Annotated in this window: 47 protein-coding genes and 1 tRNA gene (1 of these 48 cut by a window edge); 24 read left to right on the plus strand and 24 right to left on the minus strand. The window is 66.3% G+C overall.

Annotated features, from left to right (window positions below):
• The first annotated feature begins 381 nt into the window (after positions 1-381).
• From PK98_RS14160 to tnpC, 5 genes are all read left to right on the plus strand, one after another.
• Positions 382-651, plus strand: coding sequence for a hypothetical protein (locus PK98_RS14160; RefSeq protein WP_039097450.1), 270 nt, complete (start codon positions 382-384; stop codon positions 649-651).
• Positions 651-836 carry a hypothetical protein gene (locus PK98_RS14165; RefSeq protein ID WP_039097451.1) on the plus strand — a complete coding sequence of 62 codons (186 nt, stop codon included), beginning with the start codon at positions 651-653 and terminating at the stop codon, positions 834-836. The genes PK98_RS14160 and PK98_RS14165 overlap by 1 nt, the downstream gene beginning before the upstream one ends.
• 81 nt (positions 837-917) lie before the next feature.
• Positions 918-1,367, plus strand: coding sequence for an IS66-like element accessory protein TnpA (gene tnpA, locus PK98_RS14170; RefSeq protein WP_039097452.1), 450 nt, complete (start codon positions 918-920; stop codon positions 1,365-1,367).
• Complete coding sequence (gene tnpB / locus PK98_RS14175; RefSeq protein WP_039097453.1) at positions 1,364-1,717, plus strand: IS66 family insertion sequence element accessory protein TnpB; 354 nt, start codon at positions 1,364-1,366, stop codon at positions 1,715-1,717. Before tnpA ends, tnpB begins: the two co-directional genes overlap by 4 nt.
• Positions 1,718-1,774: 57 nt before the next feature.
• Positions 1,775-3,409 (plus strand): IS66 family transposase, encoded by a 1,635-nt coding sequence (tnpC, locus tag PK98_RS14180; RefSeq protein ID WP_039097454.1) that lies wholly within the window; start codon positions 1,775-1,777, stop codon positions 3,407-3,409.
• A gap of 154 nt (positions 3,410-3,563) precedes the next feature.
• Here the strand turns inward: tnpC and PK98_RS14185 are convergent, their stop codons facing one another.
• On the minus strand, positions 3,564-3,962 hold the full coding sequence (locus PK98_RS14185; protein ID WP_039097455.1) for a VOC family protein: 399 nt from the start codon (positions 3,960-3,962) through the stop codon (positions 3,564-3,566).
• A gap of 172 nt (positions 3,963-4,134) precedes the next feature.
• On the opposite strand from PK98_RS14185, the gene PK98_RS14190 reads away from it, so the two are divergent.
• On the plus strand, positions 4,135-5,163 hold the full coding sequence (locus tag PK98_RS14190) for an IS110 family RNA-guided transposase (protein WP_152608709.1): 1,029 nt from the start codon (positions 4,135-4,137) through the stop codon (positions 5,161-5,163).
• 418 nt (positions 5,164-5,581) lie between these two features.
• Positions 5,582-6,007, plus strand: coding sequence for a hypothetical protein (locus PK98_RS16785; protein ID WP_152608676.1), 426 nt, complete (start codon positions 5,582-5,584; stop codon positions 6,005-6,007).
• A gap of 274 nt (positions 6,008-6,281) precedes the next feature.
• On the opposite strand, the gene PK98_RS16430 is transcribed toward PK98_RS16785, so the two are convergent.
• Complete coding sequence (locus PK98_RS16430; protein ID WP_081996255.1) at positions 6,282-7,082, minus strand: DUF4760 domain-containing protein; 801 nt, start codon at positions 7,080-7,082, stop codon at positions 6,282-6,284.
• A gap of 176 nt (positions 7,083-7,258) precedes the next feature.
• Complete coding sequence (locus PK98_RS14195; RefSeq protein WP_039097457.1) at positions 7,259-7,861, minus strand: SOS response-associated peptidase; 603 nt, start codon at positions 7,859-7,861, stop codon at positions 7,259-7,261.
• 97 nt (positions 7,862-7,958) lie between these two features.
• On the opposite strand from PK98_RS14195, the gene PK98_RS16790 reads away from it, so the two are divergent.
• Both PK98_RS16790 and PK98_RS17425 read left to right on the plus strand, forming a co-directional pair.
• Complete coding sequence (locus PK98_RS16790) at positions 7,959-8,267, plus strand: hypothetical protein (protein WP_152608677.1); 309 nt, start codon at positions 7,959-7,961, stop codon at positions 8,265-8,267.
• 41 nt (positions 8,268-8,308) lie between these two features.
• Positions 8,309-8,770, plus strand: coding sequence for a thermonuclease family protein (locus PK98_RS17425; RefSeq protein WP_407637635.1), 462 nt, complete (start codon positions 8,309-8,311; stop codon positions 8,768-8,770).
• 291 nt (positions 8,771-9,061) lie between these two features.
• Here PK98_RS17425 and PK98_RS16795 read toward each other — a convergent pair whose 3' ends face one another.
• From PK98_RS16795 to PK98_RS14205, 3 genes are all read right to left on the minus strand, one after another.
• Positions 9,062-9,394 carry a hypothetical protein gene (locus PK98_RS16795; protein ID WP_152608678.1) on the minus strand — a complete coding sequence of 111 codons (333 nt, stop codon included), beginning with the start codon at positions 9,392-9,394 and terminating at the stop codon, positions 9,062-9,064.
• A 629-nt stretch (positions 9,395-10,023) separates the two neighbouring features.
• Positions 10,024-10,497, minus strand: a complete 474-nt coding sequence (locus PK98_RS14200) for a hypothetical protein (RefSeq protein WP_039097458.1) — start codon at positions 10,495-10,497, stop codon at positions 10,024-10,026.
• Positions 10,498-10,509: 12 nt separating this feature from the next.
• Entirely contained in the window at positions 10,510-10,737 is a 228-nt protein-coding gene (locus tag PK98_RS14205) for a hypothetical protein (protein ID WP_039097459.1), read from the minus strand.
• A gap of 292 nt (positions 10,738-11,029) precedes the next feature.
• Between PK98_RS14205 and PK98_RS14210 the strand changes: the two genes are divergently transcribed.
• A complete protein-coding gene (locus tag PK98_RS14210; protein WP_052208745.1) occupies positions 11,030-11,932 on the plus strand; it encodes a hypothetical protein in 903 nt (300 codons plus the stop codon).
• A 121-nt stretch (positions 11,933-12,053) separates the two neighbouring features.
• Here the strand turns inward: PK98_RS14210 and PK98_RS14215 are convergent, their stop codons facing one another.
• The gene (locus PK98_RS14215; RefSeq protein WP_235425526.1) at positions 12,054-12,371 is read right to left on the minus strand and encodes a hypothetical protein; all 318 of its coding nucleotides are present in this window, start codon (positions 12,369-12,371) and stop codon (positions 12,054-12,056) included.
• A 283-nt stretch (positions 12,372-12,654) separates the two neighbouring features.
• On the opposite strand from PK98_RS14215, the gene PK98_RS16115 reads away from it, so the two are divergent.
• Entirely contained in the window at positions 12,655-13,191 is a 537-nt protein-coding gene (locus PK98_RS16115; protein ID WP_161792446.1) for a DUF2280 domain-containing protein, read from the plus strand.
• Positions 13,192-14,038: 847 nt separating this feature from the next.
• Here PK98_RS16115 and PK98_RS14225 read toward each other — a convergent pair.
• The 3 genes from PK98_RS14225 to PK98_RS14235 form a co-directional block, all read right to left on the minus strand.
• Positions 14,039-17,581 (minus strand): type ISP restriction/modification enzyme, encoded by a 3,543-nt coding sequence (locus PK98_RS14225; protein ID WP_039097461.1) that lies wholly within the window; start codon positions 17,579-17,581, stop codon positions 14,039-14,041.
• The gene (locus tag PK98_RS14230) at positions 17,578-17,889 is read right to left on the minus strand and encodes a DUF6471 domain-containing protein (RefSeq protein WP_200885041.1); all 312 of its coding nucleotides are present in this window, start codon (positions 17,887-17,889) and stop codon (positions 17,578-17,580) included. Before PK98_RS14230 ends, PK98_RS14225 begins: the two co-directional genes overlap by 4 nt.
• Positions 17,890-18,404: 515 nt before the next feature.
• Positions 18,405-18,495 (minus strand) — tRNA-Ser (locus PK98_RS14235).
• A 184-nt stretch (positions 18,496-18,679) separates the two neighbouring features.
• On the opposite strand from PK98_RS14235, the gene PK98_RS14240 reads away from it, so the two are divergent.
• Entirely contained in the window at positions 18,680-19,804 is a 1,125-nt protein-coding gene (locus PK98_RS14240; protein ID WP_039097763.1) for a metallophosphoesterase family protein, read from the plus strand.
• Positions 19,801-22,419, plus strand: coding sequence for an AAA family ATPase (locus PK98_RS14245; protein WP_039097462.1), 2,619 nt, complete (start codon positions 19,801-19,803; stop codon positions 22,417-22,419). Before PK98_RS14240 ends, PK98_RS14245 begins: the two co-directional genes overlap by 4 nt.
• A gap of 45 nt (positions 22,420-22,464) precedes the next feature.
• Here the strand turns inward: PK98_RS14245 and PK98_RS14250 are convergent, their stop codons facing one another.
• The 4 genes from PK98_RS14250 to PK98_RS14265 form a co-directional block, all read right to left on the minus strand.
• Complete coding sequence (locus PK98_RS14250) at positions 22,465-23,532, minus strand: ribonucleotide-diphosphate reductase subunit beta (protein ID WP_039097463.1); 1,068 nt, start codon at positions 23,530-23,532, stop codon at positions 22,465-22,467.
• A gap of 185 nt (positions 23,533-23,717) precedes the next feature.
• On the minus strand, positions 23,718-25,262 hold the full coding sequence (locus PK98_RS14255; protein ID WP_039097464.1) for an ABC transporter permease/substrate-binding protein: 1,545 nt from the start codon (positions 25,260-25,262) through the stop codon (positions 23,718-23,720).
• Positions 25,259-26,005 (minus strand): ATP-binding cassette domain-containing protein, encoded by a 747-nt coding sequence (locus PK98_RS14260; RefSeq protein ID WP_039097465.1) that lies wholly within the window; start codon positions 26,003-26,005, stop codon positions 25,259-25,261. The genes PK98_RS14255 and PK98_RS14260 overlap by 4 nt, the downstream gene beginning before the upstream one ends.
• An 82-nt stretch (positions 26,006-26,087) precedes the next feature.
• A complete protein-coding gene (locus PK98_RS14265) occupies positions 26,088-27,584 on the minus strand; it encodes a sensor histidine kinase (protein WP_235425527.1) in 1,497 nt (498 codons plus the stop codon).
• Between the two features lie 130 nt (positions 27,585-27,714).
• Between PK98_RS14265 and PK98_RS14270 the strand changes: the two genes are divergently transcribed.
• The 3 genes from PK98_RS14270 (at position 27,715) to ftsH (ending at position 32,547) form a co-directional block, all read left to right on the plus strand.
• Complete coding sequence (locus tag PK98_RS14270) at positions 27,715-28,875, plus strand: acyl-CoA dehydrogenase family protein (RefSeq protein ID WP_039097764.1); 1,161 nt, start codon at positions 27,715-27,717, stop codon at positions 28,873-28,875.
• Positions 28,872-30,473, plus strand: a complete 1,602-nt coding sequence (locus PK98_RS14275; RefSeq protein WP_039097467.1) for a carboxyl transferase domain-containing protein — start codon at positions 28,872-28,874, stop codon at positions 30,471-30,473. The genes PK98_RS14270 and PK98_RS14275 overlap by 4 nt, the downstream gene beginning before the upstream one ends.
• A 100-nt stretch (positions 30,474-30,573) precedes the next feature.
• The gene (gene ftsH, locus PK98_RS14280; protein WP_039097468.1) at positions 30,574-32,547 is read left to right on the plus strand and encodes an ATP-dependent zinc metalloprotease FtsH; all 1,974 of its coding nucleotides are present in this window, start codon (positions 30,574-30,576) and stop codon (positions 32,545-32,547) included.
• Positions 32,548-32,615: 68 nt separating this feature from the next.
• On the opposite strand, the gene PK98_RS14285 is transcribed toward ftsH, so the two are convergent.
• Both PK98_RS14285 and PK98_RS14290 read right to left on the minus strand, forming a co-directional pair.
• Positions 32,616-33,746, minus strand: a complete 1,131-nt coding sequence (locus PK98_RS14285) for a M14 family metallopeptidase (RefSeq protein WP_039097469.1) — start codon at positions 33,744-33,746, stop codon at positions 32,616-32,618.
• On the minus strand, positions 33,743-34,357 hold the full coding sequence (locus tag PK98_RS14290) for a hypothetical protein (RefSeq protein WP_039097470.1): 615 nt from the start codon (positions 34,355-34,357) through the stop codon (positions 33,743-33,745). The genes PK98_RS14285 and PK98_RS14290 overlap by 4 nt, the downstream gene beginning before the upstream one ends.
• A 96-nt stretch (positions 34,358-34,453) precedes the next feature.
• Here PK98_RS14290 and galE point away from each other — a divergent pair, with 96 nt between their 5' ends.
• From galE to PK98_RS14315, 5 genes are all read left to right on the plus strand, one after another.
• Positions 34,454-35,461: a UDP-glucose 4-epimerase GalE gene (gene galE, locus PK98_RS14295; protein ID WP_039097471.1), complete on the plus strand. Its 1,008-nt coding sequence runs from the start codon at positions 34,454-34,456 to the stop codon at positions 35,459-35,461.
• An 88-nt stretch (positions 35,462-35,549) separates the two neighbouring features.
• Positions 35,550-35,675 carry a type B 50S ribosomal protein L36 gene (gene ykgO, locus PK98_RS14300; protein ID WP_003046794.1) on the plus strand — a complete coding sequence of 42 codons (126 nt, stop codon included), beginning with the start codon at positions 35,550-35,552 and terminating at the stop codon, positions 35,673-35,675.
• An 8-nt stretch (positions 35,676-35,683) separates the two neighbouring features.
• On the plus strand, positions 35,684-36,301 hold the full coding sequence (locus tag PK98_RS14305; RefSeq protein ID WP_039097474.1) for an HAD family hydrolase: 618 nt from the start codon (positions 35,684-35,686) through the stop codon (positions 36,299-36,301).
• 84 nt (positions 36,302-36,385) lie between these two features.
• Positions 36,386-38,572, plus strand: coding sequence for a spermidine synthase (locus tag PK98_RS14310; protein ID WP_039097765.1), 2,187 nt, complete (start codon positions 36,386-36,388; stop codon positions 38,570-38,572).
• 14 nt (positions 38,573-38,586) lie between these two features.
• Positions 38,587-39,222 (plus strand): glutathione S-transferase family protein, encoded by a 636-nt coding sequence (locus PK98_RS14315; RefSeq protein WP_039097475.1) that lies wholly within the window; start codon positions 38,587-38,589, stop codon positions 39,220-39,222.
• Here the strand turns inward: PK98_RS14315 and PK98_RS14320 are convergent.
• From PK98_RS14320 to PK98_RS14330, 3 genes are read right to left on the minus strand one after another with little or no spacing between them, the layout of a single operon-like run.
• Positions 39,213-39,641, minus strand: coding sequence for a GNAT family N-acetyltransferase (locus tag PK98_RS14320; protein ID WP_039097766.1), 429 nt, complete (start codon positions 39,639-39,641; stop codon positions 39,213-39,215). The genes PK98_RS14315 and PK98_RS14320 overlap by 10 nt on opposite strands.
• Before the next feature lie 10 nt (positions 39,642-39,651).
• Positions 39,652-41,136, minus strand: a complete 1,485-nt coding sequence (locus PK98_RS14325) for a YifB family Mg chelatase-like AAA ATPase (RefSeq protein WP_039097476.1) — start codon at positions 41,134-41,136, stop codon at positions 39,652-39,654.
• Positions 41,137-41,191: 55 nt separating this feature from the next.
• Complete coding sequence (locus PK98_RS14330; protein ID WP_407637627.1) at positions 41,192-42,214, minus strand: S66 peptidase family protein; 1,023 nt, start codon at positions 42,212-42,214, stop codon at positions 41,192-41,194.
• Positions 42,215-42,490: 276 nt separating this feature from the next.
• Between PK98_RS14330 and PK98_RS14335 the strand changes: the two genes are divergently transcribed.
• Positions 42,491-44,914 (plus strand): TonB-dependent receptor, encoded by a 2,424-nt coding sequence (locus PK98_RS14335; protein ID WP_039097477.1) that lies wholly within the window; start codon positions 42,491-42,493, stop codon positions 44,912-44,914.
• 112 nt (positions 44,915-45,026) lie between these two features.
• Here PK98_RS14335 and PK98_RS14340 read toward each other — a convergent pair whose 3' ends face one another.
• The 3 genes from PK98_RS14340 to PK98_RS14350 are packed head-to-tail and all read right to left on the minus strand — an operon-like array spanning position 45,027 to position 50,974.
• Positions 45,027-46,520, minus strand: coding sequence for an efflux transporter outer membrane subunit (locus PK98_RS14340; RefSeq protein WP_039097478.1), 1,494 nt, complete (start codon positions 46,518-46,520; stop codon positions 45,027-45,029).
• On the minus strand, positions 46,517-49,789 hold the full coding sequence (locus tag PK98_RS14345) for an efflux RND transporter permease subunit (RefSeq protein WP_039097479.1): 3,273 nt from the start codon (positions 49,787-49,789) through the stop codon (positions 46,517-46,519). The genes PK98_RS14340 and PK98_RS14345 overlap by 4 nt, the downstream gene beginning before the upstream one ends.
• A 3-nt stretch (positions 49,790-49,792) precedes the next feature.
• Complete coding sequence (locus PK98_RS14350; RefSeq protein WP_039097480.1) at positions 49,793-50,974, minus strand: efflux RND transporter periplasmic adaptor subunit; 1,182 nt, start codon at positions 50,972-50,974, stop codon at positions 49,793-49,795.
• A gap of 120 nt (positions 50,975-51,094) precedes the next feature.
• On the opposite strand from PK98_RS14350, the gene PK98_RS16800 reads away from it, so the two are divergent.
• Positions 51,095-51,709: a TetR/AcrR family transcriptional regulator gene (locus PK98_RS16800; RefSeq protein WP_039097481.1), complete on the plus strand. Its 615-nt coding sequence runs from the start codon at positions 51,095-51,097 to the stop codon at positions 51,707-51,709.
• Positions 51,710-51,736: 27 nt separating this feature from the next.
• Here the strand turns inward: PK98_RS16800 and PK98_RS14360 are convergent, their stop codons facing one another.
• Entirely contained in the window at positions 51,737-53,368 is a 1,632-nt protein-coding gene (locus PK98_RS14360; RefSeq protein ID WP_039097482.1) for a glycoside hydrolase family 43 protein, read from the minus strand.
• 219 nt (positions 53,369-53,587) lie between these two features.
• A complete protein-coding gene (locus tag PK98_RS14365) occupies positions 53,588-55,723 on the minus strand; it encodes a M3 family metallopeptidase (RefSeq protein WP_039097483.1) in 2,136 nt (711 codons plus the stop codon).
• A gap of 298 nt (positions 55,724-56,021) precedes the next feature.
• Between PK98_RS14365 and PK98_RS14370 the strand changes: the two genes are divergently transcribed.
• A protein-coding gene (locus PK98_RS14370; RefSeq protein ID WP_052208751.1) for an ABC transporter ATP-binding protein crosses the window boundary here: on the plus strand, positions 56,022-57,671 show its 5' portion. Its footprint extends 159 nt past the window's final position; only the first 1,650 of its 1,809 coding nucleotides appear in the window; its start codon is at positions 56,022-56,024; its stop codon lies off the right edge, out of view.

Consider the following 57,671-nt stretch of genomic DNA (forward strand, 5'->3'; position numbering starts at 1 on the left):
GCCAGTAAAGTAGAGGGCGTTTAGAGGGGCGGGGGGATGCCCAGCTTGCCGCCATTATATCGCGCGTACGCGAGGGCCGGTTTATAGCGGGCAATGGCGGTGGCCCGGTGCCTGATTATACAGGCAGGAAACAGGCTCGGTGGCTGTTCCCCTCCTGTCTAAAGTAGACTCGAATAGACGAGCGTCTGAGGGCTGCGGGGGCCGCGGCTGGTGTCTCGCCCGGGCCGAGTAAAAAAGGCCCATTTAGGTGGATGGCGGGCGGTTAAACAAACGGCAGGAAACGGGTGGGCATGCATCACCTGCGTCAGCGGCAAAGCGGTAAGCTCCAGCGGGTCGCAGCCACAGGTAGCGAATCACGTTTTGTTCCGCTTACAGGGGTACATGGACCGTGCCTCCCACCAGCGCCTAATCACCTTGTCGCTGGCGGTGCTTGATCGGGCGGCATACGGCTCGGCCCAGAAGCAGGCTGATACCGAAGAAGTCCGTCTGGCCCTTTCGGTCCTCTGGTGCCTGCTTCAGGATCGCCCGGCATTGCTGGACTACTGGCACAAGGCGAAGAACGTATCGGGCCACCCTTGGGAGTCGTGTCGAGAACCATACTACAAGATCGCTGCTGCCTGTCGGAAGGAGGGTTGGCTTGCGCCGATCTGATGGGGCACAATGACCGCCTAGACACGCTCTCCGCACTGATCGCCCGCGGCTATATGGCCCGTGTTGCCTGCCGGTGCGGGCACAAGGTGATGCTGGATCCGCGCTGGCTGCTAGAGGAATGCAGGAAGCGTAAGCTCGGCACCGTCAGCTTTGCCCCGCTGGCCAACCGTAAGCGTCCGGCCTGACGCGTGTTGCTGGCGCGGCCCAGCTGCGCGAGGCGGTGAGCTCTCGGGAGTGTCCTTTCGCACTCCGTAAGGAGAGTGCGGATGAGCCACATGGAAGTCATCACACGGGTCGAACGTCGGCGGCGGTACTCGGACGAGGAGCGCGAGGCGGTGCTGGCCCAGTGCGATGCGCCGGGTGCCACGATTGTCGGCGTCTCGCGCCGGCTCGGCATCTCGGCCAGCCTCATTCATGGCTGGCGCAAGACGAGGCGCGAGGCGCAGCGCATTGCCAGCGAGCCGTTGCAGTTCATCCCATATGGCGTGGTGACGCACGCCGCATCGACCGAGCCGGACATGACATCAGCGCAGGCGACACCGGCCAAGCCGTCGTCACCTGCCGCGCTGCCGGAGGACTTGATCCGCCCGCACCCGGGTGCGCGACCCGGCGGCATCGATATCGACCTGGCAAGCGGCGTTCGCCTGTCGGTCGACAGCTACGTCAATGAGAAGGCACTTGCCCGAGTGCTGCGGGCGCTGAGGGATGTCGCATGATTGCGCTGGCGCCGGGCACCAAGGTGTATCTCGCTTGCAAGCCGGTGAGCATGCAGAAGGGCTTCGACGGGCTTACCGCATTGGCTCAACAGGTTCTTGAGGCTGACCCGTATTCGGGTCACCTGTTCCTGTTCCGGGGCAAGCGCGGCGACTATCTGAAGGCGCTCTACTGGGATGGCTCGGGCATGTGCCTGTTCGCCAAGCGTCTGGAGCAGGGCCGGTTTGTGTGGCCACCGCTGGTCGACGGCGGCATCGTGCTCAGCCCTGCGCAGCTCGCACTACTGATCGAAGGCATTGACTGGCGGCGCACTGTAGCGCCGGCTCCGACGACCGCGCCAACGCTCATATAAATGGCGCTTTTCCGTCCTTTTTGCTTGGCCTGAGTCGCGCCGGTGGTAGGATGAGCCATGTCGCTGGTCACGACCGATCTTCCCTCTGATCCAGACGAGCTGCGCGCCTTAGCGCAAGCGTTGCAGGAGCAGTTGGCGAGCGTTGAGCAAGCCCGCGTCAACACTGCAGCAGCGCTGGCAAGTACTGCTGACGAACTGGCCAGCACCGCTGCCGAGCTCCGCGCGGCCAAGGCCGCCATTCAGCTGACCGCGCTGGAGATCGAGAAGCTCAAGGTCCAGCTGGCACGGCTCAGGCGCATGCAGTTCGGCCAGTCGTCCGAGCGGCTCTCCCGCGAGATCGACCAGCTGGAGCTCAGGCTCGAAGATCTCGAGGCGATCGAGGCCGAGGCGATCAGCGCATCCGCTGACGCGGGCATCCCACCGCCTGCGCGCGAGAAGCGTCAGCCCAAGCGCCTGCCGCTGCCTGACCATCTGCCGCGCCAGGAAGTCGTGCACGCCGCTCCGCACGCGGACGGCTGCGGCGCGTGCGGTGGCACCATGTCAGCGTTGGGTGAGGACGTAACCGAGGTGCTGGAGTATGTGCCCGGCCGCTTCCAGGTCGTGCGCCACGTCCGTCCCAAGCTCGCCTGTCAGCGCTGCGACGCCATCACCCAGGCGTCGGCACCGGCGCTGCCGATCCCGCGCGGCAAGGCCGGACCCGGCCTGCTCGCGCATGTGCTGGTATCCAAGTACGCCGACCATCTGCCGCTCTACCGGCAGGCGGAGATCTACGCCCGCGAGGGTGTCGACCTGGACCGCTCAACCATGGCGGACTGGGTTGGCCAGGTCAGCTGGCTGCTTCAGCCGCTGGTCGAGCACATCCGCCGACACGTGTTCGCCGCCGACAAGATCCACACCGACGATACGCCGGTTCCGGTCCTGGCGCCCGGCAGCGGCAAGACGAAGACCGGCAGGCTGTGGGTCTATGCCCGTGATGACCGGGGCTGGCAGGGCATCGGTCCACCCGCAGCGGCTTACTTCTACACGCCGGACCGCAAGGGCGAGCGGCCCCGATCGCACCTCGCCAGCTTCACAGGCTTTCTGCAGGCGGACGGCTATGCGGGTTACGATCAGCTGTACGATGGGCGCCGGCAGCCTGGCCCTATCTATGAGGTAGCGTGCTGGGCGCATGTCCGGCGCAAGATCTATGACGTCTGGAAGGCAACAGACTCCATCACGGCGCGCACGGGCGTCAGCTTGATCGACCTGATGTACGAGGCGGAGGAGCTCGGCCGTGGACTGCCGCTGGAAGAGCGGCTCGAACGGCGGCAGGTCGTCAGGGTCGGGGTGGACGGCTTCTTCAACTGGGCCGAGGACACACTACGCCGGATCTCCAACAAGGGCGCACTGGCGGACGCCATCCGCTATGCCGTGAAGCGGCGCGAAGCGCTGACCCGTTTCTGCGACGACGCACGGCTCGAAGCGGACAACAACCGCGCCGAGAACTGCCTTCGGCCGATCGCCCTTGGCCGCAAGAACTACCTCTTTGCCGGCTCCGACAAGGGCGGCGAGCGGGCAGCGGCGATCTACACGCTCCTTCAAACCGCCAAGCTCAATCACATCGACCCTGAGGCCTGGCTGCGCGACGTTCTCACCCGCATCGCCGATGGCCATCCCGCCAACCGCATCGGCGAACTTGCGCCGTGGTGTTAGAGCACCGGCGCTTAGCCGTATTGAAAGCCCAAATGTCCGCTAACGGGTGACGCTGAAGGCTGGTTGGATTGCGAGGTGTGGGTGGGGAGCGGACATTCGCGCGATCGCATGATCCGGGTCCGCTAGGGTCAGAAGCGGACCCATGTCGGACAGATCAGGCCGGAAAATGGATACCGCATAGTTTGTTGCCGTCAGGGTCGCGAAAATAGGCAAGTTCGACTGTCCCCAACGATGCCGTATTGCGCGGGCCGGGCGGGGCTTCGATCGAGGTGCCACCGTTGGCCACCGCGGTATCATGAAGCTGCTTCACTTGTTCAGGCGAGTTGCACGAGAAGGCGACGGTGCTGCCGTTGGCGACGCTTGCCGGCTCGTCGTTGATCGGCTGGCTGACGATGAAGTTGGTTCCGTTTCCATTATTATAGATCAGCCGCGTATGGCCGCTGTCGGCGATGTTCCGCGCCCCCTCGCCTGCCCCCAAAGTGGCGAGCACCGTGTCGTAGAAGCGCTTCGAACGTTCAATGTCGTTCGATCCGACCATGGTGTGAAAAAGCATGCGAGCTCTCCTTGAGGCTGATCGACTTCCGATCGCCACTGGCCTTCTCATCTAAGCGGCCCATAGGCCGCGGTCACCCCCGGGTCGTCGAAATGTCGGCAATTGTTGTCGTGGACGGCTCTCCACCCTCGCGGGATAATTCTCTGCGGGAGAGTCGGAGAGGAGAGTAATGATGGAGCAAGTATCGGTAGTCGGGCTGGATCTGGCCAAGTCGGTGTTCCAGGTTCATGGCGTTAATGCGCACGGTGAGGCTGTTCTGAGACGCAGGCTCACGCGCGGGCAGTTGCTGAAGCTGTTCGAGAAGCTGCCGCCATGTCTTGTCGGTATGGAAGCCTGCGCCTCGTCCCATTACTGGGCGCGTGAGCTGACTGCGCTTGGGCACGAGGTCAAGCTGATGCCGCCGCAATACGTGAAGCCCTATGTGAAGCGCGGCAAGAACGATGCTGCCGATGCCGAGGCGATCTGCGAGGCGGTGACCCGGCCGACGATGCGGTTCGTCGGCGCAAAGTCGCCGGACCAGCAAGCGACCATGATGTTGCATCGGGTGCGCAAGATCCTGACCCGGCAGCGCACCCAGATCAGCAATGCCCTGCGCGCCCACATGGCCGAGTTCGGCATTACCGCAGCCATCGGACGCGGAGGATTGGATCGCCTGATCGCGGTCATCGCCGATCAGGATGATGCGCGCTTGCCGGACGAGGCGCGGGCGTGCCTTGCGGTGCTGTGCACCCAGCTTGATATGATCAAGGAGCAGATCCTCGACAATGATCGCCGCATCCTCGCCGATGCCCGCAAGACCGAGGCAGGCCGCAGGTTGATGATGATACCTGGCATCGGCCCACTGCTGGCCAGCGCGATCGTAGCCTGCGTGCCTGATCCCTCTACCTTCGATAGCGGGCGAGGCCTGTCGGCATGGATCGGACTGACCCCACGCCAGAACTCGAGCGGCGGCAAGGAGCGGCTCGGCAGTATCACCAAAGCGGGCAACACTTACCTGCGCGAGTTGCTTGTGGTCGGTGCCATGGCAGTGGTGCGGCGAGCGAAGCAGAGCAGCACCAAGTGGCCATGGGTGGCGCAGCTGCTGGAGCGCAAGAAGCCCAAGGTTGCGGCTGTCGCGCTGGCGAACAAGAATGCCCGGATCATCTGGGCAATGATGGCAACAGGCGAGCCCTACCGGGAACCGGAGTTGGCGGCAGCCTGAGAGATCGCGCCCCGGGGCGCTACACGAGTTGGAAAGGGCAAACTGAACTGACGCAACAAGCCGGTTGAAACCGCCGGAGCAGGAGAACCCGACCGCCCCAAGCACCTCGAGTGCGTGCAATTGGGAGGGACCTGAACCGCGCGAATGGCATCAGGGCCAGCGGCCATGCAACGCCGCGCAAACAGGCCGGACACATGGGCGCCACGACCAGCAAGCGCAGTGAAGAACACCCCTTGCCAACGGAGAGCCGTCCACACAGGGGCGTGAGCTGCCTGGCGGCTTTCGGGCCGAACCTGCAGGAAAACAGACGTGGCGCTCATCAGCGGTCCGACGTCCGCTTTCCCCATTCGACGATCTGGAGGCTGCCGTTCCGCAGTCGCGCCATTGCAGACACTTCGAAAAGTGCGATGATGTGCCCATGAAGTCTGCGCTGATCATCATCTTTCTGATTACACTGGCAGGTTGCGTGCCAAATCAGGCTACTAGCCAAGAACGGCTGATGGATGAAATTGAAAGCTCCATAGCCTTACCAGCGGAAGCATTGCCGCTACGAAGCTATGCCCGTTACTACACCCAGTATCAGGGATCGGTCCTCGGAGCTTACACGACCCAGGTAGAGGAACCGAGACCCGCCGATTATGGGTGCGAGGAGCTTCGGTCGGACGGCAGTTCAAAGGCCGTTGGTTGTCGGGCGATAGCCAATGTGCCGCTGGGGCAACGCAGGTGGGTCGAGTTCGACGACTATCCCGCCGTTAGCGGTAGAGGCTGCACTGCACTGCAACTTGACTTTGATCCCGGGACAAAAGGTTTTAATTACCTTGAATGTGCCGAAGCAGATTATTGAGGCCTTCAGCAATAAGCCCCTCTTCTTTCCTTCTTGCAGTCACCTGATGTCCGCCTTCCCCGCCGCCTCGCCAGCAGACGGGCTCCGATGACAGCTCGAGAACGGTCGTTGCATCAGCGTGCGTGCCGCCTGACGGCCTTGGGCGGACGCTTACGGCCAACCGCATGAAGTGCACGAAGTGCGGCGGCCGGCCGGAGCGGATTGGCCCGCCCAGGCGATGATAAGGCGAATGGCGGCGAGATGTTGAGATGAGGGAGGCGCGTGCTGATCCGGCTCAAGGTTCGCGGTAGTGTGTTCTCATTTTGATCAGATTAGCAAAGGTGCGGTGGTTCAATGCATTTGCCGCCAAGATGTGAGGCTCACATTTGTCGTAATAATGTATAATCAAACCACGAACATTGTCCCTAACTATGTCTTTGTTAAGATCCCCTCTCAGAACACCTGCTGACAACAACTCGTAGTAATTTAATATATAAGATACTGCAGCGGCTGCACGCATCTTTTCATCTACCTTTGACTCTCTACATTCTGCCACCATCTGACTAGTGACCTTCAAGGACAATCCATATCCAAACTCTGTGTGGAACCTATGCAACGCATCTCCAAACGGAGCATGAGAGAAGCGCGCGAAGAGCATGTTGTTAGTGTTTTGCCTGACGGTATTCCGGTGACCGATCCAACCGACAACGGCCCAGCCGAGTGCTGCAACGGCAGCGGCGCCTAGTGCTGCAAAAACAGGGAATGCGCTTGACGGCGTGTCAGTATGAAGGAACACGTAAATGCCAGCTGAGATTGCAGCGGTCACGATCACCGTGACCACCACGATCACGTACGCAAACGGCTTGTTAGTGGGTAGAGCGTAGGACCCCTTGAAGTTTGAGGTGCTGCGCGCAAGTTTGTCCACGGCGCGAGCCGCTCGCGCCCGATAGTAGACCTGTTCGCTCTGCGACAGGTCAAAGCTTTGTAGCGATGGAGGGGATGTATCAGCTATGATCGCCCGTATGATCTGCCTACGCTCCTCCCAGCCGCGATACGCCTTCCCCATTCTTTCGCCCCGTTCATCCTCGGTTGACATCCGATGTGTATAACCTAGCTAGTTTCTGAGGAAGGAGACCAAACATGCGCCGAGAACAGGATATTGGTGGGTAAGTCCTACGAGTGACCGAGCTTCAGAGGCCCCGCGTGATTGCGGGGCCTTTTTCGTTGGGGATCGAGCGCCCGCTAGCTTGTTCTGAGCGGTCCTAAGATCGCCTATCGGCTGACCCAACGATCGGCGGTTGAGCGAATCGTCATCTCGCCAGCGTACGGCACGCACAGCCCCAGCGCTTCCGCCGGCGTGCCACCCGTCCAGCGATCCCAATCAGCCGGCGCCAAGATGACCGGCATTCGATCGTGCACGCCCTCCACATGGATGCAGGCTTCCGTCATCACCATGCTGTAGGCTGGACCCCAATCGTCCGTGTTGCGCCAGATCCCGGCCACCGCGAAGGTCGGCTGGTCGGGCAGCGCGAACCAGGTGCGCGTCATGGCGCCTTTCTCGCCCTCAGCTTCGGCAAACTCTGTCACCGGGATCAGGCATCGGCGCTCCTGGAAGCTGTAGCGCCACATGAAGCTGTCGAGCTTGTCGGTGCGGGCATTGTTCACCGGGCGGGGCTTCAGCGGCTGGCCTGTCTTCTTGCTCGTCTGCGCCAGCGGAAAGCCCCAGGCCATGCTGCGCAGCTCGCCAGCTGCCACGACCAGGCCGGGATAGCCCGGGTAGACCTCGGCCGCGGCGTTGGCGAGCTGTGCGGTGCCAGCGTGGAACAGCCGGGCGGCTTCGGCGTGCGCGGTGTTCATGCGGTAGAGATTGCACATTGGCTCAACCTGATCGTAGGCATGCGAGGCATCAGACTACTCGTGCCCCGCATTCTGGTTCGGCGGCGTCGCATCTTTGAAGGAGCTAGGCAGCCTCATGACCGAGAGACAAGCAAAGACACCGCTGGAGCGGGCTGCGTACGCGTTGTGTATAGCCGACGGCAAGTCCCCTGGTGCTTACCGCGCGCACGACATTGAAGGGCAGCCGTTCAACGGCCCTGACACCAACCCTAACTGGATGGAGTATTTAAGCGCAGCCAAGGCCGTCTTCGGTGCTATATCGGAACCTAGCGCTACGATGATCGGCTGGGGATCGGATGCAATTAAAGACCTTGGCCAAGAGAACGAGAGGGCTGCTGCACAAGCTACTTGGCGCGCTATGATCCAAGCTGCGCTGCAAGAATAGAAACCTAGCTGAAGTCCGGCATCACTGGGCATCTTCAAAGAATATCAACACCACATCGGAAGCTGCAGGTGCCCTTTCTTCTTCTCGCCGCCGCTTTGTCCGCAATCCCCGCTGGCGACACGTTCACCTGCACCCCCACTCGCGTTTGGGATGGTGATGGTCCGGTCTGGTGCGCCGAGGGGCCACGCATCCGCCTGGCAGGCATCGCTGCGCGCGAGAGCGACGGCACCTGCAGGGCGAACCAGCCGTGCCCTGATGCTAGCGCTGAAGCATCACGTGATGCGCTGGTGCGGCTGGTGGGCGAGCGAACCGGCCGATCAAGGCAGGGCCATGTCCTATTGCGCGGGCCGGCTATGCGGTGCGTCTCGACTGGTGGCGCCGGTGGTGATCGTACCGGCGCTTGGTGCGTGTCACCGCGCGGTGGCGATCTCAGTTGCGCGATGGTTCGGTCCGGAATGGCGTTACGGTGGGACAGATACTGGCGGGGGCATCTCTGCAGGTAGCAAAATGCGCCCTTCATCGACCCACGAACGGTGAAGGATCGAGCTATCTGCAGACGGTCTTGGGAAGCTCGCCTCAGACCTATCTACGGACTTTCGCGCCCCGAAAGCACGGCGGAAGGACCGACCACGTCGCCCGCAATGGGCTGGTCTACAGCGATGACCCCCAAGCGGGTCGGGCAGAAGGTCAACGGTAAGACGATCCGCACGCCTCCCCCATGAGGATCGACCCAGCCAGTTGCCATGGTGCCGCTGTCGGTGCTGGCTACGGCGTTCGACTAAACTCTGTGAAGATCACGCGTAGGCGGCGGTATAATGGAGGATCCGATGGGGATCCTTCATGCCTTGATTGAAAATAGCGAGGCTTAGAACGGCTGCACGACCCTCGACTTTAAAGCCTGTCAGATCAAAAGCCGCACCGTGGGGTGGTATATTGCGGAGCTCCACAATCTGTCCGCCTAGTTTTGGCGTGAGTTGAACGCCCATATCGCGGCTGTCAGTCACAAATGTGAAGTCGAAGACAGTGTCTCCAAGGGCGAAAGATACAGACCGTCCAGGGCTCGCAACAACGGTACCGCTCGTGAGGATTGGCTGTCCATCAATGCGTGGGATAACTAGTTCATTCATTGTGCCTCCCCCGTCCCGAGCACCGCTTTGCGTGCGCGTATCTTCCTAGACAAACCTTGCGTTTCTCGCTTCATGTAACCCCAGAGCGAAAGGCAGATAATGGCTGCGGCTCCACTTAGTAAGAATACCACTGCGGCGTACCCCTCTTCAGTAGCAATCGCGGCTGTCGTGCCAATCTTGGACCATGCCGTGGCCGCCAATGGCCAGGAACCGAGTAGCGCACCGACACCTGCGAAGCCGATTGAACCTAGAACACCGCCCTCGGGTCGAGATAGAGCGTCAAGTTCGTGATCAGAGACGAGATGCCAATCGATCCGCTCCGGGATCGTGACGTGTGATGGTGGAGCGAAATTGAGCGATCCTGCTGTGATCGGCCCAGTTATTTTTCCAGTCACGTGATTCATAGCCCTCGCATGCTGCTACGATCCTGACGGCGGTAAAGCGTCGGCGCAAGCTCGGCCGTAATGCGGGGCAGCGCCGGATCGTCATTTCACCCGCATGCGGAAGTCAAAGCTGCAGCGATTTATCTGGAGCGCCGACAGTCCAAGATCTCAGTCCGGAGGCGTCAAGATGACTGGCGGACGAAGCCTCCGACCCGATGATGCATTAGAAGCGTCGTCGTGACACGATCACGGATCCTGAGGGAAGAGCATAACCTCAAGCTCCCAAGCAAGATGGTTCAGGTTGCCGAGCACCTCATCAACGTCGGCAGGCAGGGGGAAATCGTCCATGCCGCTATACCGAAAGTGATGTTCTCTGTGCGGTTGCCGAAGCAGTTCGACGATCTTCCGCAACTGCGGGGCACTTGAGCAGAAACCGAGCCTCTCGGCACTGGTCAGCGCTGCTTCGAGGTCGTGGCCTATGTCTCGAAGCTCCTTCGGATCGCTACCATGAGCGATGCAAGCTGTCTTAAGCAGGATCTCGAGGCTGTAACCTATCAGAAGGAAGATCGATGGCGAGTACCTCCCATTTGTGACGGCGATCTCTGGGTTCTCAGCCCCGCTCACTTCAGCCCACTCTTGTGCGCGGCGAGCGACCGCAGCCGCCGCCAAAGCATGGCTCGCACCCATGTGCCAGAGGTCGCGCGCATAATCTTCGTTCATGCTGCGGGCGCCTCAGGACCGCGGCGACAATCTCGCGAGCGCTTCGAAGGCGGCGCCGACCAGCGCGCCGATCGCGATCGACCGTAGCAACGTCAGCCAGAACTGCCCCGGATAGAAAACCGAGAGCACCAGGCCGCCCACGACGCCGAGCGTCGCCGTTCCCCATACCGCGTTCGCACCTCTAGCGGCGGAGATGCCCAGGGCAGAAGCGCCGGCTAAGATAATCACCCACCAAAGCATTTGCGGTCCTCGCGATGTGAGACTCGGCACCAAGATAGCGTTCTTCCTGGCTCCGCTCATCCCTCGTATCCGGCGATGCTGGCGCGGGTGCCAGCCGGGTATTCCATAGCGCGCGGCGGTTCAAGGGCGCCAAGCGCGCGGTAAATAATCCGTCATCCCGACTCGACTCCCCGGCTAAGCCGAATAGGTTCAGGCGTAACAAACGATTAGGACTGTGTGGATGGTTGGCGGCGCAAAGGAAATCACCCCAAACGCGAGTAGTATCAGTGTCTTAGCTGCCAAATCGACTCAGATGGAAATCACTCCCTCGCAAGGTGCCCTGCCGCTAGGGATCGAAAAGCGAGGCGATTTCGGCGAGATCGGAATGGGCGTGTTGTCAGATGGCACACCATATTTGAGCCAAAGAGGGTTGGCCGTCCTCTGCGGCGTCGAAAACGCGCATATCGGCACAATAAGCTCGCAATGGGCAGAGAGCCCGGCGAAGCCGCGGGTGTCGAAGATCAAGAGCATTCTGGAGCAGGCTGGCTTCAAGGCATCAGCAGCGCACGTTGAGATCAGGCACGGCGGCACCGTGCACTACTGCTACCCGGCCGAAGTTTGCCTGTCCGTGTTGGAGTATTATGCATTCGACGCTGGCGCCAACGTGCAAGAGCAGGCGCGCGCAAACTTCCGAATGCTTGCCGGATCAAAGCTCCGGGACATGATCTATCGACAGGTAGGCTACGACCCGACCGGGCAGAACCGCTTCACGAAGTGGCATGATCGTATCTCCCTCAATCACCAGAGCGCGCCTAAGGGCTACTTCCATGTGTTCAATGAGGCTCATACGATCATCTATGAGCTGATCCTCGCCGGCGCTGAGATCGGTGAAAAGACGGTCGTTGACATTTCGATCGGTCAGCACTGGGGACGATGCTGGGAGGATCACGGACTCGAACGGCAGTTCGGGGCGAGACGCAAGTACCCGCACCGCTATCCTGACGATCACCCGCAAGCGCGGTCGAATCCGCAAGAGTCTTGGTGCTACCCTCTTGCAGCATTGGGTCACTACCGTGAGTGGCTGCAGGATCAGTACATCGAAGGCGGCAAGTTCAGCGGCTACCTAGATGGCAAGGTGAAGAAAGGACATTTGGCACCGTCCGTTGCTCAGCTCGCTATCGCTACGATCGCCCCAACGCAGCTGCCGGCGGCATAGCCGTCGGCTGCAAGAGATAATCCAATCTCTTGCCTATCCCACCTACTCCCTAGCCGAGGTCGGCACTGACTGCCCCAACGAGGATAGGGGCGCAATTCTACAGGCATAATAGGTACTGCCGCTAAACGCTGATCACCATGGCCTGTGAGATCGCCGGCATAAGCGCGTCGATCGGCACCGGCACGCTGGCAGTGGCATAGCCCGGGTTGAGCGCACGACGCTGGCCATACTCTTGGATCCAGCCGCGACCGTTCTGCCGCCAGGCGCGCTGCAAGGGCGCCCCGGGCAGCAGGAAGCATCGGCGGCTGGGCGCGAAGGCATAGGCGACGAAGTCGCACGCCAGCGTCTTCAGCACCCAGCCGGGCGATCGCCGGCCCTCGTCGCTCCACTGCTCAAGCAGAATGTCGGACCAGTCGACCATACGGATCTTCTTATCCACGGTGAATACCCGATCGCAGCGTGCAATCCCAAGCGAGACCATCTCAGCGTGAAGCCCGCGCCCGCGCCCGCAGCGTCAGCAAGCAGCTGTCCCGCTGGCTCCCACCTACAGCAAGGTCTATCCGCACAAAGCTCTGAGCTATCGAACGCCCACGAGAACATCCGCCAATCCCACGAGCCCGCTTCGGGCAGGTAGGAGCAACAACAAAACGTGAGTTCTAAGGCGATATGAGGTAATGCTGCCGTCCGCCTGCCGCCCTTTTACCGGAAGCGTATCCGCGATCATGGCCCATCTGACCGAGTACCAGAAACTAAAGATAGTTCAGGCTTTGGCGAGCTTTCAACCGCCTACTGACATCATCGAGCAGTTCCGGTCAGACTATGGCATCGAGCTTACTCACAAGCAGGTGGGCCGATACGACCCGACCCGTTCCTACTACGAAGGCGGCGATAAATGGCGGCAGGTATTTCAAGCTTGCCGCGTGAAATGCTTTGAGAACGTATCGGCTATCCCTGTTGCTCACAAAGCCTATCGGCTCAACGTACTTCAAGAGGGCGTTGATGCGGCGAAGCAGGCACGTAACTGGCCGCTAGTGATCCAACTTTTGAAGCAGGCAGCCAAGGAAGTGGGAACTGTCCTGACGAATAATGAGAGCGTTCGCGCGGACGATACCGCCAAGAGGCGGGACCACGATACGACGCCAGAGGAACGTCGCGCGACCATCAACGATCTCATGCGGCAAGCAGTGGAGGGACTTCAAGACAAGGCGGCAGCCGGCACCGAGCACGGGCAATATGAAACCCGGCAACAATTACCATGATCACTAAAGGGTGTTCCAGCTATCTTCTAACAGAGCTGAAAGGGAGCTAGAAGAATGCTGGTTCCAAACGATGCCTGTCAAACGCACCTTCCGTCAAAGCCGGGCATTCTAGACCACCAATGTGCTTCGGTAGCCGACTGACTGGTTTCGGATTGCAGACGCGGAGAGCGGCCGTTGAGCAGCCGATCCTCAGTCATCGGGACTTCTCGAGCAAATCGTCCACAGCAATCTAGCACCGCCAACGGACGGCGGCACCAGCATCACTTAATCAGCACACCCACGATGATGCCGGCGATGGCAGCCAGAGAGACATGGATGGCCTTGTTGCGTTCGGCCACCATTGACACCACGAGCTCAGGTATCTCCTGCCGCAACCCAGCGATCGGGTCGGTCGTGGGCTCGACATAATTATCCTCGTCCTAATCGTCGTCTGCGAACCACTCGGGATGCTTGGCGTGCAGTTCCTCGATCCGCTCTTTGTAGAAGTCGGTCGTCAGCAGATCGCTGTCCTTCTTCGACCCATGCCACAGCATGCTCTTGAGGTTGGGCCGACCACACGCCGAAGCGTATTGGCGGCACCGGCGGACAGTCCGCAGAGCTTGTCGATCCGATCTTGGGAGCAAACCTCGACGGTGTGCCAGATCACCGCCTTCGACACGTCGATGGCAGTGACGTCGAGGCAAACGACGTCGATGGTATCCGCGGTGCTCATTGCCAGCCAGTCGCCGCGCGGGTGTAGGACGACATCCCAACTCTCCGCGAGGAAGATGCGCGCCCAGATGTTGGCCGGTATGTCTTGGCGTGTCCGAGCACGGGAATGGTTACGTAGCGGTGGGCGTTGCCTTGCTCACCGCTCGATCCCGAGGTCGGACGACGTGAACGCGTCGACGATGCATTCCTGATAGAGTTCGTCCAGGGTCGTGCCGATCGCTAGCAGTGCGGCGATCCGCTGGATCATGGACCGGAACCACCGTCGATCGGAGTCAGACAAGGGGCGATCATTCCTACGGCTGGCCTGGCGATAGCCGAGCCATTTCTTCAACACTGGGTAGCCGCCGAGCTGGTAGCTCCACACGGCCTCGGGCACGTTCGCGAAAAAGGCTTCGTCGTTGATGTACAGATCACCGGTCATCTCTCCCCAGAGGCCGGCGATTGTGGCCGAGGGGGTTTCACCGATGGTAGGCGCTCGGGGTGTCCATCTGCCCTTGCCCCCGCCCCAATAGGTGATCGTGACCTTGAGGTCGGTCGGTCGAACCTGACTTCCATCTGCACGTTTCAAAGGGCCCAGTGCCCGTGTCGTCTCGATCCCCAATATCTCCTCGACAAGCGCGGTGACGTCGACGCTGGTATCCAGCAGTCTCGTCACCTTGTCGCCAGCCTCGACAACGCAGTCGAACAGTTTGGCTTTGCGCGGAATGGGCACGTGCGCCCAATCCGACGCAAGTGCGCTCTTGTGTTCCGCCTGATACGCAGGCGCATAGAGCATCGCGAAGACCACGCGGAACAGCTTTCCAACGAGGTCGCGCGCGGCTTGGTCACGTCGTCTTCCGGTCAGACCGAATGCGGCAGAGATTGACCGCCAGACGTGTTCCGCGATGTTCGCGTCACGATCGCCCAAGAGATCGTCGCTGGTCGTCTCGCGCGGGAAGACAACTGATCCGCGTTCATGCACGTGCAGATTGGCCAAGATGGTGGAGAACACCGGCCTCGTCTCGGTCTCCTTGCGAGGCTCGGGGACGGTAAGCAGAAACTCGTTCGCCGCCAAGTTCATCCCGAACTCGGGTCGGGATCGATTGAGCAGCTTCGTTCCGGTGTCGTAATAGATGCTTCGCGTATCCAGAGGGAAGGTGAGAAACGGCTTCACCTTCCTCTCATCGAATCCTGCGGCGTGCAGCGCGGTCCAGATGGTCTCGGGTTCGTATCCCGATATGGCGGGCTTGCCGTCCACGTCCTCGGGTGCGAGCAACGGATTTATCTTGGCAGCGGCGGCGAATGTGGGGGCTTCGATGTATTCCCTCATCCGCGTCTTGAGGGTGGTGGCCTCGCCATCGACCACGGTGCCCTCGACGCCGCGATTGTGGTTCACGCCCTGGAAGGTAACCGGGAACAGCTCGTCGAGGGCGGGCCATGCCTCGTATCCACCCTCAAGCACGCGGGGCGCCAGGCGCCAGCGGGTCTCACGCGTCGGGTGCACCGCTTCGTATGGCGGCGCGGGCGTCTCGCTGAGCCCCACTCCGATAGCCGCCAGGAGCTCGCCCCGCTTCCGCGCGGCAGCGCCCCAGAAGTCGCGATACTGCACGTCCGTAGTGCTGGTGCTGGATCGATGCCCGACGAGCTTCAGCCAAGTGGCAACGGCTGTGCCCGGCTGAATGCCCCTAGGATCCGCGGCCGTCGAAAAGACGCTGTCGTCACGTGTCCCCGCTCCAGGCACGCCGCTGGGGATGATCTTGCCGGTGCGATACTTGTCGCCGTTCAGGTTGTCGATCCACACGCGGTCGAAGCTGCCAAGCATAGAGTGCCGCATGAGCGGGTGCGATCGACCGGTGAGGAACGAGGAGTTGGATATGAAGGAGACGATCCCGTAGTCGGCGGAGCCCCCGATACGCTCTTCGGCCATCCGCACGAAACGGATGTAGAGATCGTCAAGCAACTGCTTTCGGACACCGTATTCCCGGTAGAGCAGGCTGTCTCCGCGTTGCTTCATCTTCGGACAACCAAAAGCGTCGATTTTGATCTCGCCCTTCTTGTTCTTGTCCGGCACCAGCTCGATGCCCTTGTAATGCGCGACGAGCTCGGCCTCTTCCGCCTGTGCTGCACCTGTGAAGCGGTCATACGGCGGATTGCCAATCACGACGATGATGCGAGCATCGCGCTTCACACGCTGCGACGCATCGAACTCGTCACGCATTTCAGGGAAGTTCAGCTTGACGTTGCCCTCGTCACGCCAGCCCGAGAGGGCGTTTGTCAGGAACACGGCGAGCCGGCGATCCTCAGCCGGGCGGGCTCCGAGCTGGTCTAGTAGGAGATAAAGCTGCAGCTGTGCGATGGCGAATGGCGCCGTCAGGATCTCAAAGCCGATCACTCGCTGCTCGAAGGCCTTTGCCAGCTCTAGGCCGATGGTGTCCTCGTCCCCTTCGGCGCGAAGTTGATCCGCGATGCACCGGGCGACCTCGAGCAGATAGGCTCCCGTGCCGCAGCACGGGTCGAGGACGACCACTTCGGGATCGGCGAGGCCGCGCGCACGCCCGAGGTCAGTCTTGAGCAACTGGTGGACACGCCGCACTTGGTAGCGGACGATCTCCGGTGGCGTGTACCACACGCCTAGTTCGTCCCGGAGTTTGGGATCGAAGGCCTCAAGGAACGGCTCGTAGAAGTAGGTGATAGCGGCGAGCGCGTCGCCGTCGTCGTCGATGGTAGGAAACACCATGCGCGACCGAAAATGATCGCGGTCGATACGCCCGAAGGTCGTAATGGCTCTCTGTAGATGACCTTCGAGGCCTAGGTGACGCATACGCGTTGGATGACGGATGTCGTGGAGCAGCGACGCCAGGAACGCGATTGGCAGGTTCGCCTCGGCCGCCGCAATGTCGAACGTGGCGTCCGCTTCCGCTTCGCGATCCCACAGCACCCACGCGGCGAACAGCGAATAGAAGATTGCCTGGACAAGCGAGGACCTGAAAAAGCGTGCGCCCTTCTCATCGTCGATGTCGAACGCCAGGCCGAGCGCCTGCCTGTAGTCGTCAAGGAGAGGCCGGATAGGCTGCAGGTTATGGGGAATAGCGTCCTTCGCGTCGCGGGCCTGTCGCGCAAGAATCTTCGCGAGGTCGGCGGGCGCAGCGATCGCCGCGTGGTCCGTTACGGCGACGGTGATAATGTCCACCAGCCGCTCGACGTCGGCCTCGTTGACGGGCGCCCTGCCGCGTGGGGAAGCGGACCAGAGATCCACCTGCTTCTCCAGGCTGCGCTGCGTCGGCGGGACGGGGACCGCCGGGTCGCGATGGTAACCGATCTTGCAGGTTAACAGGCCGAACCCGCGGACATTGCTGATCAGCACGACGCCGGTCTGCGCGAGGTATCGGCCGATCTGATCGTTCTGTTCGGTGGACGCGGCCAGATCTTCAAGCGTTACGTTTGGCTTCTTGACCTCGCCGTAGACGCCGACGAAGAGCGTCGAATCGCCTAGGATGAAGTCGGGCATGTCACGCCCCGCCTGCCTCGCTTCCGACGTTCCGGTCCGAACGTCGAACGGCAACCTCTCGCCCCGAAGCAGTGCCGCCAGAAGCACCTTGATGTCGGGATAGTAAGTGGTCTCTGTGGTCGTCGGCAACGACTCCAGCTTGCGCGTGTCGTCGCAATAGGCCGCGATTGCCGTTATCAACTCGGGCTTCACGGCCGCTTCCCCTTTGCACGCACCTGGGCGCCGTGCTCACCGCCGATACCGGTGCGGATCTGTTCTGCCGTCGGGATTTGCAGGCGGTCGACTCCGATCGCGACCATGCACTGGGCGAAGAAGGAGGCGCCGAAGCGCCCGCGTGCGACCTTGTTGCGCAGGTTTGGGACGTTCTCGATGATCCCTAGAGCGGCCAGCCTCGCGACGAGCTGCTCGTAGGAGATGCCGCGCAGCATCATTTCGGCGCGAAGGATGTTCTTCACCAGCTGCTCCCACGCCGCCTCGTCTATCCGACCGACATTTTCCATCTTGCCGTTCTAGGATCGTGAAGGCTGCTTGCGCAAGCTCGCATGATTATGCGTGTCACCGTTTATGATGTGTAAGCCTGGGGCGCACCTAAATCATAATCGTAGATGCTGGTTCTCGTCATCCTTAAAAGTGGTTCTTGGCGGAAAACGGTCTCATCTCTGCCGACTATCGGGATCTACCGATTCCGAGAATCGCGCGCATGAACGAGGCGTCTGCCCAGCCACTGACGCGAATGCGACCCGCTGGCGGATCGCGCCGGCGAGGACTTAGAGCAGACCTATCCCGCATCCTCTACACGTTGTCGAAGCGCACCGACGTTGTCGGCACACTGTTCCTGACGGCCAAAAACAACATCGGCGATCCGGCCAAGCTCCAGCGGCTGGGAACGCTCATCGGAGCCGAGACGTGGCTCTGCCCTGCAACCTTTGCCTCAGCCCAGCAACTGCCTTATCGGGGAGCCATGATGGGAACAGATCCTCAAGTTGGTAGATAAAGCCTGAAAATCAATGCCAACTGGCGGAGACGGAGGGATTCGAACCCTCGGTACCCTGATAGAGTACGGTTCCTTAGCAGGGAACTGGTTTCAGCCACTCACCCACGTCTCCGGAAGCGGGGCCTATAACGAGGGGGGCGACGCCTATCAAGCGGCGTCTTTTCTGGTGATAGCGACCGCACGATGGCAGCGCGCGGGATGACATGGGCCGCGGGATGGCCGATCGGTCCGACCATTCCTGTCGCAGCCGCCTTGCAGGCTGCTCCAGCAGTTCAGCCATTCAGGAAACCGATTCGATGCGTTTCATCCACACCGCCGACTGGCAGCTGGGCAAGCCCTTCGCCAGCCTTCCGACCGAGGTTCGCAATGCGCTGGATGAGGCCCGGTTCGACGCAATCGACGCGATCGGCTGCGCTGCGGCAGCGCATGGGGCCGCGCATGTGCTGGTCGCCGGCGACGTGTTCGATACCGAGCATCCGTCCGAACGCACCATCGGCCAGGCGGTGCAGGCCATGGCCGCGCATCCGTGCCATTGGTGGCTGCTGCCCGGCAACCATGATTCGGCACGCAATGGCGGGCTGTGGGACCGGGTGGACCGCTGGGCAGGGCGGTTCCAGCAGGCGCGCATCACCTGCCTGCTGGAGGCCGTACCACACGAGCTGGAGCCCGGCGCCTGGCTGCTGCCCGCACCGCTGCTGCACCGGCACAATCTGGACGATCCGACCGAGGCATTCGACCGGATGGAGACGCCGGCCGGTGCCCTGCGGATCGGCCTCGCGCATGGCTCGATCCGCGATTTCGGCTCCCGCGGGGAGGCGAACAATCTGCTCCCGCCCGATCGCGCCCGCCGCTCCGCGCTGGACTATCTCGCACTGGGTGACTGGCATGGCGCGCTGCAGGTGGATGAGCGCACCTGGTATGCCGGCACGCCCGAACCCGACCGGTTCGAGCGGGACGATCCCGGGCAGTGCCTCGCGGTGACGCTGTCCCCCGGTGCGCCGCCGCAGGTGGAGCGGGTGCGGACCGGCCGGTTCCAGTGGCTGCAACGCGACTGGCGGATCGATTCGGCGGCGGACCTGCTGGCGGAGACGGCCCGCCTGCTGGCGGCGGCAGACCCCGGCAACGCGCTGCTGCGGCTGACGCTGGCCGGCATGGTCACCATGGCGGACCGGCTGGCGATCCGTGACGCACTGGTGGACGATTTGGCGCACCGGCTGCGCCATCTGGACCTGCGCGAAGGCGGGCTGGTCGCCAGCCCCACGCCGGAGGATCTCGCCACCCTGCAGCGCGAAGGCATGCTGGGCCGGGCCGCCGCGCTGCTGCACGAGCGGATCGAGGCCGGCGGCAGCGATGCGCCGCTGGCGCGTCGCGCGCTGGAGCGGCTGTTCGTGGAAGCCGCCCGCGCAGGAGACAAGGCATGAGCATGATCGTGCGCCGCGTGGCGCTGGACAACTTCCGCAAGTTTCGTGCCCGGCACGAGATCGCCGGCCTCGCCCCGGGGCTGAACCTGGTGGTCGCGCCGAACGAGACAGGCAAGTCCACCCTGATGGAGGCGGTGCGCGCCGCCCTGTTCCTGCGGCACAAGTCCACGATCGCGCTGGTTCGCAGCTTCCAGCCGCACGGCGACGATGTGGCGCCGGAGGTGGAGCTGGACTTCACGATCGACGGTGCGCCGCATGCGCTGACCAAGCGGTTCCTGAAGAGTGCGAAGGTCGAACTAACCGGCCCCGGCGGACGGGTGCAGGGGGAAGCGGCGGAGCAGCGGCTGCAGGAACTGTTTGGTTTCGGGCAGCAATCGACGAAGCTGAACGCCGACACGATGGGCGCGCTGGGGCTGCTGTGGGTGCCGCAGGCAGAGGGTCTGGCGCCGGCGGTGCCGGGCGAGCTGGTGCGCAGCGGCCTCGGCGGTGCGTTGCAGGAAGAGACGGGCGCCCTGCTCGGCTCGGCCGCGTTCGATCGTGTTCGCTCGCAGGTCGACAAGGATTGCACGCGCTGGCTCACGAAGACCCGCAAGCCGACCGGCGAGCTGAAGCAGGCGGCCGATGATGTGGCCCTGGCAGAGACCGAGCTGGCAGCAGCGGTCGCGGCACATGCCCGTCTGGAAGGGACGTTCGACGAGCTGGAGCGCCGGCGCGAGGAGCTGCGGCTGCTGCGCGAGGAGCTGGCCGATCCGGAAGGGGCCGCGCGCCGGGCGGATCTGGCGAGCCAGCTGGAGCAGGCCCGCGCTGCCGCACAACTGCTCGCCACCGCCGACCAGCGGCTGGCGCGGACGGCGGCGGAGCGCGAGCGGCTGCAGAAGCTGGCCGAGCGGCAGGCGCAGCTGGTGCAGACGGAGGAACGCCACCGCGCCGACCTGGCGCGGGTGCAGGCGGAGCGGCAGGGACAAGGCGACACGCTGACGGCGCTGCGTGACCGGCTGGCCGCCGGCAATGCCGCCCGGGCGGAGGCGCGGACCATGCGCGATGCCGCCCGGCACGCCCTGGCCGCAGGGCAGGCGCAGGCTGCGGAACATGCGCGGGCGGAAGCCTTGCGCCGGGCGACGGACCGGCTGGCCACGTTGCAGGCGCTGGAAGCGGAACAGGCTGCCCTGGCGGAGCGCCCCGGACAGACGGTGGACCGGACGGTGCTGGAGGAACTGGCGGCGCTGGAAGGCGCGATGGTGCAGGCGCAGGCCGCGCTCGACGCCGGTGCGGCACGGGTCGAGTATCAGGGGCCGGCTCCGCTGCTGGCGGACGGCGCGCCGCTGCCGCATGGCGAATGGCTGCTGACGAAGGAAGTGCGGCTCGACCTGGGTGATGGACGTACGCTGTGGCTGCGCCCGCCCGCCAGCCTGGCGGGAGCGGAGGCGCGGCTGGCCGAAGCCCGCGGCCGCCACTCGGCGCTGCTGGCGCAGCACGGCGCCCCCAACCTGCCCGCGCTGCGTGAAGGCGATCGTATCGCACGGGAGGCTGCGGGTGAGCTGCGCGCCCTGACGGCGCGGATCGCCGCGGCGACCCCGGCCGACCCGCTGCTGGAGCTGACTGCCGGACCGGAAGCGCTGAAGCGCCTGCTGCAAGGGGCGGCGCCTGATGATGGGGGCGACACCGCGGCGCCGGACGTGCCGGCGCTGGCCCAGGCGCTGGACCGGGCGGAGCAGGCGCTGGCCGTGGCGGACGATCGCGCCGTCGCGTCCCAGGCCGCGCTGGACGAGGCGGCGACCGGCGACGGCCAATTGGCGATCGCCCAGGCGCGGGCGCAGACGGAGCTCGACCGGACCTGCGAGGAGCTGGCGGCGATCGCCGGCGACTGCGCCGACCTGCCCGTGCGCTTCGCCGCCGCCAATCAGGCGGAGGCGGAGGCACTGCTGGCCCACGACCAGGCCGGTCGCGCGGCGCAGGTGAGCGACGAGGGCGCGATCCGGCGCCAGATCGAGCGCGCCGATCGCGAGCGTGCCGCGGCCGAAGCGAAGCGCGGCGAGCTGGAGCGCGCCATCGCCACGCTCGAGACCACGATCTCGCTGGAAGGCGAGAAGGGTCTCGGCGAGCGGCTGGCAACAGCCCGGCAGGAGGAGGCCGCCGCGCGGGCGTTGCTGGACCGGTTGCAGCTGGAGGCGGACACGGTCAGCCTGCTGCGCGACGTGCTGGACAGCGCGCGGGAGGAGCTGGGTCGCACGATCATCGGCCCGGTCGCCAAGCGCGCGGCGCGCCATATCGGGCGCATCCTGCCCGGCTGCGCGCCCAGCTTCGATGCGGCGCTGAGCCTCCAGGGCATCCATCGCAACGGGGTGGAGGAAGGCTGCGAGCACCTGTCCAGGGGGACACAGGAGCAGCTGGCCGTGCTGTCGCGCATGGCCTTCGCGGAAATGCTGGGGGAGCAGGGGCACCCGGTGTCGCTGGTGCTGGATGACCCGCTGGTCTGGTCGGACGACCTCAGGCTGGATGCCATGATCGACCTGCTGGAAGAGGTCGCCGGGACCATGCAGGTCATCGTCCTGACCTGCCGCGAACGCGCGTTCCGCGGCATGGGCGGCAACCGGGTGGAACTGGTCGCCGCCTGATCCTGGCCGCCCCGGTGCCATGCAGCGGCCGGGGCGGGTAACGGATTACTCTGCCGCCTGCATCCCGGCGCGGCCGAACAGGCCCAGATCGTCGTCGGTCGACAGCACGGCGTCCTCCACCTCGTTGGCGGCCTTGGCCTTCTGCCGCTGGTCGAAGCTGGACCACACCTCGTTCCAGTTGCCGCGCGTCGCGGCCTTGGAATATTCTGTGGCCCGCTGCTCGAAGAAGTTGGCATGTTCCACGCCGTTCAGCAGCGGGGTCAGCCAGGGCAGGGGATGCTCGTCGATCAGGTAGATCGGCTTCAGGCCCAGCTGCGTCAGGCGCCAGTCCGCGATGTAGCGGATGTACTTCTTGATCTCCTTGGGCGTCATGCCCTGCACCGGGCCCATCTCGAAGGCCAGGTCGATGAAGGCGTCTTCCAGCCGGATGGTGGTCTGGCACACATCGGCGATGTCGTCCTTCACCGCCTTGGTCAGGCAGTCGCGTTCCTGCGTGAAGGCGTGGAACATGCGGGTGATGCCTTCGCAGTGCAGGCTCTCGTCGCGCACCGACCAGCTGACGATCTGCCCCATCCCCTTCATCTTGTTGAAGCGCGGGAAGTTCATCAGCATGGCGAAGCTGGCGAACAGCTGCACGCCTTCGGTGAAGCCGCCGAACATGGCCAGGGTGCGGGCGATATCCTCGTCATTGTCGACGCTGAACCGCTGCATGTAGTCATGCTTGTCGCGCATCTCGTCATAATCGAGGAAGGCGCCATATTCGCTTTCCGGCATGCCGATCGTGTCGAGCAGGTGGGAATAGGCCGCGATGTGGACCGTTTCCATGTTGCTGAACGCCGTCAGCATCATCTTGATCTCGGTCGGCTTGAACACCCGGCCATACTTCTCGTGGTAGCAGTCCTGCACCTCGACGTCGGCCTGCGTGAAGAAGCGGAAGATCTGCGTCAGCAGGTTGCGCTCGTGATCGGACAGCTTCTGCGCCCAGTCGCGGCAATCCTCGCCCAGTGGCACCTCTTCCGGCAGCCAGTGCAGCTGCTGCTGGCGCTTCCAGAAATCGTAGGCCCACGGATACTCGAACGGCTTGTAGGTCTTGCGGGATTCGAGAAGGGACATGGGACAAGCCTTGTGGTCTGCAGCGCGGAAGCCGGGTGGTGGGCACCACCTGATGTGGTCTGGCGTCTGCAGCTAGCAAGATATTGTGGTGCGTGACAGACGAATGATTCGATCACAGGATAGGCTGCCCGGGCGGTCGGGCGAAGCGCAGCCGGTTCGCAGCTGTTGGCAAAGCTGTGGACGAATCAGTCGCCTGCGATCTGCTCGTCCAGCCATTCCGCCGCCGCCTCCGGGCTGCGCTTGTCCAGCGGGCGGTCCACCGAGTAGTTCGCCTCTCGCATCGCCTCCACCCCGATTGCCCCTACCAGCGGGCGCAGCGCTGCCAGCAACCGCTCGTCACTGGCGCGGGCCGGCGTGACCAGCAGCACTGCGTCATAGGCAGGCAGGGCGCCCGCCGGATCGGCCAGCACCAGCAGGTCGTCCGCCGCGATCCGCCCGTCGGAGGAAAAGGCGCTGATCACGTCCGCCTCCCCGCCCGCCAGCGCGTCATACATGAAGGTCGGCGCAAAGGTGCGGCGTCGCGCGGCGCCCAGCCCGTAGGCATTGCTCACCGCGGCCCATTCCGGTCGGCGGAAGAACTCCAGGTCGCTGCCGATCGTCACCCGGCCGGCGACCCGCCCCAGATCGGCCAGCGAGGCGACGCCCAGCTCGGCGGCACGCGGCCGGCGCATGGCCAGGGCATAGGCGTTCTCGAACCCCAGTGCCCCCAGCACCAGCGTGCCGCTGGTGTCCTGTTCCCAGCGGGTGATCTCGCGGTTCATCTGCGCGGCCGGCGGATTGCCGTCCCGCTTCATCTCGTTGGCCCACAAGGTGCCGCCGTAATCGACATACAGGTCGATTGCCCCGCTGGTCAGCGCGCGGTGGATCACCGCCGATCCCAGCCCCTCGCGGTAGGCGACGCGGTACCCGGCCGCTTCCAGCCGCCGCCCGATCAGCCGGGCGAGGATGTACTGTTCGGAGAAGTTCTTGGCGCCGATCGTGATCACCTCGCCGCGCTCCCCCGTCCCCAAGCGCGGCACCACCAGCGCAGCGGCGAGGCCGGCGGCGAGCAGCGCCAGCGCCGTCCACACCAGCGCGGGCCGCCGGAAGGCGAGGCCCCGCTCGACCGTGCCGAACAGGCCGTCGGCGGTCAGCGCCAGGCCGGCGGAGGCGACACAGCCGGCCAGCACCAGCGACCAGTCCTGCACCTGCAGCCCGGCGAAGATCGGATCGCCCAGGCTCTGCTGTCCGATAGTGGTGGCCAGCGTGGCCGCACCGACCGTCCACACCGCGGCGGTGCGGATCCCGGCCATGATGAAGGGCGCGGCCAGCGGCGCCTCCACCAGTCGCAGCCGCTGCCAACGGGTCATCCCCAGCGCATCGGCCGCCTCCAGCACGCCGCGGTCGAGCTGCGCCAGCGCGGTCACCGCATTGCGCAGGATCGGCAACAGCGCATAGAGCGCCAGCGCCAGCAGCGCGGGCAGGAAGCCGAGCGTCGGTAATCCCTCGCCCAGGATCGGGCGCAGGGCCAGCAGGATGGGGAAGAACAGCGCCAGCAGCGCCAGGGCCGGGATCGTCTGCACCAGCCCGGCAAAGCCCAGCACCAGCCGGCTGACATGCGCCGAACGGCCGGCCCACACCGCCAGCGGCAGGGCCACCGCGATCCCCAGCAGCAGCGCGGCCGCCACCAGCACGACATGCGCCGCGACCACCGGGCCGAGACCGGCCAGCGCCGCCAGCACCCCGTTCATGCGCCGCCTCCCGCCAGCCGGCGTGCCTGCTCCCGCGGGACGGCGACCAGCGCCTGCGCCTGTGCGCCGCCAGCACCCGCCAGCAACGCGGATGGCGTTTCGTCCGCCACGACCCGGCCACGATCCAGCACCACCACGCGGTCGCACAGCAGCAGCGCCTCCGCCATGTCATGCGTCACAAGCACGGTGGTGAGGTCCAGTTCGTCATGCAGGCTGCGCACCTGCCGGCCCAGCGCATCGCGGGTGATGGGGTCGAGCGCGCCGAACGGTTCGTCCAGCAGCATCAGCGGAGGGCTGGTAGCCAGTGCGCGGGCGATGCCGACGCGCTGCTGCTGGCCGCCGGACAGCTGCGCCGGCATCCGGCTGGCCAGGTCCGCCGGCAATTGCACCAGCGCCAGCAACTCCGCCACCCGGCCCTGCGCGACAGGCGCGCCCTGGATGCGCGGGCCGATCGCGATGTTTTCCGCCACGGTCAGATGCGGGAACAGGCCGATTGCCTGGAACACGAAGCCGACCCGCCGACGCAACGCCACCAGCGGCAGGCTTGCGACATCCAGTCCGTCCAGCATCACGCGCCCGCCGGTCGGCTCGGCCAGGCGGTTCACGGTGCGCAGCAGGGTCGACTTGCCCGATCCGGATGCGCCGACCAGCGCCACGAAGCTGCCGCGACCGATGTCCAGGGTCACGCCATCGACGGCGGCAACGGCGCCAAAATGCCGGCTTGTCCCGTCGAAACGCAGCATCGCAGTTCCGCCCCGATCGATTGCAGCCATCATCCGGAGCCTAGCCGCGTCGGTGGCACAAAGCCACCATGCCGCCGCATGGTCAGGGGGTGATGCAGGCCTTCGCCACGACCAGTTCGCACACCAGCCCGCCGGGTTCGAACCGGCGTTGCCAGCTGCCGCCAAGCTGGCCAGTGATGCTCATTTCCACCAGCCGCGATCCGAAACCGTCGATCCGCCCTTCGGCCTGGGCGGGCGGGCCACCATGCTCGGTCCAGCGCAGCAGCAGCGTGTCGCCCTGGTCGTCGATCGTCAGGTCCACATGCCCCTCGTCCGCACCCAGCGCGCCATACTTTGCGGAGTTGGTCGCCAGTTCATGGAACACCAGCGCCAGCGGCGTGGCCGCGCGGGCGGCAATGGCGGCATCGTCGCCCACCACCAGCACGCGCTGCTCCCCGGCGGACATGTACGGGCTGAACAGGTCGCCCAGCAGACCCAGCAGGCTGTTGCGATGGTCCGCGCCGGTCGGGCGGACATAATCATGCGCCCGGCCCAGCGCGCGGATCGTGCCGGTCAGCTCGTCCGCGAAGCCCTTGTGCTCGGGCTGCTTGCGCGCGGACAGGGAGATCAGCCCCGCCACCACGGCGAAGATGTTCTTGATCCGGTGCGACAGCTCGCGCGCCAGCAGGTCGTTGTTCTCCGACTCGCGATGCATCGAATCGATGTCGGTCGCGGTGCCGAACCAGCGGATGACGCGTCCATTGTCGTCCCGCGCAGGCGCGGCGCGCGACATGACCCAGCGATATTCGCCATCATGCCGCCGCACCCGATGCTCGATCTCGTACGGCTCCCCGGTGCGGATCGCTTCCTCCCACCGCGCCTTGCAGCCGGCCAGGTCGTCCGCATGCACGGCGGAACTGGCGGTCAGCGTGGCCAGACCGGTGAAGTCCTGCATCTGCCGGTTGAAGTAGTCGAAATTGCCGTCGGCATCGGCGGACCAGACCAGCGCGGGCACGCTGTCGGCCAGCGCGCGCACCAGGAACTCGCGCCGCTCCGCCTGCAGCACGGCGCGCATCTCGTCGCGGCGGGCGTTCAGCCGGCGCATGACCGCCTGGGCCAGCACGGCCAGCCCGTCCTGCTGGAAGCGGGTCAGCCCCTGCGGACGCGCGGCGCTGTCGATCACGCACAGCGATCCCAGCGGGGCGCCATCATCGCTGACCAGCGGATGGCCGGCATAGAAGCGGATGTCCGGCGCGCCGGTGACCAGCCCGTTGTCGAAGAAGCGCGGGTCCTGCGTCGCATCGGGCACCTGCATCACGCTGCGCTGATGCATGGCGTGGGCGCAGAAGGACTGGTCGCGCGGGGTCTGTGCCACCGGCAGGCCGGTGCGCGCCAGGAAGGCCTGCGTGTCGGCCTTGACCAGGCTGACAAGAGAGATCGGCGTGGCGCACAGCTGCGCGGCAAAGCGGACGATCGCATCCAGCTCCGCATCGCCTGTCAGCGCATCGCTGCCGAAGGAGGCAAGCTCCGCCAGCCGCTCCTCTTCGCCCATCGGCACGGGCTGGCTCGACGGCCACGGTTCGGATTGCGGGGTTTTCAAGATGATGTGCTCCAGCGCGGCTTTAGCAGAAGCCGGGTATCGGCGAAAGTCAATTGCGGCGGCACTGGCGCTGGCGTCGCGCAATGCTATAATGCGCGGCATAACAAAAGTTGCGAGAGGAATGCCAATCATGCGAGCGACCCCCCCGTTCGACTGGGCGCTGTCCGATGACGCGTCCACCATCCAGGACAGCGTAGCCCGCTTCGCCGACGAGGTCGTCGCGCCGCTGGCGGAACGAACCGACCGCGAAGACCGGTTCCCGGCCGAACTGTGGCCGCTGATGGGCGAGATGGGCCTGCATGGCCTGACCGTGGCGCCGGAGGATGGCGGCCTGGGCATGGGCTATCTGGAGCATGTCATCGCGATCGAGGAGATCAGCCGCGCCAGTGCCTCCGTCGGCCTCAGCTACGGCGTCCATTCCAACCTGGCGATCAACCAGATCGCTCGCTGGGGCAATGCGGAGCAGAAGGCCCGCCTGCTGCCCCCGCTGATCGCCGGCGACCAGGTCGGCGCGCTGGCGATGAGCGAGGTCGGTGCCGGGTCCGATGTCGTGTCCATGAAGATGGCGGCAACGCGGGTGGATGGCGGCTGGAAGCTGGATGGCCACAAGTTCTGGATCACGAACGGCCCGGTGGCCGACGTGCTGGTGGTCTACGCCAAGACCGACGCCGATGCGGGACCACGCGGCATCACCGCCTTTGTCGTGGAGCGCGGCATGCCCGGCTTCGCCGTCGGGCAGAAGATCCACAAGCTGGGGATGCGCGGATCGCCCACGTCCGAGCTGCTGTTCGACGGCTGCGTGGTGCCCGATGCCAACGTGCTGGGCGAGATCGGCGGCGGCGTGGCCGTGCTGATGAGCGGGCTGGACTATGAACGCGCGCTGCTGGCGGGCGTGCAGCTGGGCATCATGCAGGCCTGCCTGGACGTGGTCATCCCGTTCGTGCGGGAACGCAAGCAGTTCGGCAAGCCGATCGGCACGTTCCAGCTGATGCAGGCCAAGGTGGCGGACATGTATGTCGCGCTGCAATCGGCGCGGGCCTACACCTATGCGGTGTGCCGGGCCTGCACCGACAACAGCGTTACCCGGTTCGATGCCGCCGGTGTCATCCTGCTGGCGAGCGAGAACGCCTTCCGCGTTGCGGGCGAGGCGATCCAGGCGCTGGGCGGCGCAGGCTACACGCTCGACTTCCCGGTCGAACGCTACCTGCGCGATGCCAAGCTGCTGGATATCGGTGCCGGCACCAACGAGATCCGCCGGATGCTGATCGGACGGGAACTGATCGGCGCATGACCGCGCCGACCATTGCCAGCAAGCTGGACGCCACCAGCCCGGAGGCGCAGGCCCGCGCCGCGCATAATCGGGCGCTGGCGGCCGAGCTGCGGACACGGGTGGCCCGGGCGGCGCTGGGCGGCGGCGAAACCTCACGCGCCCGCCACCAGGCGCGCGGCAAGCTGCTGCCGCGCGAGCGGGTGGAGCGGCTGCTCGATCCCGGTTCGCCATTCCTGGAGATCGGCCAGCTGGCGGCGGGCGGCGTGTATGGGGACGAGGTGCCCGGCGCCGGCATCGTCGCCGGGATCGGCCGCGTCTCCGGCCGGCTGGCGATGGTGGCGGCCAACGATGCCACGGTGAAGGGCGGCACCTATTACCCGCTGACCGTGAAGAAGCACCTGCGCGCGCAGGAAATCGCGGAGGCGAACCGCCTGCCATGCATCTATCTGGTCGACAGCGGCGGGGCCAACCTGCCGCATCAGGCGGATGTGTTTCCCGATCGCGACCATTTCGGCCGCATCTTCTACAACCAGGCGCGGATGAGCGCGGCGGGCATCCCGCAGATCGCCTGCGTCATGGGCAATTGCACCGCCGGCGGTGCCTATGTCCCGGCGATGAGCGACGAAAGCGTCATCGTCGCCAACCAGGGCACCGTGTTCCTGGCCGGCCCGCCGCTGGTGCAGGCCGCCACGGGCGAACGCATCACGGCGGAGGAGCTGGGCGGCGGAGACCTGCATGCGCGCAAATCGGGCGTGGTGGACCATCTGGCGCAGAGCGACGATCATGCCATCGCCATCCTGCGCGACATCGTCAGCCACCTGCCGCAGCGCCCCGGCGCCGTGCTGGAACTGGCCGAGCCCCGCCCGCCCGTGCTCGACCCGGAGGAGCTGTACGCGCTGATCCCGGAAGACGTGCGCGCGCCCTATGATGTGCGTGAGGTGATCGGGCGGCTGGTGGACGGATCGCAGTTCCACGAGTTCAAGGCATTGTACGGCACCACGCTGGTGTGCGGCTTTGCCCATATCTGGGGCATGCCGGTCGCCATCCTGGCCAACAATGGCGTGCTGTTCAGCGAGTCGGCCACCAAGGGCGCGCACTTCATCGAACTCGCTTGCCAGCGCGGCATCCCGTTGCTGTTCCTGCAGAACGTATCCGGCTTCATGGTCGGCGGCCGGTACGAGGCGGAAGGCATCGCCCGTCACGGCGCCAAGCTGGTGACCGCGGTGGCGACGGCGCAGGTGCCCAAGATCACGCTGGTGATCGGCGGCAGCTTCGGTGCCGGCAATTACGGCATGTGCGGCCGCGCCTATTCCCCGCGCTTCCTGTTCACCTGGCCGAATGCCCGCATCAGCGTGATGGGCGGCGAACAGGCCGCCAGCGTCCTCGCCACCGTACACCGCGATGCCGAGACCTGGTCGGCGGAGGAGCTGGAGGCGTTCAAGGCCCCTATCCGCGACAGGTACGAAGCGGAGGGCAATCCCTGGTACGCCACCGCCCGCCTGTGGGACGACGGCGTGATCGACCCGGTGCAGAGCCGCGACGTGCTGGGCCTGGCGCTGTCCGCCTGCCTGGAAGCACCGATCCCGGAGGCACCGCGCTTCGGCGTGTTCCGCATGTAGGGTCCGGGGCCGGGAAAGGATGGCTGGCCGGCAAACCCCGTTCGCTTGCCATTCACCCCTGCGCCCCTACATGTCGTGGAGCACCTTTCGAGGATTCTTCATGAGCACCAATCGCGACCCGGACAGCAGCGGCAATGGCCCCAGCGGAGGCGGCAACGGCAATCCGTGGGTCAAAAGCCTGCTGATCTGGGGCGGCATCTTCCTGGCATTGCTGCTGGTGGTGTCGATGTTCAATGGCTCCCCCAACACCGCCGGCACGCAGCTGCGCTATTCCGACTTCCGCACGCAGGTCGCCGCTGGCGAAGTGGCGGATGTGCAGATCGCGCCCGACCGGATCACCGGCACGCTGCGCAACGGCTCCAGCTTCTCCACCGTGCCCGTGCCCAATGACACGGAACTGACCACGCTGCTGGACCAGAACAATGTCAGCTACGCCGGCACTGCGCCGGAAGAGGGCAACCTGTTGCTGTACATCCTGGTGCAGACCCTGCCGTTCCTGCTGATCCTGGGCGTCGCGTTCTTTGCGCTGCGGCAGGTGCAGAAGGGTGGCGGCGCCGGTGGCGCGATGGGCTTCGGCAAGAGCAAGGCCAAGCTGCTGACCGAGAAGCAGGGCCGTGTCACCTTCGACGACGTCGCCGGCATCGACGAGGCGCGCGAGGAACTGCAGGAGATCGTCGAGTTCCTGAAGGATCCGCAGCGCTTCTCCAAGCTGGGCGGCCAGATCCCCAAGGGCGCGCTGCTGGTCGGTTCGCCCGGCACCGGCAAGACACTGCTGGCCCGCGCCATCGCGGGTGAGGCACGCGTCCCGTTCTTCACCATCTCCGGCTCCGACTTCGTGGAGATGTTCGTGGGCGTCGGCGCCAGCCGTGTGCGCGACATGTTCGAACAGGCCAAGAAGAACGCACCCTGCATCGTCTTCATCGACGAGATCGACGCCGTCGGCCGTCACCGTGGCCACGGTCTCGGCAATTCCAATGACGAGCGCGAGCAGACGCTGAACCAGCTGCTGGTCGAAATGGACGGCTTCGAGGCGAACGAAGGCATCATCATCATCGCCGCGACCAACCGGCCCGACGTGCTCGACCCCGCGCTGCTGCGCCCGGGCCGGTTCGACCGGCAGGTGGTCGTCTCCGTGCCCGACATCGACGGGCGCGAGAAGATCCTGGCGGTGCACATGAAGAAGGTGCCGCTGGCACCCGACGTCAATTCGCGCACCATCGCCCGCGGTACGCCCGGCTTCTCCGGCGCGGACCTGGCCAACCTGGTCAACGAAGCCGCGCTGCTGGCCGCCCGCCGCAACAAGCGGCTGGTCGCCATGGCCGAGTTCGAGGAAGCCAAGGACAAGGTCATGATGGGGGCGGAACGCCGCTCCATGGTGATGACCGACGACGAGAAGAAGATGACGGCCTATCACGAGGCCGGCCATGCGATCGTCGCCGTGCACGAGCCCGCGTCCGATCCGATCCACAAGGCCACCATCATCCCGCGCGGCCGCGCGCTGGGCATGGTGATGCGCCTGCCGGAACGGGACAATTACTCGTACCATCGCGACAAGATGCACGCCAACCTGGCGGTCAGCATGGGTGGCCGCGTGGCGGAGGAGATCGTTTTCGGCCATGACAAGGTGTCGAGCGGCGCTTCCAGCGACATCCAGTATGCGACCAGCCTGGCCCGCAACATGGTCACCAAGTGGGGCATGAGCGACCGGCTGGGCCCGCTGCAATACGAGGACCAGCAGGAAGGCTATCTCGGCATGGGCGGCACCAGCCGCACGATGGCGGGCGCCGAGACCAACAAGCTGATCGACGAGGAAATCCGCAACCTGGTTGAAGGTGGTCATTCCCGTGCCCGTCAGCTGCTGACCGAGCATGAGGACCAGCTGCAGCTGCTGGCGCAGGCGCTGCTGGAATATGAGACGCTGACCGGCGACGAGATCAAGCAGCTGCTCGACGGCGGTCGCATCGACCGCCCAGATCAGCCGAGCGGACCATCGCTGGTGCAGCCGGTACGCGGTTCCGCCATCCCGAAGTCCGGCCGTCGCTTCAGCGGTGACGCGACACCGCAGGGGATCTGACGAAGCGCCTGTGAAGCTATGCGGGGCGGTGGCAACACCGCCCCGTTTTTCATGGAGCCGAGACTACTTCAGGCTTCCAGCCATTCGGCCAGCGCCGCCAGGCAATCGCGCGCCAGGTGCTTGGACCGTTCCGGGCTCCATCCCTGCACCGGGTCGGGCAGGTCCGCATTGTCCTTGAACGGCATCTCCAGCGTCATCGCGCAGGCGCCGAACCGCTCCGCCAGCTGGTTGGTGCTCATGGACAGGTTTGCCTTGCCCGCGGGCGTCTTGGGATATCCGATCTCCGTCTGGAAGTCCGGGCTGCGCCGGTCGAGGATCGTGCAATAGCGGTCATACTCCGCGCCCAGCCGGTCGGTCCAGGACGGCACGCCGTCATAGCCGGCCATGAAGTTTGCGGCGATCGCCTCGTCCCCATGCACGTCCATGGCGAAGCGCACGCCGCTTTCGTCCATCGCATTGCGGATCGCCAGCACCTCGGGCGATCGTTCCGCCGTGGGTTCGTGCCACTCGCGGTTGAGGTTCACGCCGGCGGCATTGGTGCGCAGATGGCCGCGCACCGAACCGTCCGGGTTGCAGTTTGGCACCACATGGATGCGGCATTTCTGTCGCAGCACGCGCGCCACCGGGTCGGCCGGGTCGCACAGCATCTCCAGCGCGCCTTCCATCCACCATTCGGCCATGCTCTCGCCCGGATGCTGGCGCGCGAACAGCCAGACCGGCAGCGTGCCTTCGCCCATCACCAGGCAGTCGATCGCCCGCCCTTCCAGGCTATGCCCCAGGCAGCGATAGGTCACGCCTTCCGCGCCCGCGCTGTCGGCCACCAGATCGTGGTGCCGTTCCAGCGAATAGGGCGCGAAGTAGGCGAACCAGGCAAGGTCGCCCGACAGGATGTAGCGGATCGTCAGCGTGCCGCCATCCTCGCCCGCATCCCAGCTGCTGTCCGCCCGGCCCCAGAACTGCCGGTCGTCCGACACGGCGGCCTGGTAATCGGGCCAGCCACCGGGGTAGGCGGAGGCGTTCAGGCCGGTGATGCGCAGCGTCAGCGCCTGCCCGGCCGTGCCCGCGACCCGGAAGTGGAACCACTGGAAGAAGTCGGACTGATGGTCCCGACGGATGGTCAGCGTGGCAGTCGCGGCGTCGATGGCGACGACTTCGATATTGCCGCTGTCGAAGGCGGCGTCGATGTGGATCGGGTTCATCGCACCTCGATAGTCGCTCCGGACTCGCCGGGGAACCCTTGGAACAGCGCCTGCGCCAGCCGGCCGGCGGCTGCCTGCTCCCCGGCATAGTCGCTGTTGCTGCTGGCGGTGAAGTTCGCCCGGCCTTCCCACAGCGGCGTGGTGCCGGACCGGATGATGACGCGCAGCTGGCGGTACAGCTCCTCCGTATCACGGCTGCCGCCACCGCCCAGGTTGATGCCGATGCCGACCCCCAGGCCGGAGCCGTAGCCGCCGGTGCCGCCGCCGACACCCACGCTGACCGGACCCTGCCGGTCGGTGGTCAGCGGCGCGTTGACTCCGCGCTCCAGCACGATCTCCGCAACCTGCCCGCCGGCGCTGGTTCCACCCGTCACGGTGTAGCCCAGCCGGCCCAGCTCCGCCGCCACGGCGTTGCGGTACAGGCTGAACTCCAGTGAATCTGCCCCGACATCGCCCGGCGCTGCCACCACGGTGATCGGGCCGCGACCCAGCTGCGCGGGCGCCGCCCCCGTGAACCGCGTGACCTCTACCGGGGAGACATAGGCGGGCGTGGTGCAGGCCGACAGCAGCAGGGCGGCAAGGGCGGCGGAGGCTAGGGCGGGGGTTCTCATACCGGTACAACAAAGCGGCTCGCGACCGGTTGCATTGTTCATGCGATTTGATGCAGTGCAGCACCAGCTGCGGTTTCCGCGGTGTGGGAGCAGTGCATGAGCGATCCGATCCCTGTTCTGGTGACCGGCGGGGCCGGCTATATCGGCAGCCACGCGGTACTGGCCCTGCGCGACCGCGGCTGGCCGGTCACGGTGATAGACAACCTGTCCACCGGCTTCCGCTTCGCCGTGCCCGGGGGGGTGTCCTTCTACCAGGGCGACATCGCCGATGCCGACCTGCTGGCCCGCATCTTCGCGGAACAGGGCATCCGCGCGATCATGCACTTCGCCGGATCGATCATCGTGCCCGAATCGGTCAGCGACCCGCTGAAATATTACGCCAACAACACGGTGAAGAGCCGCGCGCTGATGCAGGCGGCGGTGGATGCGGGCGTGCCGCACTTCATCTTCTCCTCCACCGCGGCGACCTACGGCATTCCCGAGGAATCGCCGGTTGCGGAGGACAGCCCGAAGCGGCCGATCAATCCCTATGGCTGGTCCAAGCTGATGACGGAGCAGATGCTGGCCGACACCGCCGCGGCGCATTCGCTCAACTATTGCGTGCTGCGCTACTTCAACGTGGCCGGCGCCGATCCGCAGGGGCGCAGCGGACAGTCCACCGCCGGCGCCACGCACCTGATCAAGGTCGCGGTGGAGGCGGCGCTGGGCAAGCGGCAGAATGTGGGTGTGTTCGGCACCGACTATGCCACGCCCGACGGTACCGGCGTGCGCGACTACATCCATGTCAGCGACCTGGCGAACGCGCATGTGCTGGCGCTGGATGCGCTGCTGGCGGAGCCGGACCGCTCGCTGACCATGAATTGCGGCTATGGCCGGGGCTTCTCCGTGCTGGAGGTCCTGGATGCCGTGGACCGGGTGACCAACATGAAGATCGAGCGGGTGCTGGGCCCGCGGCGCGTGGGCGACCCGGATTCGCTGGTGTCCGATCCGGGCCGGATCAAGGCGACGCTGCCATGGTCTCCGCAGCATGACCGGCTGGAGGAGATCGTCACCCACGCCCTGGCATGGGAACGCCGGCTGGCCGAACTGCGGCCGGATGCTTGACTCGTCGCCGTGCCGCACTTAACGGCACGGCCTGTGATATGCAGGCACCGGCTTGGTTTCGGTGCCTTTTGTTTTGTTGGAAGAGCTCATGAAGATCCGCAACAGCCTGAAGTCGCTCAAGGACCGTCACCGCGATAACCGCGTGATCCGCCGTCGCGGCCGCACCTACGTGATCAACAAGACGAACCGTCGCTTCAAGGCGCGCCAAGGCTGATCTTGCACATGGCCGCCGGCAAGCCGCGGGCGGTCGTGTTCGACATCGGCCGGGTCCTGATCGAATGGGACCTGCGCCACCTGTTTGCGCCGCTGATCGACGATCCGGCGCGACTTGACTGGTTCCTGGCCAACGTGGTCACGGAAGACTGGCACACGCAACATGATGCGGGTGTCACGCTGGCCGACATGGTGCCGGCGCGGCAGGCGGAATATCCCGACCATGCCGTACTGCTCGACGCCTATCGCGATCGTTTCCTGGAGACGATCCCCGGCGATGTGCCCGGCAGCTTCGCGCTGGTGCAACGTCTGCATGAGCGCGGCGTGCCGCTGTTCGCGCTGACCAATTTCGGCACCGAGTTCTTTGCGCAGTATCGCGCGACGCAGCCGCTGCTGGACCTGTTCCGCGACATCGTCGTTTCCGGTGACGAGCGCTGCATCAAGCCCGACACCGCGATCTACGCCATCGCCGAGCGCCGCTTCGGCCTGCCGGCGGAGGCGTTGTTGTTCACCGACGACAAGCCGGAAAACATCGCCGCCGCTGCCGCGCGCGGCTGGCACACCCATCTGTTCACCGGCGCCGCGGGACTGGAACAGCGGCTGCTGGCGGAAGGTCTGCTGGACTGAGGTCCGATGGCCGGCGGGTTGCCCCGCCCGCTGCTTCACGCATTCGCACTTGCGGCATTGTCCCATGCACGGCAGGCAGGGGCCGTGCCCGTAGCCAGCCTGTCCGCCCCCAAGGCGCGCCTTCCCCTGTTCATCCTGACCGTCTTCACCGGCAGCCTGCTGCTGTTCCTGGTGCAGCCGATGGTCGCGCGCATGGCGCTGCCGCTGCTGGGCGGGGCGCCGGGGGTGTGGAACAGCGCCATGGTGGTGTTCCAGCTGCTGCTGCTGGGCGGCTACCTCTACGCCCATCTGCTGTCACGCTGGCCGGTGCGGCGGCAGGCGCTCGCCCATGTGGCGCTGCTGGCCCTGGCCGGCGTGACCCTGCCGCTGCAGCTGGCCGACCTGCCACCACCGGTGTCCGGCTGGGAGGTCGTGTGGGTGCCGGCCCTGTTCGCGGCCACGGTCGGCCCGGTGTTCCTGCTGCTGTCCGCGCAGTCCAGCCTGATGCAGCGGTGGTATGCCGCCGGGGCGGAGGGGCGTGATCCGTACCGCCTGTATGCCGTGTCCAACCTGGGCAGCTTCGCCGGGCTGATCGCCTACCCCTTCTGGCTGGAGCGGGCCTACGCCGTCAGCGTGCAGACGGGCCTGTGGGCGGCCGGCTATGCGCTGCTGGTGGTCCTGGCGGCGCTCGCCGCTGCCACCCGATGGCATGCGCCGGCGGCGGCGGAGCCGCAGGCCAGGCCCACCGATCCGCTGCCCATGCGCACGATTGCGCTGTGGCTGGCGCTGTCGGCGGTGCCGTCGGGCCTGCTGCTGTCCACCACCACGCTGCTGACCACCGACCTGATGGCCATGCCACTGCTGTGGGTCATCCCGCTTGCCATCTACCTGCTGTCCTTCACCGTCGCCTTTACCGCGGGCGAGAGTATCTGGCTGGCGATTCTCAACCGCTATGCCGCGGTGCTGCTGCTGATGATCGGCGGGCTGGCGATGATCAGCGGCGGGCAGTCCAACCCGGCAGTCGCGCTGGCGATGGTGGCGCTGCTGTTCGTGCTGGCGGTGGCGCTGCACGGCCGGCTGTACCGGCTTCGGCCGGAGCCGGCACGGCTGACGCTGTTCTACCTTGTGCTGGCGACGGGGGGTGCGCTGGGCGGCATCTTCGCCGCGCTGCTGGCGCCGGTGCTGTTCGACTGGGTGTACGAGCATCCGCTGTTGCTGCTCGCCGCGGCGCTGCTGATCCCGCAGGCGGCGCTGGTCAACCGGGTGGGACAGTTCTGGCGTGCGGGCCGCCGGCGCCACCTGCTGGCCGGAGCACTGGTGATCGTCGCCGCCGTGCTGGCCTGGCAGCTGTCGCGGGCGGTGGAGGCGGGCAACGGGGCGGACATCTTCCTGCTCGTCACCGCCATCGTGCTCCTGGGCATGACCGTTACCGGGCACCGTACAGCCTTCGCCGCGATCTTCGCGCTGCTGCTGCTGGGGCATGGCGGAATGTCCACGCTGGCGCTCAGCGCCGGTGGTGGGCGCGTACGCAGCTATTTCGGGGTCTACAGCATCACGAACACGGAAGACGGCCGGCTGCGCCGCCTGAATCATGGCACCACCATGCATGGGGAGCAATGGCTCGAACCGGCGCGGCATCTCGCCCCGACCGGCTATTACGGGCCACAGAGCGGGGTTGGCCTGGCGCTGGCGGCCGCGCAGCCCGAGGCGCGGATCGGCGTGGTCGGGCTGGGGGTGGGCACGCTCGCCTGTTATCGCCGGGGCAGCCAGCGCTGGACGTTCTTCGAGATCGACCCGCAGGTGCTGGCCTATTCGCGCGCCGGGACCTTCACCTTCCTGCGCGATTGCGCGCCGGAGGCCCGCGTGGTGATCGGCGATGCCAGGCTCAGCCTGGCCGGCGCGCCGCCGGGCGGGCTGGACCTGCTGGCGGTCGATGCCTTCAGCTCGGACGCGATCCCCGTCCACCTGCTGACGACGGAGGCCTTCGCCACTTACGGGGCTGCGCTGGCGCCGGACGGCGTGCTGCTGGTGCATATTTCCAACCGCTATTTCGACCTGGCACCGGTGATTGCCGCGCAGGCTGCGGCCGCGGGCTGGGGCGGCGTGCTGCGCGACGATCCGGGCGAGGGGGAGGGATTGAGCCCGTCCATCTGGATCGCCCTGTCGCGCGACCCCGCCACGCTGGAGCGGATGCGTGCAGGCGCGCCCGAGGCGTGGGAGGCGTTGCCGCCGCCCGCGCCCGAGGCCTGGACCGACGATCGTTCGTCCCTGCTGCCGCTGCTGCGGTTCTGACCGGAGTTCCTGCCATGATCATCGTGCATCATCTGGAGAACAGCCGGTCGCAGCGCGTCCTGTGGCTGCTGGAGGAGCTGGGCCTGCCCTATCGGGTACAGCGATACGAGCGTGATCGCCGCACCATGCTGGCACCGCCGGAGCTGAAGGCGGTGCATCCGCTGGGCAAGTCGCCGGTGATCGTGGACGACGATGATGCCGGCGCGACCCAGACGCTGGTGGAGACGGGCGCGATCGTCGAATATCTGGTGGCGAAGGGCGGCGCGCTGGGTCCACCGGCGGAGCGCGAGGCGGCGCTGCAGTACCGCCAGTGGCTGCATTATGCCGAAGGATCGCTGATGCCGCCGCTGCTGCTGAAGCTGGTGCTCGGCCGCGTGCCGCTGTTCGGCAAGGCCGCGCAGAAGAAGGTGCAGCCGATGGTCGACGTGCACCTGGACTATGTGGAGCGGGAGCTGGCGGACCGGCCATGGTTCGCCGGCAATGCGTTTACCGCCGCCGACGTGATGATGAGCTTCCCGCTGGAAGCGGCCCGCAGCCGCGCGGGGCTGGGCGAAAGCCGCCCGGCCACGATGCGCTGGCTGGCCGCTATCCATGCCCGGCCGGCATATCAGGCCGCCTTGAAGGCAGGCGGACCGTACGCCTACGCCTGAGGCAGACGCTTGCGCAGGAAGAAGTGCTTCTGTCCGACAGGATGGTCGTCGAGCGTGCCGAAGATCTCGAAACCCAGCTTCTCGTAGAAGCCGCGCGCCTGGAACTCGTATGTGTCGAGCCAGATGCCGACGCAGCCATTGCTGCGGGCGATAGTTTCGGCCTGATGCATGAGGGCCCTGCCGTAGCCGCCGCCACGATGCTCCTCGGGCACGGCGAGCAGTTCCACGAACAGCCAGTCATAGCCGCACCGGCCCCACAGCCCGCCGACCCGGTTGCCGGCTTCATCGGTCAGCAGGATGGCGACGGGCCGGATCCGCGGATCGCCGGCGTGGCTGACATTGTAGGCGCGCAGCGGCGCCAGCACCGCCTCGCGGTCGAGGTCGGACGGATGATCCGGCGTCGTGATGCGCAGCGTCATGACCATCCCCTCACGCCATCGTCTCCCGCCGGCGATAGCTGAGCGCTTCCGCCACGTGCACGCGGCCGACCTGCTCCGCCCCGGCAAGATCGGCCACGGTGCGGGCTACACGCAGCACGCGGGTATAGGACCGGGCCGACAGGCGCAGCGCCTCGGCCGCCTGCAGCAGCAGCGCCTGGCCGGCTTCGTCCGGGGTGGCGTGCTGTTCCAGGCCGGTGCCCTCCAGTTCCGCATTGGCGCGCACGCCGCGGGCGCGCTGCACCTCGCGCGCGGTCGCCACCCGCTGGGCCACGGTGGCGGTAGGCTCCGCCGCGGCGGGCCCGGCCAGGTCGATGGCGCGCACCGGCTGCACCTCCACATGCATATCGATCCGGTCGAGCATCGGCCCGCTGACCCGCGCCTGGTAGTCAGCCGCGCAGCGCGGGCCACGGCGGCAGCCTTCCGCGCTGCCACAGCGGCACGGGTTCATCGCCGCGATCAGCTGGAACCGTGCGGGATAGCTGACATGGGCGTTGGCGCGCGCCACATCGACGCGGCCGGTCTCCAGCGGCTGCCGCAGCGAATCAAGCACCGGGCGCTGGAATTCCGGCAGTTCGTCCAGGAACAGCACGCCCAGATGCGCCATGCTGATCTCGCCCGGGCGTACCCGCAGACCGCCACCGGTCAGTGCGGCCATGCTGGCGGAATGATGCGGCGCGCGAAATGGCCGCTCCCGGCTGATCCGCCCACCTTCCAGCGCACCGGCGACGGAGGCGACCATCGACACCTCCAGCGCCTCCGCCGGAGAGAGCGGTGGCAGGATGCCGGGCAGGCAGCTGGCGAGCAGGCTCTTGCCCGAGCCTGGCGGCCCGACCATCAGGAGATTGTGATTGCCCGCGGCGGCGATCTCCAGCGCGCGGCGAGCGGTCTCCTGTCCCTTCACCTGCCGCAGGTCCGGCCCTGGCCGGCGCGGCGCCACCTCGCCCGGTGGCGGGGCGGGTAGGGCGGCGGTGCCCTTCAGGTGGTTCAGCAGGCTGACGAGATCCGGCGCGGCGACCACCGGCACGCCGCTGGCCCAGCCGGCTTCCGCGCCCTGTGTCGCCGGGCAGATCAGCCCCTGCGAGGCGCCGCGGGCATGCAGCGCGGCCAGCAGCACGCCGGGGCTGGCGACGATGCGCCCATCCAGCGCCAGCTCGCCCACCGCGACATACTCGCCCAGCTGCTCGGCATCGGTGACGCCCATCGCGGCGAGCAGCGCCAGCGCGATCGGCAGGTCGTAATGCGATCCTTCCTTGGGCAGGTCGGCCGGGGACAGGTTCACGGTGATCCGCTTGGGCGGCAAGGCCAGCCCCATCGCGCTGAGTGCCGCCTGCACCCGTTCGCGGCTTTCGCCGACCGCCTTGTCCGGCAGGCCGACCACGGCAAAGCGCGGCATGCCCGGCGCCAGCTGGCACTGCACCTCGACCGCGCGCGCCTCCAGCCCTAGATAGGCCACCGTCGATACCAGTGCGACCACGTTGTCCCCCTTTGTTCCATGCTTTGTAGCGTGGCAGTCGGCGGTGTCGAGGGGGTCAGGCCACCACCGGCTCCAGCAGTGCGATCGTGCCCGCACCGGCATCGATCCGGCAGCGGGCGCCGACCGGCAGGATCGCCTGCTGCCCGCCATGGCCGAACAGCGGCAGCTGGAACGCCGGAATGCCCAGCGGGGCAAGGTGCTGTTCCAGCACTTCGAACAGGGTGAAGTTGCCGTAGCCGCCGGGATCGGTGCAGTTGGTGCATTGCCCGAACACCACGCCGGCAAGGCGCGGCAGGATGCCGGCCTGGCCCAGTTGCGTCAGCATCCGGTCGATGCGGTACTGCGCCTCGTTGGTCTCCTCCAGAAACAGGATCGCGCCGGTGAAATCAGGCAGCCAGGGCGTGCCGACCAGTGCGGACAGGACAGTCAGATTGCCGCCTAGCAGCGGGCCCTCTGCCGTGCCGGGGCCGAACACGGGCACACGCGCGGCGCGGTCGATCAGTCGGTCCGTTGCCGCGGGCGGCGGGCCGTAGGTGGGGGTGGCGCCATCGAACAGCAGCGCGCGCAGCGGCTCCCAGCTGGAGAGCGGCCAGCTGCCGGCGGCGTTCGGGCCGTGGATCGTCGGGAAGCCCACCCCTTGCGATTGCAGCGCCAGATGCAGCGCGGTGACATCGCTGAAGCCGACCAGCACCTTGGGATCACGGCGGATCGCGGCGTAATCCAGCAGCGGCAGGATCCTCGCCGAGCCCCAGCCACCGCGCACGCTGAATACCAGCCGCACGGCCGGATCGACGAACATCGCATTGATCCCGGCGGCGCGCGCCGCGTCGGTGCCCGCCAGATAGCCATGGCGATCGAGGATGTTGGCGGCGCGCCTCGGCTCCAGCCCCATGGCGCGCATGGCATCTTCCGCCAGCTCCAGCTCGGACCGGTCGGCCAGAAAGCCGGCGGGGGCGACCAGACCCACCACGTCGCCGGCGCGCAGCCGGGGAGCGCGGGTGCGGCGCGGGGATTGCGCCAGCAGCGGCAGGTTGCCGCCCGCCACCATCACCCCGCCCGCACCAAGGGTGCCCAGCATGTGCCTGCGTGAAACCTTCATGCCTGTGAAACCACCCCGATCATGGTTGCGTCCGCGACCGGGCATAGTGCGGTCGCCCAGCCGCCGCCAGCAGCAGAACCGGGCTACAGCTGCAAGATCCATGGGGAATATATGATATTTCACATACGCGAACAGGTCATGAGCGTGCGTTCTCTGCTGTCGCTCCGCTAAGCTTCGCATTCGTGAACATGCTGCTACTATCCATGCGAACCATCCCCTGCTAATCGCGGCGGACAACAGGAATGGGGGTCAGACATGCGGGTTTTTCTCGGCGCGGGCAGTGCCATCCTCTGGGCCATGCTTGCCCAGCCGGTCTTCGCGCAGGCCAGCAGCACCGCTACGCCGGCGAACGACGCCGCCAGCACCGCGGATGGCAATGCGATCATCGTGACCGCCCAGCGCCGGGAGCAGGCGCTGCAGGATGTCAGCGCCGCGATCACCGCAATCGGCACGGACCGTCTGGTGGAGGCGCAGGTCAACAACCTGTCCGACCTGCAGACGATCGTCCCCTCCGTCAATTTCGGCAACGATTTCAATCAGGCCAAGATCTTCATCCGCGGCGTGGGCGCCAACACCTCCACCACCGGCAATGCCACCGGCGTGGCATTGCATGTCGATGGCGCGGTGGTCAGCCGGGCGGAGGCGCAGCTGACCAGCCTGTTCGACCTGGCGCGGGTGGAGGTGCTGCGCGGGCCGCAGGGCACGCTGTATGGCCGCAACGCCACCGGCGGTTCAATCAACCTGATCACCGCCAAGCCGACGCGCACCTTCGAAGGGTATGGCCGGGTCACCTTCGGCAATTACAGCAACCTGATCACCGAGGCGGCGATCAGCGGGCCGATCACCGAAGGCATCGCCTTCCGCATCGCCGGCAAGACGGAAGATCGCGACGGCTTCGGCACCAATCCGGTGACCGGCAACGATGTGGACGACCTCAATCGCCGGATGCTGCGCGGTCACCTGCAGTTCGACCTGGGCACGGCGGCGCAGCTGCTGCTGACAGGCGAGTATTTCCGGCAGGACGATCATTCGGGCGCGGTGCATTACCTGGCCGCGTCCTTCCCGAACGTGGCCCGGCTCGCCCCGCTGGGCGTGGGCGGGTATGCCACGCGGCCGCGCGACCTGGCCTCCGAAGTGGATGTCGGCACCGACACCGAAAGCTACAGCTTCACCGGCACGCTGAACGTGGACATCAGCGACACGCTGAGCCTGACCAACATCGCCAATTACCGCAAGTTCGACACCTCGCTGTTCCAGGACCTGGATCTGTCCGGCGTGATCAACAGCCTGCAGACGACCGGGCAGGCGACCACCGTGCAGGAGCGGCGGATCGACAGCGAGCAGTACAGCAACGAGCTGCAGCTGAACTACTCCGTCGATTTCCTCGACCTGATCGTGGGCGGGTTCTACTTCCATGAACGCCAGCGTCCGATCGACAATGTCGGCCTGTCGCGCCGCAACGGCATGGCCAGCAACATTCCGCTGCTGCGGGCCGCCGGCATCGATCTGGCGGAAGCTTATGCCCTCTGCGGCTATTCCCCGGATGACGTGACCGGCGGCAGCACGGTGATCGCGCCCAAGCGCGTCTGCACCCGGTCGAACCTCGGCACCGATGCCTATGCCGTCTTCGGGCAGGCCAATATCGGGCTGGGCCTGCTGAGCCCGGCGCTGGAAAGCCTGACCCTCAAGCTGGGCGGCCGCTACAGCCACGAGAAGATCGACAGCGCCAACCCGTCCATAGTGATCGCCGGCGGCGGCCGCGGACCGGTGATCCGCTACACCACCGAAGGCACGTTCCGGGAACGCAGCTTCAGCGACTTCACGCCCGAAGTCGGGCTGGAATGGCGGGCCATGCCGGACCTGCTGGTCTATTACACCTATGCCGAAGGCTTCAAGGCGGGCAGCGGCGAGAACTCGGCCGGCAGCACCACCATCGTCGATCCGGAGACGATCCAGAACCACGAGCTGGGCATCAAGGCCACGCTGGCGAACGGCTTCGCCATCAACCTGGCGGCCTACACCTACGACCTGCAGGGCTTGCAGCTGAACAAGACGATCTCCGGCGGACCTACCGGGTACCAGACGATCTTCCAGAACGCGGCGGAGACCACCGCCAAGGGGTTCGAGCTGGACCTGTTCGGCCGCCTCACGCCGGAGTTCCGCATCAGCGCCGCGGTCGCCTACACCGATGCCAAGTTCCAGGACTACCTGACGCTGGACCCGTTGAACCCGGTCAACATTCTGACGCCGGGCACACCCGCCTACAATCCGGTGACCAACCCGAACCCGACCGCCTTCGGCGCGCCGGGCGGCGGGGACATCCAGCTAGCCGGCAACCAGCTGCGCAACACGCCGCGATGGGCGTGGAATTTCCACGCCGAGCACGATTTCGATCTGGCCGGCGGCGTGCTGACCGCGATGGGCGACGTCTCCTACAAGAGCCGGACCTACTTCACGGAGTTCGAGCGCGAGATCGAGAGCACGGCGGCTTACGCGATGGTGGACGCCTCGCTGAACTGGGCTGCGGGCGACGACGGCATCCGGCTGCAGGCCTGGGTGCGCAACCTCACCAATGTGGACCGGGTGGGCAGCACCTTCGCGCTGGCGACCGGGCGGCTGCTGGGGGCCACCTACCTGCCGCCGCGTACCTACGGCGTGACGGTGGGCTACAGCTTCTGAGATAAGGGGCGCGCGCGGCCGAAGCTGCGCGGGCTTCCTTCGACAGGCTCAGGACGGGTGGAGACCATCAACCCAGCTCATGCCGAGCCTGTCGAAGCACCCGATGGCGGCGCTAGCGCTCCGTAGCCGGCACGGCGTCGGGCGCCAGCATGCCGCCACCCAGCGCCACATACAGCACGACCGCATTGGCACGGTAGGCGCGGCGGGTGGTCAGCAGCGCCTGCTGTGCGGTGAACAGGCTGCGTTCGGCATCCAGCACTTCCAGGAAATCCGCCACGCCTTCGCGGTAACGTAGCCGGGCGATGTTGGCGATCTCCTCCTGCGCCACGACGCCGCGCTCCAGCGTGCGGACCTGTTCCGCCAGCCAGCGGCGGCCGGCCAGGGCATCTGACACTTCACGGAACGCGTTCTGCACGGCGAGGTCGTATTGCGCGACCTCTTCCACCTCGCGGGCGCGGGCGAAGTCCAGCTGCCCTTCGCGGGCACCCCAGTCGAAGATCGGCAGGTTGATCGACGGGCCGAACGACCAGGCCTGGTTGCTGCCGGTGAACAGGTTGTCCAGCTCGACCGAGGAGAAGCCGAAGCTGCCGGTCAGCGAGATGGACGGGAAGAACGCCGCGCGCGCCGCGCCGATATTGGCCCGGGCCGCACGCAGTTCCTCTTCTGCCTGGATGATGTCCGGCCGGGCCAGCAGCAGGTCGGACGGCAGGCCGGCATCGATCTCCAGCCCGTTCTCCTGCTCGTTCAGGGTCAGCCCGGCGGGCAGGATGCCGGGCACGCGGCCGCCGACCAGCACGGCCAGCTGGTTGGTCAGCTGCGCTTCGGTCAGTTCCTGCGCCTGCACCTGCTGTTCGGCCTGCGTCAGCAGCGCTTCCGCCTGGCGGGTGGGCAGGGCGCTTTCGACACCCGAGTTCAGGCGCAGTTCGGCAATGCGCAGGCCTTCGCGGCGGCTGTCGGCGGTCTGCCGGGCAAGTGCGATCTGCTCCTGCGTCTCCACCAGCTGGTAATAGGTTTCGGCCACGTCGCCGATCAGGGACAGGTAGAAGGCGCGCTGTGCGGCCTCAGTCGACAGATAGGTGGCGCGCGCCGCCTCCGACAGGTTGGCGACCCGGCCCCAGAAGTCGAGCTCGAACGAGGTCACGCCGACATTGACGTCGAACCGGTTCAGCGTGATCGAGCTGGGCGGATCGGCCACGACTTCGCCGCCGTCGCCCGGCTGATCCGTGACCGGGGCCGTGCCGAAGCCGGGGATGGTGCCCAGCGGCGTGCGCGAACGGGCGGCGGAGCCGTTCACGCCCACGGTCGGCAGGCGGGCGGCATCCTGGATGCGGTACTGCGCCCGTGCCTGTTCGATCCGCGCGGTGGCGGCGAGCAGGTTGCGGTTGTTCAGCAGCGCGGTTGCGATCAGCCCTTCCAGCCGCGGATCGACGAAGAAGTCGCGCCACGGCAGCCGGCTGGCGACCACGCTGCCATCGGGCTGGTAGGCCGGATCATAGGCCGGTTCGGTCGTCAGGCCCGGACGCGCATGATCGGGCGCCAGATTGACGCAGCCGGCCAGCGCCAGCGCCAGCAGGCTGGTGGTGGCGAGATTGCGGCGGCGGATCATGCGGGTTCTCCTGCCGGGCGGGCGCCGGGACCTTGCGGCCCGGCCGGACCCTGCCCGGGATTGTGGTCGTCGATCTCCCCGGCGGCGGCGGGCTGCTTGCGGCTGAGATACTTGCGCACCAGCAGGTACAGCACCGGGATCACGAAGATGCCGATGGCGGTGGCCGCGATCATGCCGCCCATCACGCCCGTACCCACCGCGATGCGGCTGGCGGCGCCGGCGCCGGAGGCAATCACCAGCGGGACCATGCCCAGGATGAAGGCGAGCGAGGTCATGATGATCGGGCGCAGGCGCAGCTTGGCCGCTTCCTTGACCGACTGCATCACGCTCTCGCCGCGCGCCTCCTCCTCGATCGCGAACTCCACGATCAGGATCGCGTTCTTGGCGGCAAGGCCGATGATCGTGATGAGGCCCACGTTGAAGTAGACGTCGGCCGACAGCCCCCGGATCATGGAGAACACCACGGAGCCGAGCACGCCGGCCGGCACGATCAGCAGCACGGACAGGGGCACCGCCCAGCTTTCGTACAAGGCCGCCAGCAGCAGGAACACCACCACGACGGACAGGCCCAGCAGCAGGCCGATCTGCCCGCCAGCCTGCTTTTCCTCGAACGACAGGCCGGTCCACTGATAGCCGATGCCCGGCGGCAGCTCGGCCGCCAGCCGCTCCATCTCGTCCAGCGCCGCGCCGGAGGATCCGCCGGGTACCGCCTCGCCCGACAGGGTCAGCGCGGGGTAGCCGTTGTAACGGGTCAGGGTCGGCGGGGCGGCGGTCCATTCCACGGTGGCGAAGGTGCTGAATGGCACCAGGTCGCCATCCTGATTCGGTACCTGCAGGGCGAGCACGTCGTCCGGCGTCATGCGATAGGGCGCATCGGCCTGCACCATGACGCGCAGCACCCGGCCCTGCCGGGTGAAGTCGTTGGCATAGGCGGAACCGAAGGTTATGGACAAGGCGGCGTTCACATCGCTGATGGCCAGGCCCAGCGCCCGCGCCTGCACCCGGTCGATGTTGACGCGCAGCTGCGGTGTCGGGGCCTGTTCCTCCGGCCGCAGATTGGTGACCACATCGCTTTGCGCAGCGGCGCCCAGCAGCTGGTCGCGCGCCGCGGTCAGCGTCGCGCGGCCGACACCCTGCTGGTCCACCAGCTTCAGCTGGAAACCGCTGGCATTGCCCAGCGCCGCGATCGGCGGCCGCTGGATCGCGAAGGCGAGGCCCTGGTCCAGCTGCATCAGCCGGCCCATGGCTCGTCCGACCAGCGCGCCGGCGCTGCTTTCCGGCGCGGTGCGTTCGTCCCACGGAGTCAGCTGCACGAACATCAGGGCGTTGTTCTGACCTTGGCCATAAAAGCTGAAGCCACGGATCGTGAAGAAGTCGCGCACTTCCGGCGACTCCTTCAGGAAGGCTTCGACCTGCGCGATCGTGGCGTCGGTCCGCTCCTCCGTCGATCCGGGCGGTGCCTGGACGACCACCAGCATCTCGCCCTGATCCTCCGTCGGCAGGAAGGAGGTGGGCAGGCGCATGAACAGCAGGATCGTCAGAGCGCAGACCGCTAGGAATGCTGCCATGGCGATCAGCGGGCGGGACAGGATGCGATCGTTGGCCCGGCCATACTTGTCCGTCATCCGCCCGAACCAGATGTTGAACTTGCCCAGGAAGCGCTTCGCGCCATTGACGACGCGATCCATCCGGCCGCGCCAGCCGGCGCGGACCGGCGCCTGCTGTTCCGGCACCACGCCTTCGTCGCCCGCCGGCCCGTGCTTGGCGGGCGCAGGCTTCAGGAAGGTCGCGCACAGGGCCGGGGTCAGGGTCAGCGCCATCAATGCGGAGAAGAAGATGGAGATCGCCAGCGTGACGGAGAACTGGCGGTAGATGCCACCGGTCGATCCGGGGAAGAAGGCCATCGGCACGAACACCGCGATCAGCACCAGCGTGATGCCGATGATGGCGCCGGTGATCTGGTCCATCGCCTTGCGGGTCGCCCGCACCGGGTCCAGCCCTTCATCGTGCATGATCCGCTCGACATTCTCGATCACCACGATCGCGTCGTCGACCAGGATGCCGATCGCCAGCACCATGCTGAACAATGTCAGCGTGTTGATGGAGAAACCGGCGAGCCACAGCCCCAGGCAGGCGCCGCACAGCGCGATCGGCACGACCAGCGTCGGGATCACGGTGGAGCGCCAGTTCTGCAGGAACAGGAACATGACGAGGAAGACCAGCAGCATGGCCTCCGCCAGCGTCTTGACCACTTCCTCGATCGAGATGGTGACGAACGGGGTGGTGTCGTACGGAATGCTCCAGGCGACATCCCCCGGCAGGGTGCCGCCCAGTTCCTCCATCCGGGTGCGGATGCCTTCCGACGTGTCCAGCGCGTTGGCGCCGGTTGCCAGCTGGATGCCCATTCCGGCCACCGGCTGCTGGTTCAGGGTGGAACTGAAGCCATAGGTGAACGCACCGATCTCCACCCGGGCCACATCGCCCACCCGGACGATGGCACCACCCGTTTCGGAGCGGAGGATGATGTTCTCGAATTCCTCCACCGCCGAGAAGCGGTTCTGCGTGACGATGGTGGCGTTGATCTGCTGACCGTCGACATAGGGCTTCGCACCCAGCTGGCCGCCGGCGGTCTGCGTGTTCTGTTCCTGCACGGCCTGCAGCACGGCGAGCGGCGACAGGTTGAAGGAGGCAAGCTTCTGCGGATCGAGCCAGATGCGCATGGCATATTCGGAGCTGAACAGCTGGATGTCACCGACGCCCGGGACGCGGCGCAATTCGTCCAGCACCTGCTGCGTGGCCACGTTGCCCAGATCGATACCGCTCATCTGCCCGCTGCGGCTGGTCAGGGCGACCACCTGCAGGAAGCTGCTGTTCGACTGGCGTACGGTGATGCCGTTGCGGCGCACGTCCTCCGGCAGGCGCGCCTCGACCGTGCTCAGCCGGTTCTGCACATCGGTCTGCGCGATGTCGATGTCCGAGCCGGCCTCGAACGTCACGGTGATGGTGGCGGTGCCGCTCGATTCGCTGCTGCTGTTCATGTACAGCAGGCCGTCCACGCCGTTCAGCTGCTGCTCGATCACCTGGGTGACGTTCTGCTCCAGCGTGCCGGCGTCGGCGCCGGGATAGGTCGCGGTGATCTGCAGCGCAGGCGGGGCGATATCAGGATATTGCTCGATCGGCAGGGCGCGCATGGCGATGATGCCGGACAGCAGGATGCCCAGCGCGATGACCCATGCGAAGATGGGCCGGTCGATGAAGAACCGTGACATGGATCAGCGTCCCTGCGTGGCGGCGGAGGCCTGCGGCTGCGGTCGCGCCTGACCCGACGCCTGACCCTGCGGGCGTGCCGCGGCGGGTTGCTGCACCTGGACCGGTGCCCCGTCACGCAGCTTCTGCAGATTGCTGGTGATGACCACGTCGCCCGGCTTCAGCCCGCCGTCGATCAGCCACTGGCCGTCGATCATCTCGCCAAGTTCCACCGTGCGGGCGACGGCCTTGCCGCCGACCACCACGAACACCGATCCGCCTTCCGGCGTCACGCTGACGGCGCCCTGCGGGACCGCGATGCCGTTGGTCAGCTCCCCCACGGTCAGCCGCACGCGGACGAACTCGCCCGGCAGCAGCAGCCCCTGCGGATTGGCGAATTCGGCGCGCAGCTGCACAGTGCCGGTGGTCGCGCTGACCGACTGGCCCAGGAAGTCGATCGCGCCGGTGACGCCATAGGTGCTGCCGTCAGGCAGGATCAGCTCCGCCCGGACCGGATTGTTCAGCCGCAGCTGACCGGTGTCGACCAGCCGGCGCATGCGCAGCTGGTCGGCCGCGGACTGCTCGATGGTGGCCCAGACCGGGCTCATCTGCTCGATCCGGGTCAGCAGCGTGGCTTCGGCCTGCGTGACGAAGGCGCCCTCGGTCACTTCCGCACGGCCCACCCTGCCGGAGATCGGTGCGGTCACATTGGTGTAGCCGAGCTGCAGTGCCGAAGCGCGCAGCTGCGCCTGCAACTGCGCCACGTCGGCCCGCGCGCCCCGGTTGGCGGCGACTGCGGCGTCATATTCCTGCCGGCTGATGGCGTTCTGTTCCACCAGCGGGCGATACCGGTCCACCACCGCGGCGGTGTTGGCCGCCGTGGCGCGGGCGCGCTGCAGGCTGGCTTCGACCTGGGCCTGCGCGGCGCGCAGTTCCGACGGATCGATGCGGAACAGCGGCTGGCCTGCGCGCACGGTCGTGCCTTCCTCGAACAGGCGGCGCTGGATAATGCCGGTCACGCGGGCGCGCACCTCCGCCACCCGGACCGCCTCGATCCGGCCGGGCAGCTCGATGATCTCGGGCAGGGGGCGGCCGGACACGGTGACGGTCTGGACCGGCATCGCCTGCGGCGGCGCCTCCGCCGGGGCTTCGCCGCAGGCAGACAGCATGAGGCCCATGGCGGCAACCAGCGGCAGCGCGATACGCATAAAGAGACCTTCGGATTGATTGTGCACGTGCGAACGTGTAATAACCGTTACACGAAGCTGGTTCAAGCAGGGTCAGACAGGGTCAAGCAAATTTCATCGGCGAACGACAGCAACGGCCCCGTGGAACTGCCGGCGGACGAGGGCAGCGCCCGGCTGGACCGGCGACGTGACGCCTTCATTACCTGTGCCGACACGCTGTTCCTGCAACAGGGCTTCGAACGTACCACCCTGGCCGATGTGGTGGAATGTGCCGGCGGATCGCTGGCGACGCTGTACAAGCTGTTCGGCAACAAGAGCGGCCTGCTGGAAGCGGTGATGGAGCAGCGCGTCTGCGCCAAGGAATACCGCCTGCAGGAACTGGCCGATGGCAGGCGCCCCCCGGCCAAGGTGCTGGCGGTGCTGGCGCAGGACCTGCACGAACGCTTCCTTGATCCGGGGGAGGTTGCCCTGTCCCGCGTCGTAATTGCCTACAGCCTGGAGAACCCCGCATTCGCCCGCCGTTTCCATGGGCGCACGATGGCCAGTGCGCGCGGCTTCCTGACGCGGCTGTTCGCCCGCTGGCAGGACGAGGGGCACCGGCTGAACGCCCCGCCGGAGACGCTGGCGAAGATCTTCCTGGGCCTGCTGATCTACGATCTGCACACGGAGGCGATCAGCCATGGCGCGGCCGCCAGCAGCCCCGGCGACCTGGCGGACAAGGTGCGATTCTTCTGCATCGGCGCAGGGCTGTGCTGACCGGTTGGCTGCCCTTGGGCAGCCGGATCACGGAACATCGCTGGCGAACAGGCCGAACACCGCGCCGGTGAAACCGCCCGCGCGCTCCGTGCTGAGCAGCGTACCGTCCTGGTCGGGCCCGAGCTGATGCCAGCCGGCCTCGTCGCGATAGCTGAAGCGGTAAGTGGCGCCGTCCGCCTCGGCCTTCAGCTCGACCGGTCCGCTCGCGGGTACGGATGCCTCGGCCACTGCAATCCCTGCGGCGACCTCCTCCGGCCCGGCGCGGCGCAACAGGCGGACCTTCTGCGTGCCGCCTTGCCGGGTGACGGCGATGGCCAGCCAGTAATCGTCGTTCTGTACCGCCGCCAGGCCGGCCTGGCCGACGTCGCCCTGCAGGGTGACGCTGGTGGCGGCGCTGGCATGCGCATGGCTCTGTCGCCTGCCCAGGAAGGACGGATTGCCGAAGCTGCCCAGCCCGTCCGGTCGGACCTGCAGCGTCAGCGTGCCGGGCTCGGCGGCCAGATCCCACCATTGTTCGCGCGGGATCCGCATCCCGATCCATTCGGGCGACAGGGTCGGTCCGTCGAACTCCTCGCGCCAGGCAAAGGCGCCGCTGGTCGGCGGTGCGCCGGCCGTGTCGGCTGGCAGGGGACGCGGCAGGCTGAGGGGGATGGGCGTGGCCGGCGGCAGGATCTGCGGCCAGCCATCGTGCCATTCGACCGGCAGCAGGAAGGTCTCCCGCCCGGTATTGGCGAAGTCGCCGGCATACGGACGGATCGCCAGAAAGCTGGCCCACCAGCGGCCATCGGGCGTGGTGACGAAATCGGCATGGCCTGCGGCGGTCACCGGGTAGGGGCGATCGGCCGGCAGGTCGCGTTGCGTCAGGATCGGGTTGGGGCCGGGCGTGTAGGGCCCGTCCGGTGTACGCGATCGCAGGATCACCTGCGAATGGTTCAGGCTGGTGCCGCCTTCGGCACATGACAGGTAGTACCAGCCATCGTGCTGGTAGATGTGCGGCCCTTCGATCCATACCGGATTGGTATCCGGCTCCACGCCGCCATCGATCAGCACCGTGCGCTCGCCCATGGTCTTCAACGTGGCAAGATCGAACTTCTGGATCCAGATGGCCCGATGCCCGTCATAGCGGGGGGTGCCGACCGGCGGCCCGTTGTTGATCAGCCAGGCGTTGCCATCTGCATCCACGAACAGCGACGGATCGATCCCGCCTTCCAGGTCGGGCAGCCAGACCGGATCGCTCCAGGGGCCGGCCGGATCGCTGGCGGTGATGACGAAATTGCCGCCACAGTCGACGCAGGTGTTCAGGATGTAGAAGGTGCCGGCATGATGCTCGATCGCGGGCGCGAACACGCCGCGCGACATGCCCAGCTTCCCGAAATCGAGCTGGTCCGGCCGGTCGATCGCGTTGCCGATCTGCCGCCAGCTGACGAGGTCGCGGCTGTGCCACACGGGAATGCCGGGAAACCAGCTGAAGGTGGAATGGACCAGATAGTAGTCCTCTCCCACCTGCGTGATGCTGGGATCGGGGTAGAAGCCCTGCAGGATCGGGTTGCGATATTCGTCAGGGGCGACGACGACTGCCTGATCCACGGGATCGGCGCCGTCATAGCTGAACCAGCCGAAGCTGGCGCTGGCGGCCAGCAGGGTCGCGGCGATGCTCATGCCGATGCCTCGCAAGCCCGGCCCTGAACGTCACGATGCGGCTGCCCGCCGACACGATGGTCGATCATCTCTCACCCCTTCACGACGGTAACACGCTGTGTTCCGCCTTCTATGGTAACGTTAACCGCGCGGGTGGACGTGACGCAAGGAGTCTCTTTTGTCGGTATCGAAACGGCTGGTGCCCCGCCGGCAGGGAAGCTGCCGGCGGGACGGGCCGCATCAGTCGACGGGGAAGCCGCGGATGCGCAGCAGGGCCTTCACGTCCGGGTCGCGGCCGCGGAAGGCACGGTAGGCGTCCGCCCGGTCCGTCTCGTTGCCGGTGGACAGCAGCACTTCTGCGAAGCGGTCGGCGGTGGCCTTGTCCCACGGTCCGCCGGCTTCCTCGAACGCAGCCCAGGTGTCGGCGTCCATCGTTTCCGACCACAGATAGCTGTAATAGCCGGCCGAGTACGCGTCGGAGGAGAACAGGTGATTGAACTGCGGCAGGCGGTGCCGCATCACCAGTTCCTTCGGCATGCCGATCTCCGCCAGCGTCGCGCTTTCGAACGCATCCGGATCGGTCACCGGTTCGGCCGCGGTGTGCAGCTTCATGTCGACGATCGCGCTGGACAGATATTCCACCGTGGCAAAGCCCTGGTTGAAGGTCTGCGCCGCCGTCACCTTGTCCAGCAACGCCTGCGGCATCGCTTCGCCCGTCTGGTAATGGCGGGCGAACTGGTCCAGCACCTCACGCGTCAGCAGCCAGTGCTCGTTCACCTGGCTGGGATATTCCACGAAGTCGCGCGGCGTGCCGGCAAGGCCGGGGTAGGTCACGTCCTGCAGCATGGAGTGGATCGCGTGGCCGAATTCGTGGAACAGCGTTTCCGCGTCGTCCAGGCTGATCAGCACCGGCTCGCCCGGTGCACCCTTGGCGAAATTGTTGTTGTTGGATGACAGCACGTTCTTGGCCGGGGGCAGGTCGCGCTGGCTGCGGTAGGTGGTTGCCCAGGCGCCCGACCGCTTGCCCGTGCGGGCGAAATCGTCGCGGTAGAACAGGCCGACCTCCGCGCCGTCCTTGTCCTTCACATGCCAGACGCGGACATTCGGCTCGAACACCGGCACCGTGCCGCTGATCTCCTCGAACTGCAGGCCATACAGCCGGTTGGCCGACCAGAAGGCCGCGTCGATCATGTTGTCGAGCGCGAAATACGGCTTCAGCTCCGCCTGGTCGAGGTCGTAGCGCGCCTTGCGCACCTTCTCCTGGTAGAAGCGGTAGTCCCACGGTTCGATCGTCAGCCCGGCGCCTTCCGCATCGGCGATCTGCTGCATGTCGCGCACCTCCTCCGCCACGCGGGCAGTGGCGGCAGGCCAGACGCGCATCATCAGGTCCATCGCCGCGTCGGGCGTCTTGGCCATGGTGTCCTGCATCCGCCATTCGGCATGATTGTCGAAGCCCAGCAGCTTCGCCCGCTCGTCCCGCAATTGCAGGATGGTGGCGATGGTGGCGTTGGTGTCGCTGGCCCCGCCATTGTCGCCGCGGTTGACGAAGGCGCGCCAGACCTTTTCACGCAAGTCACGGTCCGTGGCGGCGGTCAGGACCGGGTCCACCGCGGAGCGGGTGTTGACGATGGCCCAGCCTTCGATCCCGCGCTCCTGCGCCGCAGCGCGGGCGACGGACTTCACGCTGGCCGGCACGCCGGCCAGTTCCGCCTCGTCGGTAACGGCGATATATGTCGCCTCATCGGCCAGCAGCTTCTCGGAAAAGGTCGAGAACGCACTGGCGAGCTGCTGGTTGATCGCGGACAGGCGTTCCTTTTGCGCGGCGTCCAGCTTGGCGCCCTGGCGCACGAAGGATTCGTAGGTGCGTGTCACCAGCCGCTGCTGCTGGGCATCCAGCCCGCTGGTCTCCCGGGTATTGTAGATCGCCTCGATCCGGGCGAGCAGCGCCGGGTTGAAGGTGATCGCATCCTGCGCGGCCGACTGCTTGGGCGACCATTCGGCATCGAGCGCCTGATAGGCCGGGTTGTTCATGTTGCTGGTCATCACGCCGAACAGCGCGTTGACACGGCCCAGCCGCTCGCCCGCCAGCTGCATCGGCACGAAGGTGTTCTCGAACGTGGGCGCGGCAGGATTACTGGCGATCCGCTCGTACTCCTCCTGACGTTCCGCCAGTGCAGTGGCGAATGCCTCCGGGAACAGTTCGGGCCGGACCTGATCCCACGGGGGCACGCCGCCATAGGATCCGCCCCATGTCTGCAGCAGGGGATTGCCGTCGGCAGGCGCCGCGGTCCCGGCCTGCTGGGTGGTCTGGGCGTGGACGGCGGACGACATGATCAGGGACAATGCGGTGGCCGCAAGGAAGACAGGATGCACCATGAGCTCCGTAATAAATGAACAATGGGCAGCATAAACCTTTCATCCCGCAGGTAAAGTTCAGCCTACATGCCCATCGGACGACGAGCCGGAAGCGAGCGCCTCGTACGCGCGGGACGTCTCATTTCGGATCATCAGATATTCCGGCCCGCTGGAGAGGTTGCTAAGCGTTTTGGCCGCTATTACCGGCACGAGCCGGCCTGCGGATGCAGGGGACAGGCCGATCCGACATTGCAGGGGCGAACAGGGGTGCGGTCAAGGGGAATGCGGCGATCCGGAGCATCCGGCTGACGTGAGGCGCATGATCCTGTCCTGGGTGCGGGAGGCGTTCCGCGCCTATCCCTTGCGCATCAGCATGCTGCCGCTGTTCAGCGTGCTGATCTCGATCATGGACGGGCTCAGCATCTCCATGCTGATCCCGCTGATCGGCACCCTGTTTTCCGGCGGCAGCCTGGTGGAGGACGAGGAGGGCTGGCTGCCGCGCACCCTGTCGCAGCTGGTGGATTTCGCGGGCGCCGACAACCGCCTGTTCCTGATCGCCGGGTTCATCGTGGCGCTGGTCGCCGGCCGGGTGCTGCTGACCTACATCAACCGCATCAACGTCGCGGTGCTGGGCAGCCGGCTGAGCCTGGAGCTGGCGGGGCGCATCCACCAGCGGCTGCTTGACAGCGATTACCAGTTCCTGTGCGTGACGGATCACGGCACGCTGATCAACACGCTGGATACGGAGGTGTGGAACGTCACGGACGCGATCTTCGCGGTGTTCGACCTGTTCTCTTCCGCCTGCATCGTGCTGGCGCTGGGTGCCCTGCTGCTGCTGATCTCGCCGGAGCTCACGCTGATCGCCGGGCTGCTGGTGGCGGCCGTGTCGATCATCCGGCGGGCCGCGGACAAGCGGGTCCGCGATCTGGGCGCGGCCAAGGTACGCGGGGCGGAAGCCTATTCGGTCCGCTCCTACGAATTGCTGGACAACATGCGCATGACCCGGGCCTACGGCCAGGAACCGCAGGTGCAGTCGCAATTCGTGCGCCTGACCGACCGGTTGCTGCGGATCGATATCGACCTGACCCGCGTCACCACCGGGATCAGCGGGCTGCAGGAGGTGGCCTATGCCGCGATCGTCGCCCTGCTGCTGATCGCGGCGGTGTGGATCGACCTGGGGCAGGCGTCGCTGATCGCCTTCATCGCACTGCTGCACCGGCTGCAGCCCAACATCGCCGCCCTGGAACAGAGCCGCACCGGGCTGGTGCAGGCCGATGCCTCGCTCGCCTCCGTAGCGCGGCTGGATGCGCTGCCCGCATGGTCGCGCCGGGCGACCGGCACGGCCAGCCTGCCGGCACTGCAGGGCGAGATCGTGTTCGACGCGATCAGCTTCTCATACGACGGCAAGTCGCAGGAACGGCGCCCGGCGCTGGCCGATGCCAGCTTCGCCATCCCCCTGGGCCGGACCACCGCGCTGGTCGGTGCGTCGGGGGCGGGCAAGTCCACCGTCACCAACCTGCTGTACCGCTTCCACGATCCCGACAGCGGCACGATCAGCGTGGCGGGCACGCCGCTGACCGCGCTGGATCTTGGCTGGTGGCGGGCGCAGCTGGCGATATCGGGGCAGGATACCGGGCTTATTTCCGGCACCGTGCGGGAGAATATCGCCTGGGCGCGGCCCGACGCCACGCAAGGCGAGATCGAGGCGGCGGCACAGGCGGCGGAGATCCATGATTTCATCATCGACCTGCCATTCGGCTACGACACGCAGGTGGGGGAGCGCGGCGTGCTACTGTCCGGCGGGCAGCGCCAGCGGATCGAGATTGCCCGCGCGCTGCTGCGGCCCGGCGCCATCCTGATCCTGGACGAGGCGACCAATGCGCTGGATGCGGTGACGGAATCCGAGGTGCTGGCGACCCTGCGGCGGGGGGCGGCGGACCGCACCGTGCTGGTCATCGCGCACCGGCTG

This window comes from Croceibacterium mercuriale (genome assembly GCF_000802385.1).
Classification (GTDB): Bacteria; Pseudomonadota; Alphaproteobacteria; order Sphingomonadales; family Sphingomonadaceae; genus Croceibacterium; species Croceibacterium mercuriale.

What these genes read in the sequence shown, in the direction of transcription:
- PK98_RS14200 (WP_039097458.1), bottom strand. Translation starts at nt 10,497, where the DNA reads ATGAACGAAGATTATGCGCGCGACCTCTGGCACATGGGTGCGAGCCAT.
- galE (WP_039097471.1), top strand. Translation starts at nt 34,454, where the DNA reads ATGAGCGATCCGATCCCTGTTCTGGTGACCGGCGGGGCCGGCTATATC.
- tnpB (WP_039097453.1), top strand. Translation starts at nt 1,364, where the DNA reads ATGATTGCGCTGGCGCCGGGCACCAAGGTGTATCTCGCTTGCAAGCCG.
- PK98_RS14165 (WP_039097451.1), top strand. Translation starts at nt 651, where the DNA reads ATGGGGCACAATGACCGCCTAGACACGCTCTCCGCACTGATCGCCCGC.
- PK98_RS14345 (WP_039097479.1), bottom strand. Translation starts at nt 49,789, where the DNA reads ATGTCACGGTTCTTCATCGACCGGCCCATCTTCGCATGGGTCATCGCG.
- PK98_RS14340 (WP_039097478.1), bottom strand. Translation starts at nt 46,520, where the DNA reads ATGATCCGCCGCCGCAATCTCGCCACCACCAGCCTGCTGGCGCTGGCG.
- PK98_RS14245 (WP_039097462.1), top strand. Translation starts at nt 19,801, where the DNA reads ATGAGCATGATCGTGCGCCGCGTGGCGCTGGACAACTTCCGCAAGTTT.
- PK98_RS14160 (WP_039097450.1), top strand. Translation starts at nt 382, where the DNA reads ATGGACCGTGCCTCCCACCAGCGCCTAATCACCTTGTCGCTGGCGGTG.
- PK98_RS14270 (WP_039097764.1), top strand. Translation starts at nt 27,715, where the DNA reads ATGCGAGCGACCCCCCCGTTCGACTGGGCGCTGTCCGATGACGCGTCC.
- PK98_RS14205 (WP_039097459.1), bottom strand. Translation starts at nt 10,737, where the DNA reads ATGCTTTGGTGGGTGATTATCTTAGCCGGCGCTTCTGCCCTGGGCATC.
- PK98_RS14190 (WP_152608709.1), top strand. Translation starts at nt 4,135, where the DNA reads ATGGAGCAAGTATCGGTAGTCGGGCTGGATCTGGCCAAGTCGGTGTTC.
- PK98_RS16795 (WP_152608678.1), bottom strand. Translation starts at nt 9,394, where the DNA reads ATGAATGAACTAGTTATCCCACGCATTGATGGACAGCCAATCCTCACG.
- PK98_RS14210 (WP_052208745.1), top strand. Translation starts at nt 11,030, where the DNA reads ATGGAAATCACTCCCTCGCAAGGTGCCCTGCCGCTAGGGATCGAAAAG.
- ykgO (WP_003046794.1), top strand. Translation starts at nt 35,550, where the DNA reads ATGAAGATCCGCAACAGCCTGAAGTCGCTCAAGGACCGTCACCGCGAT.
- PK98_RS14330 (WP_407637627.1), bottom strand. Translation starts at nt 42,214, where the DNA reads ATGCTGGGCACCCTTGGTGCGGGCGGGGTGATGGTGGCGGGCGGCAAC.
- PK98_RS14305 (WP_039097474.1), top strand. Translation starts at nt 35,684, where the DNA reads ATGGCCGCCGGCAAGCCGCGGGCGGTCGTGTTCGACATCGGCCGGGTC.
- PK98_RS14185 (WP_039097455.1), bottom strand. Translation starts at nt 3,962, where the DNA reads ATGCTTTTTCACACCATGGTCGGATCGAACGACATTGAACGTTCGAAG.
- PK98_RS16785 (WP_152608676.1), top strand. Translation starts at nt 5,582, where the DNA reads ATGAAGTCTGCGCTGATCATCATCTTTCTGATTACACTGGCAGGTTGC.
- PK98_RS14290 (WP_039097470.1), bottom strand. Translation starts at nt 34,357, where the DNA reads ATGAGAACCCCCGCCCTAGCCTCCGCCGCCCTTGCCGCCCTGCTGCTG.
- PK98_RS14360 (WP_039097482.1), bottom strand. Translation starts at nt 53,368, where the DNA reads ATGAGCATCGCCGCGACCCTGCTGGCCGCCAGCGCCAGCTTCGGCTGG.
- PK98_RS14275 (WP_039097467.1), top strand. Translation starts at nt 28,872, where the DNA reads ATGACCGCGCCGACCATTGCCAGCAAGCTGGACGCCACCAGCCCGGAG.
- PK98_RS14315 (WP_039097475.1), top strand. Translation starts at nt 38,587, where the DNA reads ATGATCATCGTGCATCATCTGGAGAACAGCCGGTCGCAGCGCGTCCTG.
- PK98_RS14365 (WP_039097483.1), bottom strand. Translation starts at nt 55,723, where the DNA reads ATGGTGCATCCTGTCTTCCTTGCGGCCACCGCATTGTCCCTGATCATG.
- ftsH (WP_039097468.1), top strand. Translation starts at nt 30,574, where the DNA reads ATGAGCACCAATCGCGACCCGGACAGCAGCGGCAATGGCCCCAGCGGA.
- PK98_RS14255 (WP_039097464.1), bottom strand. Translation starts at nt 25,262, where the DNA reads ATGAACGGGGTGCTGGCGGCGCTGGCCGGTCTCGGCCCGGTGGTCGCG.
- PK98_RS16790 (WP_152608677.1), top strand. Translation starts at nt 7,959, where the DNA reads ATGACCGAGAGACAAGCAAAGACACCGCTGGAGCGGGCTGCGTACGCG.
- PK98_RS14320 (WP_039097766.1), bottom strand. Translation starts at nt 39,641, where the DNA reads ATGACGCTGCGCATCACGACGCCGGATCATCCGTCCGACCTCGACCGC.
- PK98_RS14240 (WP_039097763.1), top strand. Translation starts at nt 18,680, where the DNA reads ATGCGTTTCATCCACACCGCCGACTGGCAGCTGGGCAAGCCCTTCGCC.
- PK98_RS14285 (WP_039097469.1), bottom strand. Translation starts at nt 33,746, where the DNA reads ATGAACCCGATCCACATCGACGCCGCCTTCGACAGCGGCAATATCGAA.
- tnpC (WP_039097454.1), top strand. Translation starts at nt 1,775, where the DNA reads ATGTCGCTGGTCACGACCGATCTTCCCTCTGATCCAGACGAGCTGCGC.
- PK98_RS14195 (WP_039097457.1), bottom strand. Translation starts at nt 7,861, where the DNA reads ATGTGCAATCTCTACCGCATGAACACCGCGCACGCCGAAGCCGCCCGG.
- PK98_RS16115 (WP_161792446.1), top strand. Translation starts at nt 12,655, where the DNA reads ATGGCCCATCTGACCGAGTACCAGAAACTAAAGATAGTTCAGGCTTTG.
- PK98_RS14335 (WP_039097477.1), top strand. Translation starts at nt 42,491, where the DNA reads ATGCGGGTTTTTCTCGGCGCGGGCAGTGCCATCCTCTGGGCCATGCTT.
- PK98_RS14260 (WP_039097465.1), bottom strand. Translation starts at nt 26,005, where the DNA reads ATGCTGCGTTTCGACGGGACAAGCCGGCATTTTGGCGCCGTTGCCGCC.
- PK98_RS14250 (WP_039097463.1), bottom strand. Translation starts at nt 23,532, where the DNA reads ATGTCCCTTCTCGAATCCCGCAAGACCTACAAGCCGTTCGAGTATCCG.
- PK98_RS14230 (WP_200885041.1), bottom strand. Translation starts at nt 17,889, where the DNA reads ATGGAAAATGTCGGTCGGATAGACGAGGCGGCGTGGGAGCAGCTGGTG.
- tnpA (WP_039097452.1), top strand. Translation starts at nt 918, where the DNA reads ATGAGCCACATGGAAGTCATCACACGGGTCGAACGTCGGCGGCGGTAC.
- PK98_RS14350 (WP_039097480.1), bottom strand. Translation starts at nt 50,974, where the DNA reads ATGCGTATCGCGCTGCCGCTGGTTGCCGCCATGGGCCTCATGCTGTCT.
- PK98_RS16430 (WP_081996255.1), bottom strand. Translation starts at nt 7,082, where the DNA reads ATGTCAACCGAGGATGAACGGGGCGAAAGAATGGGGAAGGCGTATCGC.